Here is a 57,671-nt window from a genome sequence, read left to right on the forward strand (position 1 = left end):
ACCGTGGCGAGACCGGATGCGGACCCGCTTGAATCGGAGAATAGACGACGATCCGGTCCGCCCGCCGCTCCAGCCAGCGTCGACTGGTCGACCCGAAGCTGCGACCACGCCAGGTCGGCGGTCTGCGGACGGGACGGGCAAGCAAGCGAACCCATGCGGGAAACTCCCATTCCTCGTGCTGATGCCGCTACGTTTCGATCCTTACGTCGGGCACAACATCCGCACGGCGGTTCGCATTCCCCGACTCAGTGAGCGATCCGATCCAGCCACTTCGCTACGGCATCCGTGAGCAGCGTCAGCGTCTCCTCCTGCGTACGGGCCGCCTTCTTCGGAACGGCGAAGCCGTGATCGGCCTCCGGAACCTCCACGATCTCCGTGCCCTCGGGGAACTCCTCGGGTCGGCCGAACGGGTCGCGTCCCCCCTGCACCACGAGCGTGGGCAGCCCCGCGTCCAACAGTTCGGCGGCCCGGGACGACGCCGGCTTGCCGGGCGGGTGCAGCGGGAACGACAGGGCGAGCACGGCCCGGGCGCCCAGCTCCCGCCCCGTACGGCAGGCCACCCGGGCCCCGGCGCTGCGCCCGCCGGCGACCACCGGCAGCCCGGGCCCGGTCAGCGCCGGCCACACCGCCCGCCAGCCGACGTCCAGCGTCTTCGGTGCGGGGGCGACCTTCTTCCCCGCCACCCGCCAGGGCTGCTCCACCAGAGCGACGCTCACGCCGCGTGGCGGCAGGGTCGCGGCCAGCGCCGCGAGGTCGCGCGCCTCGATGCCGCCGCCCGCCCCGTGCCCGAGGGCCAGCACGGCGCGGGCGTCCGGCGCCCGGTGCCAGGTGATCCGCGCGTCACCAGCGGGGGTCGGCACGGTCTCGGTCTGCACGGTCTCGGTCGGCACGGTCTCGGTCTGGGGGGCGGGGCCGGCCCCGCCCGTCCCGTTCGCTGTCGTCCGCATCCGCCCATCCTGCCCCGCGCCCCACCGCGGCCCTACGCCACCCGCCGACGGGCACCCGATCCGGCCCCGGCGGGGCGCTCCGCGGGCGACGGACCCCACGGGCGGTGGCGACGCGACCCGGCGCGGGCGCGAGCCGGGCCGGGCCGGCACGTGGACACGTGGACACGTAGAGCGGGCAGGCGACGGACGAGCGGGACCGCTGACGCACGAAGGGCGACGCCCGACGGGCGCAGCGCGACGGACGACAGACGACAGGCGACAGGCCACAGGCCACAGGCGACGCTAGAACAGCGTCTCCTCCTCCGGCGCGGGGAGTTCCTTCAGCAGCTCCGGGCCGTTGTTGCGGACGTTGCTCACGTCCGTGGTGACCGGGTAGGCGCGCAGCAGCCCGCCCGGCGGCGGTGCGAGCAGCGCGCGCAGGGACTCCTCGTCGGTGCGGGCGGGATCGAGCCAGGCCGCCCAGCGGTCCGGGGTCAGCATGAGCGGCATGCGCGGGTGGATCTCCGCGAGCGAGGCCGGCCCGTCCGCGCCCGCCTCCCGGCCCGCCAGCGGCGTCGTCTCCGCCTCGGTCGTGATCACGGTGCACGTCGCCCACCACGCCTGCGGGTGGTCGTCGGGCAGCGTGCGGTCCCGCCAGAACTCGTAGAGGCCCGCCAGCGCCATCACCGAGCCGTCGGCCGGCGTGACGAAGTAGGGCTGCTTGCGCGGCCGCTTCTTGCGGCCCCGCTCCTCCAGTTGCCGCTCGTCGGCGCTGGTCACCCACTCGTAGTAGCCGTCCGCCGGCACCAGGCAGCGGCGTGCCTCGAAGGCGCGGCGGAACGAGGGCTTCTCGTGCACGGTCTCGGCGCGCGCGTTGATCATCTTCGCGGCCCCCTCCGGCGACTTCGCCCAGGAGGGCACCAGGCCCCAGCGCAGCGGTCGGAGCTGGCGGACCGGCGTGCGGTCGGCGGACTGCTTGAGGGGCCGCTCCAGGACGGCGTAGACGTTCTTGGTGGGCGCCACGTTCCAGTCCGGGGCCAGCGCCTCGGTCGGCTCCCACTTGCCCACGTCGAACAGGTTGGCCAGGTCCTCTGGTTTCCGGCTCGCCGCGTACCGTCCGCACATCTCGTTACAACCCCTCCGACCGCACCGTTGCCCCATCCATGCTGCCGCACCCGGCCCCCGTTCGGTGCGCCGACGGATGGTGGGGCCGGCCACCGCCCGGGGCGGGCTCGCCCCGATCCCGGAGCAACCCCCGCATTCCGGCCGGGGTGCCGGCGGAACCAGGGCCGGCGCGCCCGCGTTTTTCCTACCGTCTGCCCGGAGGTGCCAGACTGCGGCACCACCGTGCGGCCGGGCCTCGGCCCGGCCGCCGGCCAGGTCAGCCACCACCGACCCATCGCGCAGCGCCGTACGGGCAGTGCTCGCTCCCCGCCCCAGCCCGACCAGCGGCACCCCCTGCCAACCAGCACCGCCCAGCAAGCCCGGCACCACACAGCACCGACGTGAACCACCCAGCGCCACCCAGCGCCGATCGGGACCAAGGAGTCGCCCCCGCATGGACAGCACCAGCGCAACCGAGCTGTGGGACCGCGTCTTCGGCACCCAACCCGACCCCTCGCAGTGGCTGGTGGCGATCACCGGCCTGATCGCGCTCGCCGTCGTCACCTCGCGCCTGACCTGGCGGCTGGCCCGTAACGCCATCACCATCGCCCACGAGGGCGGGCACGGGATCGTGGCGCTGCTCAGCGGGCGCCGCCTGGACGGCATACGGCTGCACTCCGACACCTCGGGGTTGACCGTCTCGCGCGGCAAGCCGACCGGAATCGGCATGATCCTGACCGCGGCGGCCGGCTACACCGCCCCGTCGCTGCTCGGCCTCGGCGGCGCCTGGCTGCTCGCCGCCGGCCACATCACGGCGCTGCTGTGGGGCGCGACGGCGCTGCTGGTGGCCATGCTGGTGATGATCCGCAACGCGTACGGGGCGCTGTCGGTGGTGGTCACCGGCGCGACCTTCCTGCTCGTGTCCTGGCTGACGGAGCCGGAGGTGCAGGCGGCGTTCGCGTACGGGGTGGTGTGGTTCCTGCTGCTCGGCGGGGTCAGGCCGCCGTTCGAGTTGCAGCGCAAGCGCCGGTTCGGGCAGGCCGGGGACTCCGACCCGGACCAGCTCGCCCGCCTCACGAACGTGCCGGCGGCGCTGTGGATGTTCCTCTTCCACGCCGTCTCGCTGTGCTCGCTGATCGGCGGCGGGCGCTGGCTGCTCGACCTGTGAACGAGCTTGGCGTCGGCCCCTCCTATCAGTGCCGTGTTACGGAGGGGTTTCACCGTTTTTGATCGAGAATCGTCGTTCGGCGGAGCCACTAAAGTAAGGCTCATGACCGGCACTGAGACATCCCCGGATGACGCCCTCGCGCTTTGGCCCGCTCCGCTCGCGCACGGAGCGGTCGACGCGACCGTCACCGTGCCCGGTTCCAAGTCCGTCACCAACCGCGGCCTGGTCCTCGCCGCGCTCGCCGCCGAGCCCGGATGGCTGCGCCGCCCGCTGCGCTCCCGCGACACCCTGCTGATGGCCGAGGCGCTGCGCGCCATGGGCGTCGGCATCGAGGAGACCATCGCGTCGAACTCCGCCGCCCCCGGCGAGCCCGGCGCCCCCGCCACCGGCGAGGCGTGGCGGGTCATCCCCGCGGGGCTGCACGGCCCGGCCACCGTGGACGTGGGCAACGCCGGTACGGTGATGCGCTTCCTGCCGCCGGTCGCCGCGCTCGCCGACGGGCCGGTCCGCTTCGACGGCGACGCCCGCTCCCACGAGCGCCCACTGCACGGCGTGATCGACGCGCTGCGCGCCCTCGGCGCCCGCATCGACGACGACGGGCGCGGCGCGCTCCCGCTGACCGTGCACGGCAACGGCAGCATCGACGGCGGCCCGGTCCGCATCGACGCCTCCTCGTCCTCGCAGTTCGTCAGCGCGCTGCTGCTCTCCGGCGCGCGTTTCAACCAGGGCGTCGAGGTACGGCACGTCGGCTCCACGCTGCCCTCCATGCCACACATCCGGATGACCGTGGACATGCTGCGCAGCGCGGGCGCGGCCGTGGACACCCCGGAGGCGGGCGGCGAGCCCGACGTGTGGCGGGTGGCGCCGAGCGCGCTGCTCGGCCGCGACCTGGTGGTCGAGCCCGACCTGTCCAACGCGGCCCCCTTCCTGGCCGCCGCGCTGGTCACCGGCGGCCGGGTGACCATCCCCGACTGGCCCGAGCACACCACCCAGCCCGGTGACGCGCTGCGCGAGATCTTCACCGAGATGGGCGGCTCCTGCGAGCTGGTCACCACCGCCGACGGCACCGCGCTGACCTTCACCGGCACCGGTCGCGTCCGGGGCATCGACGTCGACCTGCACGAGGTGGGCGAGCTGAGCCCGGTGATCGCCGCGGTCGCCGCGCTCGCCGACTCGGAGTCGGTCCTGCGGGGCATCGCCCACCTGCGGCTGCACGAGACCGACCGGCTCGCGGCGCTGGCCAAGGAGCTGAACGACCTGGGCGGCGACGTCACCGAGACCGCGGACGGGCTGCGCATCCGCCCGCGCCCGCTGCACGGCGGCATCTTCCACACCTACGAGGACCACCGGCTGGCCACCGCCGCCGCCGTGCTGGGCCTGACCGTCGACGGCGTCCAGGTGGAGAACGTGGCCACCACCGCCAAGACCCTGCCCGACTTCCCCGGCCTGTGGACGGGGATGCTCGATGCCACACCCGGGGCGGCCCCGATGCCGAGAGGCTGAGGCCGCGACGATGCGCCGCTACGGAAAGCACACCGACGAGGACGACGTACGCGTCCGTCCGGGCCGCCGGGGCAGCCGCCCCCGCTCCAGCATCCGGCCCAAGCACGAGGACGCCGCGCCGGGCTTCGTCCTCACCGTGGACCGGGGCCGGATCACCTGCCTGGTCGACGGCCGCACCATCCACGCCATGAAGGCCCGCGAACTCGGCCGCAAGGGCGTCGTGGTCGGCGACCAGGTGGCCGTGGTCGGTGACCTGTCCGGTGCCAAGGACACTCTGGCCCGCATCGTGCGGGTCGAGCCGCGCAGCTCCGTGCTGCGCAGGACGGCCGACGACGACGATCCGTACGAGCGCGTGGTGGTCGCCAACGCCGACCAGCTCGCCATCGTGACCGCGCTGGCCGACCCCGAGCCCCGCCCCCGGCTCATCGACCGCTGCCTGGTGGCCGCCTTCGACGCGGGCCTGGAACCGCTGCTCGTGCTCACCAAGTCGGACCTGGCGCCGGCCAAGGCGCTGCTGGCCACCTACGAGTTGCTCGACGTGCCGCACGTGGTGACCAACCGCGACGAGCTGGCCGACGGGGCCGCCGCCGACCGGGTCAGGGAGTACCTCACGGGGCGGGTCACCGCGTTCGTCGGGCACTCCGGGGTCGGCAAGACGACGCTGGTCAACGCGCTGGTCCCGGAGCGCAAGCGGGCGGTGGGGCACGTCAACGCGGTGACCGGGCGGGGACGGCACACCACCACCTCCGCGCTCGCGCTGCCGCTGCCGACCGGCAGCGGCTGGGTGATCGACACCCCGGGCGTGCGCTCCTTCGGGCTGCACCACGTGGACCCGTCCCGCGTCATCCACGCCTTCCCCGACCTCGCGGCCGGTACGGAGAACTGCCCGCGCGCGTGCGGCCACGACGAGCCGGACTGCGCGCTGGACGCCTGGGTCGCGGACGGCCACGCCGACCCGGACCGGCTCTACTCGCTGCGCCGACTGCTCGCCACCCGCGAGCGACGCGAGGGCGACTGAGCGGACGCGGAGGCCACGGCCGGCGGACGCGGGGGGGCACGCCGGTGGGTGCTGACCGGGTCGGCGGGGCTGGCGAGGTCCGAAACCCGTGCCTGGAACGGCCGAGAACACGGGCGTGACGTTTGCCCGTTGATCTCCGAGGTAGATGCATAATCGCACGCAGGCCGAACACGGGAGGCAATCTGATGGCGTGGCTGCTCGTCGTGGTCGCCGGTCTCCTCGAAACCGGCTTCGCCGTCTGCCTCAAGCTCTCGCACGGCTTCACCCGGCTGTGGCCGACCATCGCCTTCTGCGTCTTCGCGCTCGGCAGCTTCGGCCTGCTCACGCTCGCGCTCAAGAAGCTGGACGTGGGCCCGGCGTACGCGGTGTGGACCGGGATCGGCGCGGCGGGCACCGCCATCTACGGCATGGTCTTCCTGGGCGACCTGGTCTCCACCCTCAAGATCGTGTCGATCTCGCTGGTCATCGTGGGCGTCATCGGCCTCCAGCTCTCCGGCTCGGCGCACTGAGACGCGGCGCACCGAAGCGCCCCCCGGGGGTACGCCGTGCGCCGCACACACCACGGGAGCCCGGCGCACCACGCCCCGCGCGGAACGCGCCCCTCGCCCCCGGCGGTAGGGCGTCGCTCACGAGCGCGGTTCAGCGCCGGGCGGGCCCGGCCTGCTGGCCCGCCGTCCAGCGCGGCGCCAGCACCCGCCGGACCAGCGCCGCCGCCTCGTCGGGCGCTCCGGGGACGCTGACGTACGAGATGGCCAGTCGCGCCGCGGCCTCGCACGCCCAGGCCAACTCCGCCGTCGCGAGGGCGGGCCGGTCGGCGCAGAGGGCCGCCAGACAGCGGTCGCCGACCTGGCGCATCAGCTCACCGGGGCTCGGCAGCGCGTCGCCGGGCCCCGGCGCGCCGGCCCGCGCGCCACCTCCCAACCACGCGCCCTCGCCGTCCCACCCACGACCCGTCATCTCGCGTCCCGACAGCCCCCAGTGGCCCGCCTGTCCCGACAGCCCCGGTGGGCGTGACCGCCCCCGCTGACCCGGCTGACCCAGTGGGACCGGCGGTGCCGGCTCGCCCGACTGCTCCACCGTGGCAGCGCCGATCGGGTGTCGTTGGGCGGGCAGCGCGCGGGGCCCGAAGGCGGCGGCCGGCAGCCGGTCGTTCCAGCAGCCGGTCAGCGCCGCGCGCACCAGCGCGTTGCCCCGGGCCACCCGTACGGTCCACGCCGCGGCTGCGGCCAGCCGGTCGGCCGGGTCGCGCGCGTCCTCGCCGGGCGCCAACGCCTGTTCCACGCCCCGTAGGTACGCCTCGGTCTCGCGCCGTACCAGGGCCCTGGCCAGGCCGTCCTTGTTGCCGAACTCGTTGTAGAGGGTCTGCCGGGACACCCCGGCCGCGGCGGCCACGTCCACCATGCGCACCGTGCCCCACGGCCGGCGCCCCACGGCGCGGAACGCCGCATTCAGTAAGGCTTCACGCGCTGTAGGCACCCTTGCCTCCCAGGCTCGGACAGCTCATCCGGCTGCCGTGCGGCACAGAATTGACGCACCGACAGACGCTGTCAATAGCCCCCGCGAGCGCCGAATCGTCCCGCTTCGCCAAGGTAGTGTGCGAGCATGCCCGACTACCACGATGATCTGCGGCTCGCACAGGTGCTGGCGGACGCGGCCGACTCCGCGACCATGGAGCGGTTCAAGGCTCTGGACCTCAAGGTCGAGACCAAACCCGATATGACGCCCGTCAGCGAGGCCGACAAGGCCGCCGAGGAGCTGATCCGCTCCTCGCTCCAGCGCGCCCGGCCGCGCGACGCGGTGCTCGGCGAGGAGTTCGGCAGCGAGGGCTCGGGCCCGCGGCGCTGGGTCATCGACCCCATCGACGGCACGAAGAACTACGTGCGCGGGGTGCCGGTGTGGGCCACCCTGATCGCGCTGATGGAGCGCGGCGAGGGCGGCGACCGACCGGTGGTCGGCATGGTGTCGGCCCCCGCGCTCGGGCGCCGCTGGTGGGCGGCCGAGGGGCTCGGCGCGTACACCGGTCGCAATCTCTCGTCGGCCTCCCGGATCTCGGTGTCGAAGGTGAACACCCTCTCCGACGCCTCGTTCGGGTACGCGTCGCTCGGCGGCTGGGAGGAGCGCGGCAAGCTCGACGGCTTCCTCGACCTGACCCGCGCCTGCTGGCGCACCCGCGGCTACGGCGACTTCTGGCCGTACATGATGGTGGCCGAGGGCGCGATCGACCTGTGCGCCGAGCCGGAGCTGTCCCTGTGGGACATGGCCGCCAACGCGGTCATCGTGCAGGAGGCGGGCGGCCGGTTCACCGGTCTCGACGGCAAGCCCGGCCCGCACAGCGGCGACGCCGCCGCCTCCAACGGCCTGCTCCACGACGAACTCCTCAAGCACCTCCAGTAACCCCCGCGCGCCACCCGCTCCTCGCGGGCGCCTCCCCCGCGCCCGCCCGAGCGCTCCATGTGCTCCCGCCCGATCCCTTGTCGCGCCCGCCGCCTCATGTGAACATGAGAATCCGCCCGCTTGTGCGCTTGTGAATCTTTTCTCATCGCACCCTCCCGTGCCCTCGACCGAGCGGGCCCCTCAGGAGGTGGCTCCATGTCCACGCTCGTCCGCGACGCCATGACCACGGTGGTCCTCACCATCGGCCCCACCCACACCCTCCGTCAGGCCGCCCAGTTGATGGCGGCCCGCCGCGTCGGCGCCGCCGTCGTGCTCGACACCGACACCAGCGGGCTCGGCATCCTCACCGAGCGCGACATCCTCGTCTCGGTCGGCGCCGGCCAGGACCCCGACCGCGAGACCGCCCACGCGCACACCACGACCGACGTGGTCTTCGCCGCCCCCGGCTGGACCCTGACCGAGGCCGCCCAGGCCATGACGCACGGCGGCTTCCGTCATCTGATCGTGCTCGACGAGCGCGAACCGGTCGGACTCGTCTCCGTCCGCGACATCATCCGCTGCTGGTCCCGCGCCGAGGAGGCCACCGGCGCGCTCGCCGGCTGACCCCGCGCGGCACGCGCCCGCGCACGCCGTGGCCCGACGCCGACGCCACTCCCCCACCCGCGAGGAGCGACGCGGCCGGGTACGCGAAGAGGTCCGGATACGCGAGGAGGTCCGGGTACGCGAAGAGGCCGGAGCCCCATGGCGTCCGGCCTCTTCGGTTGTTACGGCAAGCGACTGTTCAGTCGCCCGCGCGGGGGACCACCGCCCACGGGGGTGGGGCGGTGGGCCCGCCGCGCGGACGGCTCAGCCGCGGAGGGCCTGGACCGCGGCCTCCAGCCGCTTGCCGTAGTCCGCGTCCGCCTTGCGGAAGTTGGCGATGGCGCGCTCGATGATGTCCTCGCGCGACACCCCGGAGAGGGCGCCCGCCAGGTTGGCGATCAGGCGCTCCTTCTCGTCCTCGGTCATCAGCCGGTAGAGGTTGCCGGCCTGCACGAAGTCGTTGTCCTCGGCGTGCGAGGGGGTGGCCTCCTCGCCCGTGAGGCCGCTGACCGCGATCGGCTGCCACAGCGGGACGCTGGTCTGGGCCGGCCCGCCGAAGCTGTTGGGCTCGTAGTTCTTCGAGCCGCCGTGCCGCCCGTCGTAGGCGAGGCCGTCACGGCTGTACGTGCGCGCCTCGGTGGCGTGCGGCCGGTTGACCGGCAGGTTGTCGGCGTTGATGCCCACCCGGTAGCGGTGCGCGTCGCCGTAGCCGAACAGGCGGCCCTGGAGCATCTTGTCCGGGGACGGGCCGATACCGGGCACGAAGTGCGCCGGCGAGAAGATCGACTGCTCGACCTCGGCGAAGATGTTCTCCGGGTTGCGGTTGAGCTCCAGCTTGCCGAACTCGACCAGCGGGTAGTCCGCGTGCGGCCAGACCTTGGTCAGGTCGAACGGGTTGAAGCGGTAGGTCGCCGCCTCGGCCGCGGGCATGATCTGCGCGTACACGGTCCAGCTCGGGAACTCGCGGCGCTCGATGGCCTCCCGCAGGTCCCGCTGGTGGCTGTCGGGGTCCTTCCCGGCGAGCACCGCGGCCTCCTCGGCCGTCAGGTTCTTGATGCCCTGGTCGGTCTTGAAGTGGTACTTGACCCAGAAGACCTCGCCCGCCTCGTTGTTCCACTGGAAGGTGTGCGAGCCGAAGCCGTCCATGTGGCGGTACGAGGCCGGGATGCCACGGTCACCGAAGAGCCACGTCACCTGGTGCGTGGACTCGGGCGACAGCCCCCAGAAGTCGAAGACGTTGTCCGGCTCCTGCGAGCCGGTGTACGGGTCGCGCTTCTGGGTGTGGATGAAGTCGGGGAACTTGATGGCGTCCCTGATGAAGAACACCGGGGTGTTGTTGCCGACGAGGTCGTAGTTGCCCTCCTCGGTGTAGAACTTCAGCGCGAAACCGCGCGGGTCCCGGACCGCGTCCGGCGCGCCCAGGTTGCCGGCCACGGTGGAGAAGCGCAGGAAGGTCTCGGTCTGCTTGCCGACCTCGGAGAGGAACTTCGCGCGGGTGTACCGGGTCACGTCCGCGGTCACCGTGAAGGTCCCGTACGCGCCGGCCCCCCGGGCGTGCACCACACGCTCCGGAATGCGCTCCCGGTTGAAGTGCGCCAGCTTCTCCAGCAGCAACTGGTCCTGCACCAGCACCGGGCCGCCGACGCCCGCGGTCTCGCTGTTCTGGTTGTCGGCGACCGGTGCGCCGGCCTCCGTGGTCAGCGGCCCCGCCGACTGAGCCGTCTCGCCCTGAACCGTCACGTGCGCCTCCTGCGTATTCGTCCTGTCCCTTGGCCTGAGCCGTAACCGATCCTACATTGGACTTTGTCTAAGTCAAGAAGAAGTGGAGAGACGTACAAAGTCTGTTCATGGACGCACACTGCTACTCTGGTTCCTATCTGACTGATAGGTGAATGGCATGAGTGACCTGCTAGAACGACTCCGGGGGCGCGGCTGGCGACTCACCGCCCAGCGACGCGTCGTGGCCGAAGTGCTCGACGGGGACCATGTGCACTACACCGCCGACGAGGTGCACGCCCGCGCATCGGAGCGCCTGCCCGAGATCTCCCGGGCGACCGTCTACAACACCCTCGGCGAGCTGGTGTCGCTCGGCGAGATCCTGGAGGTGAGCACGGACGGCCGCGCCAAGCGGTACGACCCCAACGCCCACCACGACCACCACCACCTGGTGTGCAGCCGCTGCGGCACCATCCGCGACGTGCGTCCGGCCGGCGATCCGCTCAGCGACCTGCCGGTGGTGGAGCGCTTCGGCTTCACGGTCACCGGCGTGGAAGTCACCTACCGCGGCACCTGCCCCTCCTGCACGGACGCCTGACCCGACCGGCCGCCGCTCGGGCGCGCTCTCACAGCGGCTCGCTGTAGAACTGACGGGCCCAGCGGCGGAACCGGGTGATCGGCCCGTCCCCCTCCACCAACCGGGGACGCTCCAGATGGGCCATGTGCTCCCAGACGGGTACGTCCTTGCCGGTCTCAAGGCCGGAGGCGTACGTCACGGCTCTGGGTAACAGCGCGGCCACCACCCGGGCCGCCCCGGTGCGACCGGGCCGGGTGTGCCGCACGGCGGCCGTCAGGCACATCCGCACGTGCCGCGGGCCCACCGGGGTGACGCAGAACCAGATGCGCAGCCGGAAGCCGTAGTTCTCCGCCTCGCCGTACATCACCCCGAGGCCCTGCACGACCGTCCGGACCGACGGGCCGAAGGAGTACATGCCGTTGCGCTGCCCGGCGGCCCGCCCCAGCCGGTAGGCCGTCTCCATCCGCGCCCCCTCGAACCGCGGCGGGTCGGTGATGTCGACAACGAGTCGGTGCAACGCGGCGAAGTGTCCGAAGTCGATGGCGTTCTCCATGAAGTCCTGGGGGTGCGCGGCCAGGGTGCGGACGCGCCGGTGCGGCGCCGGGAAGTCGGCCGCCGGTGGCACCTCGACCTCCCAGCTCGGCGGCAGCCCCCGGGCGTGCCGCCAGACGAGGACCAGCCCGTCGATCTCCCGGTGTTCCAGGCGGCCCAGCCGCGCCCTGGGCGGCGCGGTGCCGTACCCGGTCCGGACGCAGGCGCCCTCCGGATCGAACTGGAAGTGGTGGAAGGGGCAGACGAGGTTCTCCCCGCGCACCGTCCCGCCGTGCCCCAGGTGCGCTCCGAGGTGCGGGCAGTACGGGCGCACGGCGCGCAGCCGCCCGCCGGCCGTCCGGTACAGCACCACGTCCTCGTCCGCCAACCGCCGGCTGATGACCTTGCCCGGCTTCACCTCGTCGCTGGTCGCCATGAGGAACCAGCCGTCCGGACAAGGCGGGAGTGACACGTGGGCCGAGGCGGCTGGCGCGGCGGCCACGCCAGGGGGCCCGTGGGGCGCGTGCGGCGGAATCGACCGGCCTGGTCCGAGATCCTGCATGGCGCACCTTTCGTGGGTGTCGTCGCCCGGGCGCCGTGGGTGCGGTGCGTGCGCGGTGGCGGCGCGACGCCCGGGGCGGGCAGCGAGTACCTGCGCGCCCAGCCTCGCGGCAGCCGGTTCCGGCTGAACGATTCGCCCGTGGCGCGTCACCGGAAGACGTGAACCCGGCGCCGGGAGGTTTGCGCCCGACCACCCCGCCAAGGGGCCGACCGGTCCGAGCCCAGGGGGCGCCCCACGCCCGATCACGGGGCGCGCACGGGCCGCCTCCCGCAGGCCGCCCCCACCCGCGACCACGACGGACGCCACCGCCCGCACCAGCCGCCGCGTGACACCCCCACCGGCACGCGCCGCACGCCGGGTGGCCACCACCGCGACCACAGCCGATACCGAGGAGCCGACACCGAGCCGGGAACGGGACCACGAGGGAATGACGTAAAACGACGAAGGCCCGAATCCCTGATCAGGATTCGGGCCTTGTCTTTGCGAGTAGCGGGGACAGGATTTGAACCTGCGACCTCTGGGTTATGAGCCCAGCGAGCTACCGAGCTGCTCCACCCCGCGTCGTTGTGTACTTACTGTAACCCCACTCCGACGACCAGGGCAAATCGCGGTCCCGCCGCCCCTCGCCGCCCCGCCTTCCCACCGCCTCCGCCGCCGCGCCGGCCCGGCGCGCGGCGGGGCCCGGCGCCCGCCGGCGGCGTACGCGGAGCGCGGGTCTACGCGGTCTGTTCCTGCTGGAGCGCGTCCGCGAGCCGGGCCGCGCGCTCCGCGACCTGGGCGGGCCCCAGCTCGACCGCGCGGGCGCACCAGCGCTGGCCCTCGGTCAGCGCCCCGCGCCGGGCCGCGAGCAGCGCGAGCCGCAGCGCGGCGCGACCGTGGCCGGCGTTGGCGGCCCGGGTCCACCACAGCGCCGCCTCCGGCTCACTGCCCTCGCGGGCCAGGAGCAGGCCCAGGTTGAAGGCGCCGTTGCGGCTGCCGGCCTTGGCGGCGGTGCGGTACCAGTGCGCGGCCTTCACCACGTCCCCGCGAGCGGACGCGAGCATGCCAACTCGAACCTGTGCGCGGCGGTGGCCCTGGCGGGCCGCCCGCTCGTACCACTCCTCGCACTCCGGCCGCTCCGGCTCACTGTCCGTACCGTTCCCGAGGCTCGCGCTCGGGTCGACGACGGCCGGCCGGTCGAGGAGCGCGCCGAGCCGGAAGGCGGCCTCGGCGCTGCCGCCCTCGGCCGCGCAGCGCAGATGCTTTTCGGCCGCCTCCTCGTCGCCCTCGCGCAGCAACACGATCGCCACCTGGAGGGCGGCCTCGGTGTGCCCACCGGCGGCGGCGCGTACGTACCACTCGTGCGCCGTGCGCTCCGCGCCCCGTCCCGCGTGCAGGATGCCGAGGTTGAACGCGGCGTCCACGCTGCCCGCCTCGGCGGCCTTGGAGAACCACGGCTCGGCCCCGGCCGCGTCCGAGCGCTGGAGCAACAGCACGGCCAGCGCGTTCGCGGCCTCGCGGTGACCCGCGTACGCCGCGCGCCGGTACCACTGCTCGGCCTGCGCGGTGCGCCCCTGGCTGGCGCAGAGCAGGCCGAGGTTGTATGCGCCGTTGATGTCGCCCGCGCCCAGCGCCGCGCGGTACCAGCGCTCCGCGGTCTGCGGCTCGCCCCGGTCGGCGTGGAGCGCGCCCAGCGCGTTGGCCGCGTTGCCGTCGCCGTCCTGGGCGGCCCGGTGCCACCACACGGCCGCGCTGTCCAGGTCGCCGGCGTCGCGCAGCAGGAACGCGAGCGCGCAGGCGGCCCGCGGCTCGCCGTCCTCGGCCGACATCAGGTACCAGCGGCCGGCCTCCTTCGTCTCGCCGCGCTCCTCAAGCAGCGTGCCGAGGTGCAGCGCGGCGCGCCGGTGCCCGCGCGCCGCGGCCTGCCGGTACCAGCGCTCGGCCTCGCTCTGCTCGCCGTCGGCCCGCGCGGACCTGCCCCGGCCGTCGGGGTGGTGCTGCTCGCGCTCGCGCCTGTGCAGGATCTGCGCGAGCCGGTACGCGGCCTCGCGGTGGCCGTGCTCGGCGGCGGCGCGAAACCATCGCTCGGCGCCCACGTCGCTGCGGTGCTCAAGCAGGTCGGCCAGGGCGTACGCGCCGAGCGCGTGCCCCGACTCGGCGGACTGCCGCAGCCAGTACTCGGCGGCCGGCTCGTCGCCGCGCTCGCGGTGGTGCCGGCCGAGGGCGTGGGCGGCGGCGGCCGAGCCGGCGACGGCGGCGGTCCGCCACCAGCCGGCCGCCTCGTCGGCGTAGCCGCGCTGGTGCAGGAGGACGCCCAGGTTGTTGGCGGCGGCGCGGTCGCCGGCGACGCTGGCGGCACGCAGGTGTGGTTCGGCCCGGTCGAGGTCGCCGCGGCGCAGCAGCAGGGCGCCCAGGACGCTCATGGCGGCCGGGTCGCCGGCCTCGGCAGCCCGGCGGTGCACTGTCTCGAATTCGACGTCGGCGCTGTACGCGCTGCCCGCGATGTCCGCGGTGACGGCGTCCACTTCGCTCGCGCTGTCCAGCGCGAGTCCCGGCATGCTTTCGGCGCGCCCGTCGTCGGGCGCCGGCACAAGCCGCTCCTTCTCCAACAACCTCGCCCTGTCCCCCATGCGTTCCATCGTTGCACCACCCACAACCGGCGTACACCTGGTATACCGCAGGGGCGAGGTCAATTCGACGTTTTGTCGACTTCCCGACAGAACGACTTCTGAAACCGCAGTTGGAGCCAGTTCCGCGCGCCGTCCTCGGCGCGTCGCGCCGCTCGTCGTGTCGCTCATCCCGCCACACGGAGACCGTGCGACACACCTGCCCCGGCAGCCGCGCCGTACGCCGGGGCGGGCCGTACGGCGGGGCGGAGCGGGCCGTAGACGCGACAAGGCCCGAATCCCTGATCAGGATTCGGGCCTTGTCTTTCAAGTAGCGGGGACAGGATTTGAACCTGCGACCTCTGGGTTATGAGCCCAGCGAGCTACCGAGCTGCTCCACCCCGCGTCGGTGTTCCCTTAAGGTATCACGACGCGGGGTGGGCTCCTTCACCCGTCTGCTCGCTCCGGCGTCCGCTCCGGCTTGTCGGCTGGCTGGCCTCCGGTGTCGGCGGACGCCTGCTCGGCCCCGCCGCCCTTGTCGCCGCCGGCCCCGTCCTTGGCGCCGTCGTTCTTCCCGTCGCCCTTGCCGTCGCCCTTGGCCTTGTCCGCCGCGTCCTTCTCCGCCTTGGCGGCCCGGTCCAGCGCGTCCTTCAGGTCCTTCTGGGCCTTGCCGAACGCCTCCCAGTCCTGGGGCTCCTTCTGGAGCGCTTCCTGGCCCGCGGTGATGGCGTCCTGCGCGTCCCTCAGGGCCTCGCGCACCGTCGGGTCGCCCGATGGCTCGTCAGGTTCCTGGCCGTCGCCCGGTGGCTTCGTCGGATCGGTGGGCTTCTCCTCACCGAAGACGACGTCGAGCGCCTTGTCCAGCGAGTCCTCGAAGGCCGTCTGGTCGCCGTAGGTCACCAGGACCTTCTTGAGCAGCGGATAGTTCGTCCCCGCGCCCCGGACGTAGACCGGCTCCACGTACAACAGGCCGTCGTCGAGCGGGACCGTCAGCAGGTTGCCGTACTCGACCGTGGAGTCGCCGCCCTTGAGGAGCCTGATGCTCTCGGCGATCTTCGGATCGGAGTTGAACTTGCTCTGCACCTGTTGTGGTCCGGAGACCGGGTTGTTCGGCCGCAGCTTCAGGATTCTGATCTTGCCGTAGCCGTCGCTCTGGGCATCGGCGTCGACCGCCATGAACGCGCTCAGGTTGTCCCGGTCGTTCGGCGTGAACGTGGTGGTCAGGGAGAACTTCTTCTCCTTCTGATCCGGCATCTGCATGCTGAGGTAGTACGGCGGCACCGAGTTGACCTTGTTGGTCGGGTCGTCGGGAACCTGCCAGACCTCACTGCCGCTGTAGAACTGTTCCGGGTCCTCGACGTGGTAGCGGGTCAGCAACTGGCGCTGCACCTTGAACAGGTCCTGCGGGTACCGCAGGTGGTCCATCAGGTCCTTGCTGATCTGGTCGCGGTCCTTGACCGTGCCCGGGAACGCCTTGCGCCACGTCTTGAGGACCGGATCCTCGGTGTCCCACTCGTACAGCTTCACGGACCCGTCGTACGCGTCGACCGTGGCCTTGACCGAGTTGCGGATGTAGTTGACCTTGTTCTCCTGCGCGACGACCTCGCGCTGGCCGTCGGTCAGCGAGTCCTCCGTCGTGTCACCGAGGGTGGTGCGCGACGCGTACGGATAGCCGTTGGTCGTCGTGTACGCGTCCACGATCCACTGGATGCGGCCCTTGATGATCGCCGGGTAGGCGTCGCCGTCGATCGTCAGCCACGGGGCGACGGCCTCGACCCGCTCCTTCGGCGTGCGGTTGTACAGGATGCGCGAGCCCTCGCCGATGGCCCCCGAGTAGAGGATCTGCGGCTCGTTGAAGGAGACCGCGTACGCCGCCCGGCTGAGCGGGTTGGAGAGCTTGACCCCGCTGTCGCCCTTGTACGTGGTCGTCTTCTCCTCGCCCTTGTCGCCGGAGTAGTCCAGCTCCTCCTGCGGGCCGCCCACGATCGAGTACTGCGTCGTCTTCTCGCCGTAGTAGATGCGCTGTTCGTAGTCGCCGAACTGGCCCTCCGACGGGAGGTTGCGCTCCATGAACGCCGGGGCGCCGGTCTTGGTGGTGTCGGTGCCCTTGGCCGTCACGGCGCCGTAGCCGTGGGTGTACTTGAAGTGGTCGTTGATCCAGTTGCGCTCGGGGATGCCCTTGGTGTTGATCTCGCGCAGACCGATGACGGTGTCCTGGTCCTTGCCGTCCTTGGTCTTGTACCGGTCCACGTCCAGGGTCTGCGGGAACTGGTAGTAGCCACGGACCTGCTGGAGCTGCTGGACGGTGGGCGAGACCACGTTCGGGTCGAGCAGACGCAGGCTGGCCGTGGAGTCCACCTTGGCGCGCAGCGTCTTCGGGTCCTTGCTGCTCTCGCCCTGGTAGTCCGTGACGTCCGTCTTGTCGATGCCGTACGCCTTGCGCGTGGCCTCGATGTTCTTCTTGATGTACGGCGCTTCCTTGGCCTGCTCGTTCGGCTGCACCTGGAACTTCTGCACGATCGCCGGGTAGAGCCCGCCGATCAGGATGGCCGAGAGCACCATCAGGCCGAAGCCGATCACCGGGAGCTGCCAGGTGCGCCGCCACAGCGTCGCGAAGAACAGCAGCGCGCAGATCACCGCGATGCAGAACAGGATGGTCTTCGCCGGCAGGTACGCGTTGGCGTCGACGTACTTCAGACCGGTCCAGTTACCGGTCTCCTTGAGGTCGCTCGACTTCACCGCCAGGCCGTACCGGTCCAGCCAGTACGCGACGGCCTTGAGCGCGACGAAGATGCCGAGCAGCACCGACAGGTGGCCGGTGGCCGCCGCCGTGGCGCGCGCGCCGGGGCTGGTGATGCGCAGCCCGCCGTACAGGTAGTGCACCAGCGTGGCGGCGATCAACGAGAGGACGGTGGCCGCGAACCCGAAGCTCAGCAGGAAGCGGTACCAGGGCAGGTCGAACACGTAGAACGACACGTCCTTGTGGAACTGCGCGTCCTTCTGGCCGAACGACACCCCGTTGACCCACAGCAGCCAGGTGCGCCACTGGCCGGATGCGGAGGCCCCGGAGATCAGGCCGACCAGCGCCGTGACGCCGATCAGCAGCCACTTCTTGTACGGGTCGATGCCCATCCGGTACCGGTCGAGGGACTGCTGCTCCAGCGACATCGCGCTCAGCGGCGGGCGCAGCCGGTGGGCCAGCCAGATGTTCACCCCAACGGCCACGGCCATGAGCAGCCCGAAGACGAGGAAGAGGCCGATCTTGGTCACCAGCGTCGTCCTGAAGACGGACGAGTAGTGCACCGAGCGATACCACAGCCAGTCCGTCCAGAACCCCGCGAACATGACGAAGCCCATGGCCAACACGGCCAGGACGCCCAGCGTCATGAGCAGGGTCCGGACCCGCCGGGACGGTCGGCCGACTCTGATCCGTGGCCCGGTCGGGCCTCCGCCGCGGTCCGGCATCTGGAAAGCCAAGGTGCGCACCTCGAAGTTCGGTGTCGATGAAGCTGGGTGAAGCGGCCCCGAGATACTAGGGCCCACTGATGCAACTTACTCAGGCTTTACTCAGTTCCCGTTTTGGGGTCCGTTCAAGGCACGATATTGACCATGTCCAACCTTCCCCCGGATTCCACGCCCGCGCCCCCCATGGCCGCGAGCCCGCTCACCCGTGCCGTACTGGAGCTCGACGAGTACGCGGCCGGCCTCGGCTGGGACCAGCCGGCCCGGCTGTTCGCCCTGGTCGACACGGCCCGGCTGCGCGCCGACGAGCCGCAGCTCGCCGCGCAGCTCGGCCTCGAAGCCGACGGCCCCGCCGGCTCCCTGACCCCCATTGAGCAGGACGAGCTGCCGGTGGGCGCCGCGCTGGACGAGTTCCTGGCCACCATCGCCTGGCCCGACGCCGTGGCCGGCTGCGCCCTGGTCGTGGAGCGGCTGATGCTGCCGGCGACGTCCGAGACCAGCGTGCCGGAGGGGTTGGACGAGCGGCAGTTGGCGAGCTGGGTCGCGAAGCAGCCCGGCCGCCAGGAGGTCCGCATGACGGTCGCGGTGCTGCGGGACGGCGCACGCGAGTCGGCGCTGCGGCTGCGGGAGAAGGACTCCCCGACCGAGGTGCTGACCGGGGCCGACCTGGTGCCCGGGCTCGCGGAGGCGTTGGCCGCCACGTTCGAGGACTGACGGCCGGGCGCGCCCGGCGGCGAGCGGTCGCGAGCCCCGTACGGCTGTCACCCGGCCGGACGGGGCTCGGGCTCCGTCGCGGCGACGGCCGGTCGGGCGGGGCCGGTCGGGCGCGGCCGATCGGGCGGCGTCGGGCAGCGGGGGCGGTGGGGCGCGCCTGTGGGGCGGGCCGGTCGGGCGCGGACCGACGGTCAGTTCTCGGGGCAGCTCGGCAGTTGGTCCGTCTTCTTCTCGCGGATCTTGCGCAGCGCGTCCATCGCGTCGTCCAGGTCGCCCACCTTGATGAGGGTGAGCCCGTCCGGGATGTCTCGGGAGGCGGTGGCGCAGTTGGCTTCCGGGGTCAGGAAGTAGGTGGCGCCCTTGTTCCGCGCGCCGACGGTCTTCATCGCGATGCCGCCGATGGGGCCGACCTTACCCGTCTCGTCGATGGTCCCGGTGCCCGCGACGAACTCCCCGCCGTTCAGGTCGCCGGGGGTCAGCTTGTCGATGATGCCGAGCGAGAACATCAGCCCGGCGCTGGGCCCGCCGACGTGTTCGACCCTGATGTCGATGTCGAAGGGGAACGTGTAGTCGACGGCCGCCTCGATGCCGATGATCGCCCGCTCCTCCTCCGGGGCCTTCATCGTGGCGAGGGTGACGTTCTTGGCGCCCTTGGGCTCCTTGCCCTGCTTCTCGGCCGCCGCCACCCGCTCCGCGGGGATCACCGTGAAGACCGTCTTCTCACCCGGCTTGTGCTGGCTGACGAGCTTGGCCACGTCGGACGGGTTGTGCACCGCCTTGCCGTCCACCGCCTTGATCGCGTCGCCGGCGTGCAGGTTGCCCTCGGCCGGGCCGCCCTTGACGACGCTGCCCACCACGGTGTGCGAGCCGAGCTTGACGTCCAGCAGCTCGCGCTTCTTCAACTGGCGCAACGCGGCGACCTTGGCGGCCTCCTGGGACTGGCTGAACTCCTCGGCGTTCTCCTGGTTGACCTCGTCCGCGGACTTGTCGTCCGGGTAGAGCATCTTGCGCGGCACCACCAGCCGGTCGTGCGAGAGCCAGCCGTACATCGACTCGAAGAGGTTCATCTTGTACTCCGAGTTGGTGACCTGCACGGTGGTCATGTTCAGGTGACCACTGGTGGGGTAGGTCCTCTCGCCGTCGATCTGCAGCACCGTCTCGCCTTCGTGCTTCCCGAGCGTGTTGACCGTCAGGCCAGGGCTCATCTCCGCGTAGGGCACGGGTATCAGCACTCCCGCGCAGAGCAACGCGATGAGCGTCAGGAGCGAGGCGAGCAGCGTGGCGGTGCGGCGTGGCATGGAACGACAGTACGGGACGGGCCTGTGAGTTCACCTCCGGGGCCGCCCGCCGACAGGCCCGTACGGGGGGTCGCTGGCGGCGCGGGAGGCGGGCGGGTGCCGGCGGCTTCGCGGTGGTGTGGCGCCCAGGTGGGCGCGAGGCCGGTCGCCCCGCGCTCCGTGGTGGGCCGGTGCGCGAGCGTGCGATCACGAACGCGAACGGTGGGCCAGCCGAGTGGCCGGGTCAGGCGGAGCCGGAACCGGAATGGGAGCGCTGCATCGCTTCGCGGAACCGCTCGTACCCCGCGACCTCGGCGGCGTCCCCGGCCTTGCGGTCACGGGCGGCCCAGGTGGTGTAGACGACGGCAGCGCCCGTGGCGATGAGCGGAATGACCAACCACACGAGGACACCCACAGCGGACTTCCAATCCCCTGACACACCCGCAACTGGCAGATGAGCAGATTAATCGTCTGCCAGGACAACGCTCACGGCAGGGGTCGGGTTACGCAACCGCACGAGCCTTCGTGCCTCGTCCGCGCCCCTGGAGCGCCTTCACCCCCCAAGACGCGCCCCGGGCCCGAAAGGATGCCTCAGACGCCGACCCATTCCTCCGTGCCGTCGCCGAACGTCTGGTGCTTCCAGATCGGGACCTCTGCCTTGAGGTCGTCGATCAGCCGGCGGCAGGCGGCGAACGCCTCCGCGCGGTGCGGGCAGGAGACGGCGACCACCACGGCCAGGTCGCCGACCGCGAGGTCGCCGACGCGGTGCACGGCGGCCAGCGCGCGGACCGGGAAGTCGGCGACGACCTTCTCGGCCACCCGCCGCAGCTCCGCCACGGCGCTGGGGTGGGCCGCGTACCCGAGGCCGGTGACCTGGGCGTCACCCGGCCCGTCGTGGTCGCGTACGGTGCCGACGAAGAGCGCCGTGCCGCCCGCAGCGGCGTCGCCGACCGCGGCGAACACCTCGTCCACCGAGAGCGGCGTCTCCCGAATGGCCAGCAGTCTGATGGGGTCGACCGCCGCGCGCTCCCCCGCCTGTGATGCGTCCGTGTGTGCCATGGCGCCCATCGTGCCCCACCCCGCGCCGGCCGCGACGTCGACCCGGGCCCCTCACCCCGGCCGACCCGCGCGGACCCGGCGGGCCGCCGCGCCCCGTCGCTAGAGGCGGCGGCGGGCCTTGCGCGCGCGGCGTACCAGCGCGGCGGTGCCCACCAGGGCGACCGTGGCGCCGGCGGCGCCGAGCGTCGTCGCGTCCTTGCGGCCCAGCCTGCGACCGGCCACCGTGCGCCGCCCCGCGACCTCCTCGAGGAGTTCGGCCAGCACCTCCTCGTTGGTCCACCGGGGCCGCCAGCCGGCGTCGTGCAGCCGACTGCCGCTGACCACCCAGGGGTGCATGGTGTACGCGAGGTCGCCCGCCGGGGAGGGGGTGAGGCCGAGCCGGTGCAGCCGGGACGCGGCGCCGAGGGCCACCGCCGACGGCAGCTCCATGCGTCGGATGCCGGTCAGCTCCTCGACCTCCTCCTGTTCCAGCCAGCCGTCGCAGCCGACGGCCAGTTCGCCCTCGGCCTTTTCGAGCACCGCGTACTCCAGGGCGCTGACCAGGTCATCGACGTGGCAGAACTGCCAGGTGGGGCGCGATCCGGCGACCACGAGCAGCCGGGGCGACTCGAAGTAGCGGGTGAGGGCGGTGTCGGTGCCGCCGACCAGCAGCGCGGGGCGTACGACGGTGACGTTGAGGCCGGGGTGCGCGCGGGGCGCGCGCTTGGCGAGCTGTTCGATCTCCAGCAGGTCGCCGACGCCGGTGGCCTCGGCCGTGGCGCGGAGCTCGGCGTCCTCCGAGAGGGGTACGTCGTTGTCGGGCAGCGCGCCGTAGACCATGGCGGAGGTGCACAGCACCACGCGGCGCACACCGGCCGCCGCCGCTGCGGTCAGCACGGTCTGGGTGCCGCGCACGTTGTACGCCGTTCTGGCCTCGGCGTCGGTCTCCAGGTCCAGGTCGGTGGCGAGGTGCACGACGACGTCGGCGCCGCGCAGTTTGTCGGCGATGATGGGATCGCGCACGTCGAGGACGTGCCAGCGCGCCTCGCCGACCTCGCCCCGGCGTTCGTCGATGGCCAGCACCCGCTTGACCTCGTCGGACTCGGTGAGCCTGCGGGTCAGCAGCGCGCCGACGCCCGACGCGGCGCCCGTGACGGCCACGACGGGGCGCCGCAGGGGCGCGGGGGGCGGCTCCTGGCGGGCCGAGTGCTCGGGGGGCGGATCGTTTCGCGCTGCGCGAACGGTCGGATCTGGGGAACTCACCGGGCGGCTCCAGCGGTTGTCTTCTGTACGTAAGAGAACTGACGCGTACGTACCAGGCGCTGTCCATCCTGCCGCAGGCATCCGGTCGGCGAAGCACCGAGCCCTGATAGCGGCTGGGTGTCTACGCTGGTGGTGTTGTCGGGCAGTCGCTGTCGGCCCCGAGCCGATGGCCCTACGAGCCGAGGAAACCCGTGAGTGACACCCCATTTGGATTTGGCCTTCCGCCGGAGGAGCCGGAGGACGGCGACGACGGCAAGAAGAAGGACAGCCAGGGCGGTGGCCCGGGTCCCGCGAATCCGTTCGGCTTCGGCGGGGGCAGCGGCGCGGACAACCCGTTCGCCGCGATGTTCGGTTCGCTGAACCCGAACGACCTGGGCGCCGCCTTCCAGCAGCTCGGCCAGATGCTCTCGTACGAGGGCGGCCCGGTGAACTGGGACATGGCCAAGGACATCGCCCGGCAGACCGTGGCGCAGGGCGGCGCGGCCGGGCAGGGCGAGGGCCAGAGCAAGGACGTGAGCGTCGGCCCCAAGGAGCGGGCGGCGGTCGAGGAGGCCGTGCGCCTGGCGGACCTGTGGCTGGACGGCGTGACCTCGCTGCCCTCGGGGGCCGCGTCGGCGGTGGCCTGGAGCCGGGCCGAGTGGATCGAGGCGACCCTGCCGGTCTGGAAGGACCTGGTGGACCCGGTCGCCGAGCAGGTCGGCTCGGCGATGGGCAACGTCCTGCCGGAGGAGATGCAGGCCATGGCCGGGCCGCTGCTCGGCATGATGCGCTCCATGGGCGGCGCGATGTTCGGCACCCAGATCGGGCAGGCCCTCGGCGTGCTCGCCGGCGAGGTCGTCGGCTCCACCGACATCGGGCTGCCGCTCGGGCCCGCGGGCAAGGCGGCGCTGCTGCCGACGAACGTCGAGGCGTTCGGCGCGGGGCTCGGCGTGCGGCAGGAGGAGGTGCGCCTGTACCTGGCGCTGCGCGAGGCGGCCCACCAGCGCCTCTTCGCCCACGTGCCGTGGCTGCGCTCGCACCTGTTCGGCGCCGTCGAGGGGTACGCGCGGGGCATCAAGGTGGACACCGCCAAGCTGGAGGACGCGGTCGGACAACTCGACCCGACCCACCCCGAGCAGCTTCAGGAGGCGCTCCAGCAGGGCATGTTCCAGCCCGAGGACACCCCGGAGCAGAAGGCGGCGCTGGCCCGGTTGGAGACCGCGTTGGCGCTGGTCGAGGGCTGGGTGGACGCGGTCGTGCACGCCGCGGCGGCGCCCCACCTGCCGTCCGCCGACGCGCTGCGCGAGACGCTGCGCCGCCGCCGCGCCAGCGGTGGGCCCGCCGAGCAGACCTTCGCCACGCTGATCGGCCTGGAGCTGCGGCCCCGGCGGCTGCGGGACGCGGCCCGGCTGTGGGCCTCGCTCACCGACGCCCGTGGCCTGGACGGCCGGGACGCGCTGTGGGAGCACCCGGACATGCTGCCCACCGCCGCCGACCTGGACGACCCGGACGGGTTCGTCCACCGCGAGCAGCTCGACTTCTCCGAGCTGGACAAGATGCTCGGCGAGGCGGCGAGCGGCCCGAACCTCAGCAAGGGCGACGCGTCCCCCGGCGACACGGCCGCCGACCAGCGGGACGGCGACCGTGAGGGTGAGCGGGGCGACGAGGGCGACGCCGGCGGCGAGCGCGACCGGTGACGGCGCCGACGACGCTGCACGCGGCGGCCACCCGCGCGCTGCGCGAGTGGCCGGCGCCCGACGGGGAGCAGGAGCGGCTGCGGACGACGTACGCGGAGCACCTGGCCGCGCATCCGGACGGGATGTGGAAGGCGTGCCGGGACGGGCATCTGACGGCCAGCGCGCTGGTCATCGACCCGCCCCGGGGGCGGGTGCTGCTCACGCTCCACCGCAAGCTGCGGATGTGGCTCCAGATGGGCGGCCACTGCGAGCCACGGGACACCACCCTCGCGGAGGCGGCCCTGCGCGAGGCGACCGAGGAGTCCGGCATCGCCGGGCTGACCCTGCTGCCGGGCGGCCCGGTGCGTCTGGACAAGCACCACACGCCCTGCGCCTGGCATCTGGACGTGCAGTACGCGGCGCTCGCGCCCGCCGACGCGCGGGCCACGGTGAGCGAGGAGTCCCTCGACGTGCGCTGGTTCGACTACGACCAGGTGGCCGCGGTGGCCGACGACTCGGTGGTACGCCTGGTGGAGCGCGCCCGCGCACTGCTGTGAGCGACGGCGCGCGCCCCGGGGCCCGACGGCACGGGCCGGGGCGCGGCCGTACGCCGGGCGACGGGGTCAAGGCGCGCGCGGGGGGATTACCCGGCCGTCGCGCGCCCGCTACGCGCGCTGACGCGCGACCGGCCGCGACACGACACCCGCGCGGCCCCCTGGGCAGCGGACGAGGCGGGCCGGCGGCGCGGGGGCCGGGCCGGCCCGCCTCGGGGGGAGGCGCGGGGTCAGCGGTTGTTTGTCCAGACGTTGCCCTGGTTCTGGCCTCGGGCGCCCTGCTGCCCCATGCCGAACTGGGCCGCGGCGCCCTGCCCCACCACCGCGTTCTGCGGCGGCAGCAGTTCGCTGGGCTGGACGAGGGCGTACCCCTGGCCGAGGAAGCTGAGTTCCCAGCCCTCGCCGGTGTTGCCCCGGCGCCGCCACACGCCCGACGAGTGGGTCTGGGCCTGCATCTGGACGCGCAGCGAACTGGACCAGGCCACGATGGCGTCGGCGTCGGCGTTGACGTACTTGTCCGGTGTCACCTGGAGCACCAGCGGCTGCCCCGAGGTCATCAGCGCGACCTTGCCCCGGCCCGAGATGTTGAGGTTGTACTTGCCCGAGCCGGAGACGCCGAACTGGCTGTCCACCGCGATGGTCTCCCAGTGCAGCCCGGAGTCGAGCGCGAGGACGTACGCGCTGTCCACCGTGAGCCCCTCGTGGTCGACGTCCACGACGTGCACGTACTGCGCGAGGTTCGCGAAGTAGACGACGCCCTGTCCCGAGCAGCGCATCAGGTCCAGGCCCTCGCCGGTCTGGGCGCGCGCCCGACGCTGGCCCTGCGTCTGGTACTCGCCGTCGAACTCGATGAGCCCCTGGTAGGCGACCATCGCCCCCTTGCGGGCGAGGACGTCGTCGTGGCCGGTCAGGGAGACCCGCAGCAGTTGCGGGTTCTGCATCGCGTAGCGGTCCTGCGACTGGGTCTCGGTGTGGCCGAAGAGCGGACTCTGCATGTCTTCTTCCCCCTCAGCCCCGCGCCCGGAGCCGGTCAGTGCTGTCCTCGCTGGGCTGGACCACGACGAAGCCCTGGCCGGAGAAGCCGAGCTGGTACGCCTCGCCGCTGCCCCGGCCGATCATCGAAGAGGCCTTGAAGCTGCGCTTCCCCTTCATCTTGAGGTTGGTCGACCAGGCGACCAGGGCGTCCGGGTCGACGTACGTCTCGTCCTCGCCGCGCCCGCAGTCCACCACGATCGGCGTGCCGCGCGAGGTCAGGGCGACCCAACCGGTGCCCGAGATGCCGACGTTGAACAGGCCCTGACCGGCGAACTTGGCCATGCCCTTGACGCGCTGCACCCCCCACTGGAGGTGCGCGTCGAAGGCGAGCAGGTTGGTGCCGTTGACCGAGATCGAGTCGCCGGCCAGGTTGACGCAGACGACGTCCGCGCCGTAGTCGGCCAGGTAGAGCAGCCCGTCGCCGCTGCACTTCATCAGGGGCGCGCCCTCGCCGGTGAGCCACTGGGAGGCCATCTGGCGCACGGCGGGCGGGTTCGGCTCGTACTGGACGAAGCCCTCGTAGGCCACCATCGAGCCGGTGCGGGCGAACAGGTCCTGGCCGCTCTGCATGGCGACCTTGAGCATGCTGTTGCCGTGGTTCTCCATCCGCGCGGTGACGGGGGTCGGGGCGTAGCCCGAAAGCAGTTGCTGGTTCATGGCGGGCTCCCTCAGACCTCGTAGGGCTGGACGACGATGAAGTTGCCGGGCGCGCCCCGGAACTGGAGGTTCACGGCCTCCCCGCTGTGGCCGGGGAAGGCGTTGCGGCGCAGCCGCACCTGGCTGGAGATGATCACCTGCGCGGCGGCCGACCAGGCGACGATGGCGTTGCTGTCGGCGAACGTCGTGGGCGTCACGGGCAGCACCACGGGCGTGCCCTGGGTCTTGACGATCACGGTCCCGGTGCCCTGGAACTGCATGGTGAACAGGGCGCCGCCGGGGATGCCGTGCCCCTCGATGCGGCGGACCTCGTGCTGGAGCGACTCGTCGAAGGCGAGCACGTTCTCGGCGGAGACGCAGATCGCGTCGCCCTGCAGCTCGATGGGGTGCACCTCGGCCGCGTTCTCCGCGAAGAACACCTGCCCCTGTCCCGTGCAGCGCATGAGCTGCATCTCCTGGCCGGTCGCGTTGCCGACGACGCGGCCCCGGAACCCGGCGCCCTTGTAGCTGAAGTCGACCTTGCCCTGGTACAGCACCATCGTGCCCTGCTTGGCGAGCACGGGCTGCCCGCCGACACCGAGGTCGACCCTGACCAGGCGGGGATTCTGCGGCGTCCAGCGCTGACCGGTCGGCGCCTCGCGGTACTTGGCGAGCGCGGCCTGCACGCCGGCGCCCGTCGGAGCACCGGGCGCGCCGCCCTGTCCCGGATAACCCTGCGGCTGGCCCGGCTGTGGCTGCTGCCCCGGGTAGCCCTGCGGCTGACCCGGCTGCGGCTGACCGTACGGAGCGGGCGCGGGCTGCCCCGGGTAGCCCTGGACGCCGGGTTGGCCGGGTCCTGGTTGGCCGGGGAAGGGCGCCGGCTGGCCCTGCGGCTGACCGTACGGGGCCTGCGGCGGCGCGGGCTGGCCCGGCGCGAACTGCCCGGGCGCGGGCTGGCCGCCGGGCGTGCCGTACGGCGCCGGCTGGCCGGGGTAGCCCGGCGGCGGGCCGGGCTGGCTCGGGGGTGGCACGGCGCCGCCGGGGGGCGCGAGGGGCGCGACCATGGTCGGAGCCGAGTGCATCGGCGCCTGCGGCTGCGCGGGGGCCGACGGCTGCGGGGCGGGGGCCTGCGGCTGGGGCGCCGGGGATGGGGGCGCGGGGGCCTGCTGCGGGCTGGCGGCGGGTGCGCCGAAGCTGGGCGCGGGCGCGGGTGTGGGCGCGGCGGGGGCGGCCTGGCCGCCGGGGGGCGCGAAGCCGGGGGTGGCGCCTTGCGCCGGCGCGGGGGCCGGGGCGGGTTCCTCCTCGGCGACCTCGCCGCCGAAGTTCTTGAGCAGCGCTTCGAGCCCGCCGTCGAAGCCCTGGCCGACGGCGGCGAACCGCCAGACGTCCTTGAGGTAGAAGTCGCCGAGCATCACCGCCCGCTCGGTGCTGAACTCCGCGCCGGTGAACGCGTACCGCGCCACCTCTTCCCCACCGGCGACGATGCGGATGTATCCGGGCCCGACCTGCGACATCTGGCCCGCGCCGTCGATGGTCGCGGTGAACGACAGCTTCTGGATGCGCGGCGGAATGCTGTCGAGCGTCACCCGGAAGGACTCGGTGTCCCCGGCCTGCGGGCCGAGCTGCTGGATCGCCTCCTCGGGCGACTTGGGCTGGTTGAAGAAGATGAAGTAACGGTCGTCGGAGAGTCGCTCATCGCCGTCGAGGCCGAAGCAACTGATGTCGAAGGAGAGCCCGGGTCCGGCGATCTGCACGCCGACGTACAGGTCCCTCCCCGCCGTCAGATCGCTGATCTTGGCCTTGTGGCCGCGCTGGAATTCCCTGGCCATACGTAACGACCGTCCCCCATCCCGAAACCGTGAGTGCGTTGCGCGTCAGGCTAACCGCTGACGACACGGACGGGGGATACCGGGGCGACCGGGCCCGCTGGGGCGCGGCCTCCCCGCCGCGCGCCCCACGACCTCGGGAACATCCCCCAAAAACCAGGGAGAAAGCCCCCGCGAACGGAGCGGCGACGCCCGTGTCCGGCGACAGTGACCCGAGAGACGAGCCCCCCGGGCCCGGTGGTTCCACCCAGCCGGCACCGGCGCGCTCCGGGGGCGCGGCGACGCGGCCCGGCCGGGCCGGCGGAACGCGCTTCGGCCCCGGGCGGGCGAGCGGCGGGGACCCCGCCGCGGGGCCGGGGTGGAAGTGGAGAGCGCGCGATGGACGGCGGGGGCGCGCTACTCGCTGCGTGCTTCGGGCAGGTGCGGCAACCGCCCCGCCGCCACGACGCCCTCCAGGTAGCCCCGCGCCCGCTCCGTACGGGGATAGGCGTCGAGGAGCCGCCAGAACGAGGGCCCGTGGCCGGGCACCAGGAGGTGGGCCAGCTCGTGCAACAGCACGTAGTCGAGGACGTACTCCGGCATGCCCTGCAACCGGTGCGAGAGCCGGATGCTGCCCTCGGCGGGGGTGCAGGAACCCCAGCGGGTGTTCTGGTTGGTGACCCAGCGCACCGTGTTCGGCGTGGCCCGCCCCGCCAGGTACTGCTCGGAGAGGAGTTCCGCGCGGGCCGCCAGGTCGGCGTCGCCCAGCATCCGCTTGCTCTCCTGCGCGGCGAGCTTGTCGAGCATCACGCTCACCCAGCGCTGCTCCTCCGCCTCCGACATGCGGGCCGGCAGCAACACGATGGTGCGGTCGCCCTCGCGATAGGCGGAGACCGTGCGGCGCCTCCGGCTGCTCCGCCTGATCTCGACGGCGCTCGTCTGCGGGTCGCGCCGCTGGGGGCCGGGAGGGAGGCGCTTGGCTCTGGGAACGCTCTGCAACGGGGTTTCCCCGGCGGCACTCCCCCAGCTCGCGCTGGAGGAACCCTCACCCGGGCGGGCTCTCGAAGGAAAGCGAGGGGATGGGTCGGCGGGCACGCCTCGACGTTACCCGGTAGCGGTACGCGAAGTCCCGCCCCGCACGCGCATGGCGGTCGAACCACCCGCCCGTCCGAGCAGCTTGTACGACTATCGCGGCCCCCTGTGGATAACTTCCGGCGGCCACCGTACGAAGTGTCCATGCTGGGCCCACGGAGATCACCACGGCGATCACCACAGCGATCACACGACAAGACCCCCGGACACCCACCGCACCCCGCCCGAAGACCAGGAAAGAGGGGGACCAGCATGCGCTCCACACACCCGACTCCGCCCCGCGCCACCGCCTCGCGACCCACGGCGTCTCCGGGACAGCCAGCCCGAAGAAGGAGCGCGCCGAAGGCGGCTCCGTCCACGGCTCCGGCGTCGAGTCCACGATCGGACCGGCCGGCGCGAGGGAACACCGGCTGGTCGCCCTCCGACATGACACCGCCGACCAGCGAGGCGGCGCCGCTCCCCTCCCACCCACGGCTCAAGCCGGCGCTACGCCGGGCCTGGCGCAGCCGGGACACCGTGCAACTCGGGATCACGCGTTCGCATGCCGTGGTGGTCGGCCCCCTGGACACGGCGACCACCAGCTTCATCGGCCTGCTCGACGGCACCCGGGGGCTGCCCCTGCTGCGCCAGGAGGCCCGGGCGATGGGCCTGCCGGAGGGGAGGGCCGACGCCGTCGTGGCCCGCCTCGTCGCGGCCGGGGTGATCGACGACCCGTGGGCGAGCGCGGGCCCAGCCGCCCTCGTCCGGGACGACCCGGGGGCGATGGAGCGCCTGCGGGCCGACCTCGCGGCCCTGTCGGTGCGACACCCGGAGCCGGATGCCGGGCTGCGGCTGCTGGGGGCCAGGCGCGCCGCGCGTGTGCAGGTCCGAGGCGCCGGCCGCGTCGGGACGGCGGTGGCGGCCCTACTGTCGGCCGCCGGCGTCGGGCAGGTGGACGTGCAGGACGGCGGTTGCGTCGAGCCGTGGGACGTGTTGCCGGCCGGGCCTGCGCCGGATCAGGTCGGGGAGCGCCGGGACACCGCGGCCCGCCGCCTGGTGCGGAGCGCGGCCGTCGCGCGCCGCTCGCCGCGCGCCCCGGCCGAGCCCCGTGGCCTGAGCCTGGTGGTGCTCGCCCCGCGCGACGGCCTGGCGGTGTACGCCCCGGAGCCGGACACCGCCGAGCCGCTGATCACCACGGGGACCCCGCATCTGTACGCCGGGGTCCTGGAGGGCACGGGGGTGGTGGGCCCCCTCGTGGTGCCGGGCGCGACCTGCTGCGCGGCGTGCATGGCCATCCGGCGCGCGGAGCGGGAGCCCGGCTGGCCTCGGCTGTTGGCCCAGTGGCAGTCGGGCCGCCGGGCGCCCGCCCCGGCCTGCGACGCGGCGCTGGCGACGACGGTGGCCGGGCTGGCGGCGGCGCAGGCCCTGGCCTTCCTGGACGGTGGGGCGCCGCCCAGCGTGGGGGCCCGGTTGGAGCTCACGCTGCCGGGACTAGCCTGGGACCTGCGGCCCATCGCGCCGCACCCGGACTGCGCATGCGCCACGATGACCGCTTCGGTTGCGGAATATTCATCGAACAGTGAAGGGTCGCAGGCGACAATGTCCGGGTAGACCGGCGTCCGCTGGGTGGACGACGGGGGCCCGGGGTCCGCCCCGGGGGAACTCAGTTGGAGTTGGAGGGGCGCATGTCTGATCTACCCCGCAAGGCGGTCACCCGCACCGCCAAGCTGGCCGCACTGCCACTGGGTTTCGCAGGCCGGGCCACCTGGGGCCTTGGCAAGCGCATCGGTGGCCGGCCGGCGGAGATCGTCGCACGAGAGCTGCAACAGCGCACGGCCGAGCAGTTGTTCAAGGTGCTCGGTGAGCTCAAGGGCGGCGCCATGAAGCTCGGGCAGGCGATGTCGGTCTTCGAGTCCGCGCTTCCCGAGGAGATCGCCAAGCCGTACCGGGCCGCGCTGACGAAGCTCCAGGAAGCCGCGCCCCCGATGCCCACCCGCTCGGTGCACGCGGCGCTGGCGAGCCGCCTCGGGGACGACTGGCGCGACCTGTTCCTGGAGTTCGACGACAAGCCGGCCGCGGCTGCCTCCATCGGCCAGGTGCACCGGGCCACCTGGCACGACGGGCGCTGCGTCGCGGTCAAGGTGCAGTACCCGGGGGCGGGCGAGGCGCTGCTCTCCGACCTCACCCAACTCGGCCGTCTCTCCCGGCTGCTCGGCCCCCTGGTGCCGGGCATCGAGGTCAAGCCGCTCATCGCCGAGTTGCGCGACCGGGTGTCCGAGGAGTTGGACTACGAGCTGGAGGCACAGGCCCAGCGGACCTACGCGGAGGAGTTCGAGGGCGACCCGGACTTCACCGTCCCCGGCGTGGTCCACCAGTCCGACCAGGTGCTGATCACCGAGTGGATGGAGGGCATACCGCTCTCCGAGGTGATCGCGAACGGCACGCGGGAGCAGCGCGACCGGGCGGGCCAACTGCTGACCCTGTTCCTGTTCTCGGGCGTCGCGCGCACCGGACTGCTCCACGCCGACCCGCACCCGGGCAACTTCCGCCTGGTCGTGGGGGACGCGGAGGACGGACCGCCGGAGCTGTGGAAGCTGGGCGTCATGGACTTCGGCACGGTGGACCGGCTGCCCGACGGCCTGCCGCCGCACATCGGCGTCACGCTGCGGATGCTGCTGGACGGCGAGGGCGACGAGGTCCAGGAGTTGCTGCGCGAGCAGGGGTTCATCAAGCCGGACCTCCAGCTCGACTCGGAGGCGCTCATGGACTACCTGCTCCCGATCATCGAGCCGGCCCAGCAGGAGGAGTTCACGTTCACCCGGGAGTGGATACGGGGCCAGGCGACCACCCTGGCCGACCGCCGCTCGCCCGCCTACGACCTGGGCCGACAGCTCAACCTGCCGCCCTCCTACCTGCTGATCCACCGTGTGAGCATGAGCACCATCGGGGTGCTGTCCCAGCTCGGCGCCACGGTGCGGATGCGGGACGAGATCGAGGCGTGGGTGCCCGGGTTCGCGGTCGCGGACGAGGCAGCCACAGACGAGTTGGCGGTCGCGGCACCGGAGGACGCCCCGGCAGCGCTGGAGCACGACGTCGCGGAGGAGACCTCGGCCTGACCGGCCCAGGCTCAGGCCCGGGCCCCCGCCCCGGGCCGGACGGCCGACCATCTGACCGCCTCGGCCACACCCGCCTCGGCCAGACGCTGCCCCAGCCAGGCGTTACCTCGGCCACGCGCCGCCGCACCGGCCATGGCGCGGAAGACCACGGCCCCGACGTCCGAGCGTGACGGGACAGCGCGGCCCGCGCCGAGCCCCAACGCCCCCACCCCCGCCTGCCCTTCGCCTTCGCACATGGCGAGCCGAACGGCTCCGGCTGGACGGCTCCGGCCTCGCCGCCGCCCCCGGCCGGGTCTCGCGACCCTGCCGAGCCACCGGGGCAGCACTCCAACGACTCTCAGCCCGCTGAACCCCGCGCCGCTCCGCGCCACCCGCAGCACTCCGAGGAGTCTCGGTGAGCTTCGGGGCGATCCGGGCTACCACCAAGCCGAGTCGAGTCGCCCCTCGATGGCTCTGATGTTCTCGCGGGCACATGCTTCGCAGAAGTAATGGCGCACGCCGTTCTCGACGGAGCAACTCCAGGTCATGGGCGTGCCGGAAGCGACGGCGCCGCAGTGGGCGCAGCGGACGGATTCGCCGTCGGGAGGCATCGGTTCACGTGACGTCTGGTCCACTCGCTGACGATAACTCCGCCCGTGGCGAGTGGCGGGACCAACGCGCCCCCTGATGAGCCGAGTGGGAAACGCGCTGGGGGCGGGTCCTCTCGGACCCGCCCCCAGAAAGTCGGCACTATTCGTTGTTGTTGCGGGTGGGCGATCGCTCGTCCTCGGTCGTGGTGCGGCATCGGAGGGTCCTCCCCCCGGCCGAGGCCACGGTCGATCGCCGCGGGCTACCGGCCGTTCACCGGCCGACAGCCCTTCAGTTCATGACCGCCATGGCCAGGGCACGGCGGGCGCGCAGCGACGCGCGCTCGGCCCGACGCTGCATGCGGCGGGCGGTGGCAAGGCGCACGGCCCTGCGTTCGGACTCGGCCTCGTGCAGGCGCTCGTGCATATGGGCACGAGCCAAGGCTTCTGGGATGAGTTGCATTTCGCGGGTCCTGTTCTGTCGCGCCTCGGGCGCGTCGGTGGTGTGGCGTGGGGGGTGAACCAGGGTGGGTTCGTCGGTGGTTGGCATCGTCGGGTCCTGCTTCTTGGGGTCGTGCGTCGCGGGGCGGTCGATGGTTCCCGGGGTGTTCATGCGACGACCGGGTTCTTGCGCGGGCGGCCACGGGGCCGCTTCCGAGCTACGACAACGCCCTGCACGAAGAGTTCGCCGCCCCAGACGCCCCAGGGCTCGCGCCGGTCCTTCGCCCCGGCGAGGCACGCCTCGCGCAGCGGGCAGGTCTGGCACAGCGACTTGGCGTACTCGACGTCGGCGGGCGACTCGGCGAAGAAGACCTCCGGGTCGTACGAACGACAGGGCACGGCTTCGCCGAGGCTCTCGATGGCGTCATCCAACTCGGTCAGAGCGGTGAGCGGGGCCGGGGTCAAGGAGTCCTCCGAGGGGTCTGGCGGGGGGATCAGGTCGGTCGCGACGGACGGGGTGTGCGCCTTGAGTTGCACGGTGGTGACTTCCTCGTCTGTGTTGGCCCGGCTGGTGGCCGGGCTCTGCGTCTCCCCCCTGGGCGGCCAGGAGGGCAAATCAAAAGGGCCGCGAAACCCGGTGTGGGTTTCGCGGCCCTGGAAGGTGCCGACCTGATCGCCGATCAGGTTGGATCACTCCAGGGTTCAAGCCCGCGAGAGGCCCACATCTGGTGGTGCTTCGTCTGGTTTTCGGCACCATTAGCCGCTGCCATGGCGTAGGTCTCGGCCTGCGCCACTGCTGCCACTGCGGGTGCCTGGATCGGTCGCTCGATACCGAGCTCCCGAACTGGGAGGGTCGCCAGGGAGTCCATGCGCACGGCGGAGGTGCCAAAGCTGGCCAGGCCGAGGCTGGGCACGCCGACGGACACACCGGTGCCCTGCAGGGAGAAGCCGAGCGGGCAGGCGGCGACGACCGAGCGATCGGTCAATTTGGTGGTGGCAATCGAAGTGATCATTTGGTCTTCGCCTCCTCTCGGCGTCTCGGGGCTTGTCCGGCAGGACCAGCCCAGGAAGGTCAGTACAACACGAATCCATCGGATCTCGGAAGGCCCGCTGTCTCCGTGTTCGGAAGGCTATGGGTACGCCCTCCGCACGCGCAAACTATTTTTTCGACGAGTTTTTCTCGGGCTCGTCCCGGCCCACGAGATCCTCTCCGGCGCAGAGTGCGAGCACGTCAGAGCCGTACTTGCGGAGCTTACGCGCCACGACTCCGGGGATGGCGGAGAGCTGGGCCTCGGAGTCGGGGACCGCCTCGGCGATGGCGAGCAGGGTCTTGTCGGTGAAGACGCAGAACGCGGGCTGGCCCAGTTGGGCCGCCTGCTCCGCCCGCCATTCGATGAGCCGGTCGTAGAGCCCCTCGTCAAGCTCGGAGGGGCAGTCCTCGCACCGCATCAGCTTCATCTCTCCCGGGTCCGTCAGTGACCGACCGCACACCCGGCAGCGCACCGGGCCACGCGGCCGGCGGCGCGGGCTGGCGCCCCGCTCCACGCTGCCGGCGGCAGCGGAGCCCGGGGCCGCCGAGCGGCGCGGGGCGGCGCTGCCGGAGCCGGGGCGCAGGCCGTCCAGGAAGCGGCTGGGCCGGCGGGACGGGCGGCCCCCGGGCGAGCGGGACAGCGCCCAGGAGAGCGTGAGGTGGCGGCGGGCCCGGGTGACGCCCACGTACAGCAGGCGGCGCTCCTCCTCGATCTGCTCGTCGCTCCGGGCGTGGTTGATCGGCATCATGCCCTCGGTGAGCCCGACCAGGAACACCGCGTCCCACTCCAGGCCCTTGGCGGCGTGCAGTGAGGCCAAGGTCACGCCCTCGACGGTGGGGGCGTGCTGGGCGGCGGCCCGCTCGTCCAGCTCGACCACGAAGTCGCGCAGGGTCGCCTGGGGCCGGGCCCGTACGAACTCCTCCGCGAGCCGCACCAGGGCCGCCAGCGACTCCCAGCGGTCCCGGACCGCGCCCGAGCCCGCCGGGGGCTGTGGCGCCCAGCCTCGGGTGCCCAGCACGGCGCGCACCTGGGAGGCTATGTCGGCGTCCTCCAGGCCCGGCGCGGCGCCCCCCGCGCGGGCCGCGCCCCGCAGCAGCAGCCCCGCCTCGCGCACCTCTGCGCGCTCGAAGAACCGCTCGGCGCCGCGCAACTGGTAGGCGATGCCCTGGTCGGCGAGCGCCTGCTCGTAGACCTCGGACTGGGCGTTGATGCGGTAGAGCACGGCGATCTCGCTGGCGGGGACGCCCGCGTCGAGGAGTTCGCTGATGCGGCGGGCGGTGCCCTCGGCCTCGGCGGGCTCGTCCGCGTACTCCGCGTAGCCCGGCTCGGGGCCCGGGTCGCGCTGGGAGATCAACTCCAGGCGGTGCTCGGCGGCGCGCCCGCGCGCGCTGGCGAGCAGGCCGTTGGCCAGGTGGACGACCTGGGGCGTGGAGCGGTAGTCGCGGACCAGCTTGACGACGGTGGCCGTCGGATGGCGGGTGCGGAAGTGGAGCAGGTGGTCGGGGGTGGCGCCGGTGAAGGAGTAGATCGTCTGGCTGGCGTCACCGACGACGCACAGGCTGTCCCGGTCGCCGAGCCACAGGTCGAGCAGGCGCTGCTGGAGCGGGCTCACGTCCTGGTACTCGTCCACCACGAAGTGTTGGTACTGGCCGCGCACCTGATCGGCGATGTCGTGCCGGTCCTGGAGGACGCCGACGGTGAGCAGCAGCACGTCCTCGAAGTCGATCACTCCGCGGTCCCGCTTGAGCTGCTCGTACATCGCGTAGATCCGGCTGGTCTCGGCCGGGTCGCGGGGGGCCTCGCGCGGGGACTTGGCGATGGCGGCCGGATACTCCTCGGGGACGGTCTGGGTGACCTTGGACCACTCGATCTCGCTGGTGACGTCCCGCAGCTCGTTGCGGTCGAGGCGGATGGAGCAGCGCGCGCCGGCCTCGGCAACGAGCTGGGCCTTGCGCTCCACCAGCCGGGGCATCTCGCCGCCGATCGCCTTCGGCCAGAAGTAGTGGAGCTGGCGCAGCGCCGCCGAGTGGAACGTGCGCGCCTGCACGCCGCCCGCGCCGAGCTGGCGCAGCCGGCCGCGCATCTCGCCCGCCGCGCGGTTGGTGAAGGTCACGGCGAGGACGCTGGCGGGCTGGAGGATGCCCGCACGCACCCCGTACGCGATCCGGTGGGTGATCGCGCGGGTCTTGCCCGTGCCCGCGCCCGCGAGGACGCACACCGGGCCGTGCAGGGCCATGGCGACCTCGCGCTGCTCGGCGTCGAGGCCGTCGAGCACCGCGTCGGCGGAGTCCGGGGCGCTCGGGAAGAGCGCGGTGGGCTGTCCGCCGCCGGAGGCGAGGGGTGCGTTGCTTGCTGTCACCCCGCCATGCTGCCAGGTGTGGGGACGGGGTCGTCCCGGTTGTCCACAGCCCGAGGGTTGCGGTCGTATGAACCGATGATGGCGGCACGGGCACCGCGAGGCGGTCGGTGGGCGGGCCGTGCCGGTCGGTGCGCGCCCGAGTTCCCCCGAGTTTCCCCGGTTCCCACACAGCCCCACCAGCGGCGGGCAGGCGTTGTCGGCGGCCGGGGCGGCGGCGGGGCGAGGCGACGGTAGGGCGAGGCGGGTTGGACGGGTGGGAATGGCGGAGGGTGAGTGCGCGTTGTACGACCGTAATCACGCGACGCCAAGCCGAAGGAGCGCGAGGACCGATGTCGGGCACCGTGACGATGTACAGCACCTCCTGGTGCGGCTACTGCCGCCGTTTGAAGGGCCAGATGGACCGCGAGGGAATTGCGTACACCGAGATCAACATCGAGCAAGACCCGGAGTCGGCGAAGTTCGTCGAGCAGGTGAACAACGGCAACCAGCTCGTTCCGACCGTGCTGTTCCCGGACGGCTCGGCCCTCGCCAACCCGTCGTTGGCGCAGGTGAAGCAGAAGATCGGCGCCTGATAGCGCGCTCGTAGCCGGCCCGGTTCGACGGAGTGCCGGCGCGCGTGCCCGGATCGCCGGGGTGCCCCAGGAGGGTGCCCCGGCGATCTGCGTTCAGCGCGGCGGAAGAGGCCCGGGCCGGCCGGAGCGGCCGGTCAGGGGGTGAGCGGCTTGCCGTACCAGAGTTCGATCAGGCGGCCGGCGATGGAGATGCCGTACGGCGGGAGCATCTCGCCCGACTCGTAGGCCGCGCGCAGCTCGTCGCGGGAGAACCAGCGGGCCTCGTGGATCTCCTCGCCGTCCACCTGGATCTGTGAGGTGGTGGCGCGGGCCATGAAGCCGAGCATCAGGCTGGACGGGAAGGGCCAGGGCTGGCTGCCGACGTACTCGACGTCGCCGACCGTGACGCCGACCTCCTCCGCCACCTCGCGGACGACGGCCTGCTCGATGGACTCGCCCGGTTCGACGAAGCCGGCCAGCGTGGAGAAGCGGCCCTCGGGCCAGTGCACCTGGCGGCCGAGGAGCGCGCGGTCCTGGTCGTCGGTGACCAGCATGATCACCGCGGGGTCGGTGCGCGGGTAGTGCTCGGCGCCGCAGGCCGGGCAGCGGCGGATGTGGCCGGCCGCGGCGATGACGGTCCGCTCGCCGCAGCGCGAACAGAAGCGGTGCAGCCGCTGCCAGTTCTCCAGCGCGACGGCGTGCACCAGCAGGCCCGCGTCCCGTTCGGAGAGGAGCGCGCCCGCCTCGCGCAGCCCGGCCGGGCGCGCCGACTGGTCGATGCGGCCGGGCAGGGCGTCCTTCTGGAGCGCGAAGTAGCGCACGCCGTCGGCGTCGGTGCCCAGGAAGTAGCGGTGGGTCTCGGTGACGGGGGCCTCGAAGGCCGGGGTCATCACCAGTTCCGTGCGGCCGTCGGGGGTGTCGTCCACCAGGGCCTGGCCGCCGGAGACCACGAAGACGCGGGTGGTGGGGTGGCTCCAGGCGGCGGCCAGCCACGCCTCGTCCAGCCGGTGGTGGGCCGCGCGGTCCACGCCGCTCGGGGTCGTGAGCGGGATCGAGTGGCCGTTGGGTCGTTCGGTCCAGGTGGTCACGTTACTTCCAACTCCCCCTATGTGAACGGTTCATGGCTGTGCTCTCTTCCCGGCTCGGCGAAACGTTCTGGCGCGGCGAGCGCGCGCGACCCGGACCGCCCCGGCCCCGGCCCACATCGGCCCCGCGCCCGGCCCTGGCCGGGTCCCGGTCCCGCCCGGTCGCGCGGCCCGCGCGCGTGCCGTGGCCCCGCGCGCCGGACGGCGTCCCCGGCCCCGCCGGGCCCCGCGCCCCGTGCGACCGGGCGCCGGCCCGCTACCCGGCCACCGGCACCTTCCAGTGTTCGGCGAGGTCGGCCCAGAGGTACGCGGCGCTCTCGACGCCCTTCATCAGGAGGTCGAGCTCGACCTTCTCGTTCGGGGCGTGCCAGCCGTCGGACGGCACCGAGATGCCCAGGAACAGCACGGGCGCGCCCAGCACGTCGCGCAGGTCGGCCGCCGGGCCCGAGCCGCCCTCGCGGGTGAAGCGCACGGGCTTGTCGAAGGCGCGGCCCATGGCCCGTACGACCGAGCGCAGCGCCGGGTGGTCGAGCGGGGTCAGGCAGGGGCGGGTCGCGCCCCAGAAGGTGATCTCGTGCCGGATGCCGGCGGGCAGCCGCTCGGCCACCCACTCCCGCACCGCCTGCTGGATCTTCTCCGCGTCCTGCCCCTCCACCAACCGGAAGGACAGCTTGAGCTGGGCGCTGGCGGGGACGATGGTCTTGCCGCCAGGACCCTGGTAGCCGCCGCCGATGCCGTTGACCTCGGCGGTCGGCCGGGCCCAGACGCGCTCCAGGGTGGTGAAACCGGCCTCGCCGAAGGTGGCGTGCGAGTGCGCCGTGCGCAGCCACCGCGCCTCGTCGAACGGCAGCTCGGCGAAGAGTTCGCGCTCGCGGTCGGTCAGCTCCACCACCCCGTCGTAGAAGCCGGGGATCGCCACCCGCAGGTCCGCGTCGTGCAGCCCCGCGGCGAGCCGGGCGGCCTCCATGGCCGGGTTGGGCACGGCGCCGCCGAAGGAACCGGAGTGGATGTCCTGGTCAGGCCCGTACAGATCGATCTGGCAGTCGGCCAGGCCGCGCATCCCGGTGCAGACCGTCGGGGTGTCGGCGGACCACATGCCGGTGTCGGAGACGATCACCGCGTCGCAGCGCAGCCGGTCGGCGCGGGAGCGGACGAGGTCGGGGAAGTTCGGCGACCCGGACTCCTCCTCGCCCTCGATGAGCAGCTTGAGGTTGACGGCGGGCGCGGTGCGGCCGGTCGCGGCGAGGTGCGCGCGGACGCCGAGTGTGTGGAAGAGCACCTGGCCCTTGTCGTCGGCCGCGCCCCGCGCGTACAGCTTGCCGTCGTGGACCCGCGGCTCGAACGGCTCGCTGTGCCAGCCGTCCTCCAGCGCGGCGGGCTGGACGTCGTGGTGGCCGTAGACCAGCACGGTGGGCGCCTCGGGGTCCCCGGACGGCCACTCGGCGAAGACGGCGGGAGCGCCCGCGGTCTCCCAGACCTCCGCCGTCACGAAACCCGTGGCCAGCAGCTTGTCCACCAGCCACTGGGCGCTGCGCCGGACGTCGCCGGCGCGGCCGGGGTCGGCCGATACGGAGGGGATGCGCAGCCATGCGGCGAGGTCGTCGAGGAACGCGGCACGGTGGGCTTCGACGTAGGCGCGGACAGCGTCGTCCGGGGTGGTGCTCATGATGACGAGCCTATCCGCCCCGGACGACCCGTCTCGCCACGGTTCCGGGCCTCCGAGCGCGGCCTTGCTCACCCTCCGCGCCCGCCCGTTTCCGCCCCGTTTCGTACCCCGGTCGCCCGCTCCCGGCGGCCGGTGGCTCCGCGCGCCGGCCGTGACCGGCGGTCACGCGTCGGGGCGCGGGCCGTGGGGCGGGGCGGGCTCGTCGCCGAGCAGGACGCGTTCGATCTCGGCCCGGCCGGGGAGCGGGTGCGGCCGGACGATGTCGCCGGTGCGGACGTAGAGGAAGGTGGCCGTGACGGCGGACAACGGCAGGCCGTGCTGTTCGGCCCAGGCCAGCCGGTAGACGGCGAGCTGGAGCGGGTCGGCGTCCTGCGCCCGGTTCGTCTTCCAGTCGACGATCTCGTACGCGTAGGGGTGCGCTGCCGCGTCGTGCGAGGTCTCGCCGTGCGGCGCCTGGTCGCGAGCGGTCTCGTCGCGCGGGGGCTCGTCGGGCGCGACCGGCTCGGGGGTGGCGTCGGTGCCGGCGCGCGGGGCGGCGGGGGCGCGGTAGCGGTAGACCGCGTCGATCCGGCCGCGGACCACCCGGCCGGCGAGCGTGAGCTGGAACGGCGCCTCGACGCGGTACGGCGTGCGCCGGGCGTACGGGGTGCGGTGGAACGCCTCCTTCAGCGCCTCCAGGTCTCCCCCGTCGTCGTCCGGTTCGCCGTACTCGTCCGCGCCCGGCAGGTCGTCCGGGCCGAGCAGGGGCAGCGGCAGGGCCTCGAATCGCGACTCGACCCAGGCGTGGAAGCGGGTACCCCGGCGCGCCGCGCGCCGGGGTGGGCGCGGCATGGGGCGGGCCAGCTCGCGGGCGAAGCCGTCCGGGTCGGCGGCGAGCCGGAGCAGTTGGGTGGCGCTCAGCGCGGCGGGGACCAGCACGTCGCGCACGGTCGCGCGGGCCCGGCGCAGTTCGCCGGCGAGCGTGTCGAGGTCCCGGTCCCAGGACGCGGCGAGCCGGGCCTCCTCGGGCAGCAGCCGCTCGCCCACCGGCTCCCTGGGCCGGCCGGCGGCTGTGTTGTCGTACGGATCGGCCTCGTACGGGTCAGCGTCGTACGGATCGGCGTCGTACGGATCGGCCTCGTACGGATCGGCCTCGTACGGGTCGGCGTCGTACGGATCGGCGGGGGCGGCCGGCGCGTCCGCGCCCCGGCCCGGCGCCGGGGCCTGGGCGGCGGGGTGCCGCGCGTCGTGGCCGGACGGTGCCTCCGGGCCGGGGCCGGGGGCCGCCTCGGCGTGCGTCGGGGTGGCCTGTCGTACGAGGTGGGCGCGGACGGCGTCGGCCGCGCGGCGGCGGCGGGCCAGCGCCGTCGGGTCCAGCGGCAGCGGCCAGGTCCGGTCGGCGCGTGCCGTCGGGTCCTGGTCGTGGTCCGGGTCAGGGACGCGCAGCGCCGGGTTCTCCTCGCCCGGCTCCGGCGCGGGCGCCCAGGACTCGATCTCGCCGTCACCCGCCTCGCAGTGCTCCCGCAGCGCCTCCAGGAAGGCGGACGGGCCGCGCGGCTTCTTCTGCGACGGGCCCCACCAGTGGCCGGAGCCGAGCAGCAGGGAGCGGGGGCGGGTGAAGGTCACGTAGCCGAGGCGGAGTTCCTCGGTGCGCTGGTGCTCCTTCATCGCGGCCTTGAACGCGTTCAGCCCCTTGGCGTCCCAGCTCCCCACCGTGGGCAGGGTGTCGGCGTCGCCGCGCAGCGCGTGCGGCAGCACCCTGGCACTGGCAGTCCAGGACTCGCGGGACTGCTCGCTCGGGAACGTCTTCGTCACCAGGCCCGGCACCGCGACCACGTCCCACTCCAGCCCCTTGGACTTGTGCGCGGTGAGCACCTTCACGGTGTTCTCGCCGCCCGGGAGCGCGTTGTCCAGGCCCCTCTCGTACTGGGCCGCCGTACGGAGGAAGCCGAGGAACGCCAGCAGCGTGGGCTCGCCCTCCAGCGCGGACGCGCCGCCCTGGCGGGTGGCGAACCCGGCGGCGACGTCCAGGAAGTTGCCGAGCGTCTCGCGGCGCCGGGCGGCCAGCGCGTGCGGCGACGCGGACAGCTCCACCTCAAGGCCGGTCACCGCGAGGATGCGGTGCAGCACGTCCATGAGCGGGTCGCCGAGGGAGCGACGCAGCTCGCGCAGTTCGGCGGCGAGCCGGGCGAAGCGGACGCGGGCCTGCGGCGAGAACGGCAGGTCGTGTGCCGCGTCGGCCGGCGCCCGGTCCGGGCCCGGGCCCTGGGTGCGGCCGGTATGGCCCGGGACCTGGGTGTGGCCCGGGTCCTGGGTTCGGGCATCGTCGTGGTCGTGGCCCTGGTGCTGGTCGTGGCCCTGGTCGGGGTGGGTCGCGGCCGGGGTGTCGAGGACGAAGGTGTCGAGGGCGTCGGCCAGCGAGATGGCCTCGGCCGGGTCCACGCCCTCGACGGCCTCGGCCAGCCGGCGGTCGGCGTCCTGGTCCAGGCTCTCGTGGTCGCGCCGTACGAGAGCCCGCGCGCGGCGGCCGAGCAGCGCCAGGTCGCGCGCCCCGATGCGCCAGCGCGGGCCGGTGAGCAGCCGCACCAGGGCCGCGTTGGCCGTCGGGTCCTGGAGCACCTCGCACACGGCGACCAGGTCGGCGACCTCCGGCAGGTGCAGCAGCCCGGACAGGCCCACCACCTCGACCGGCACGTCCCGGCTCACCAGCGCGGACTGGATCTCGGCGAAGTCCACGGCCGTACGGCACAGCACCGCGATCTCCCCCGGCTCGGTGCCCGTACGCACCAGGTGGGCTATGGAGTCCGCGAGCCAGGCCATCTCGTCGGCGTGCGTGGGCAACAGCGCGCAGCGCACCAGGCCGTCGCGCTCGGCGCCGGGCGCCGGGCGCAGCGCCTCCACGCCCGCGTGCCGGGCGCGCAACGGCGCGGCCAGCCGGTTGGCGAGCGCGAGCAGCCGGCCGCCGCTGCGCCGGTTCTCGCTGAGCGCGAACCGCTCGGCCGGGGCGCCCCGTACGGCGGCGGGAGCGTCGCCGGGTTCGGCGGCGAGGGCGGGAGCGTCGATGGGCGAAGACGGGCCGTCCGCGTGTGCGGGGCGGGTGGCCGCGCGGGGGAAGTGCTCAGGGAAGTCGTCCAGGTTGGCCACGGAGGCGCCGCGCCAGCCGTAGATCGCCTGGCAGGGGTCGCCCACGGCGGTCACGGCGTGCCCCACGCCCTCGCCGGCTCCCCCCGCGCCCGGCGTGCCGTCGCCCGGCGACGTACGCCCACCCGCCGTCCGCTCACCCGGCGCCCGCTCGCCGGGCGGCGCCTGCTCGCCCGCGCCGAACAGGCTCGACAGCAGGAGTCGCTGGGCCACCGACGTGTCCTGGTACTCGTCGAGGAGGACGACCGCGAACTCCGCGCGCAGCGCACGGCCGACCTCCGGGTGGTGGCGTGCCAGGGTCGCCGACAGGGCGATCTGGTCGCCGAAGTCGAGCAGGTCGAGGCGGCGCTTCTCGGCGCGGTAGCGGCCGACGAGGTCGAGCAGTTCGAGCCGGGCCCGGGCCGCGTCGGGCACCTTGCGTAGGTCGTCGTTGCTGAGCTTGACGGCGTCGAGGGCGGCGAGAAGCTCCGTGTCGTACTCCCGCAGCCGCTCGACCGGGACCAGGTGCTCGGCCAGTTCGCCGTCCAGGGCGAGCAGGTCGGTCACCAGATCGGCGAAGGAGCGGGTGAGCGCCGGGTAGGGGCCGGGCGCGGTGCGCAGCACGCGGGCGGCGAGCTGGAACCGGGTGGCGTCGGCGAGCAGCCGCGCGCCGGGCTCGACGCCGATCCGCAGCCCGTGGTCCTTCAGCAACTGCCCCGCGAACGCGTGGTACGTGGAGATCCGCGGCTCACCCGGAACCTCGTCCTCCGCGCCGGCCTGCCCCACGGGCCCGGCCGGGGCTCCCCCGGCGCCGCCCGGCTCACCGACGCCGGCCCGCAGCAGCGCCCTGCGCACCCGCTCGGCCAGCTCGCCGGCCGCCTTGTTGGTGAAGGTCAGCCCCAGCACCTGCTCCGGCGCGACCTGCCCGGTGCCGACCAGCCAGACCACGCGCGCGGCCATCACCGTCGTCTTGCCGGACCCGGCACCGGCCACGATCACCTGGGGAGCCAGCGGCGCGGTGATACAGGCCAACTGCTCCGGGGTGAACGGGATGCCGAGCAACTCCTTGAGCTGCTCGGGGTCGGTGAGGTGTGCTGACACCCCAGTGAGGCTAACGCCCCGCACTGACAGGCCCCGCCGCCGCGCACCCCGCGCGGAACCGGCCGCCGCCCCGCTCCACCCCCGCAGCGGCCGGCTCCGCGAGCGCGCCCCCGCCCAGCGCCCGGGCGGCCTGACGCGCCCCACCGTCACCCCGGCGCACCGGCCCCCACGCCACGCGCCGGGGCACCGCCAGAGTGACCAGAACCACCCTCAGTGCCCGGGCCAGAGCCAGAGCCGTACACCCGCGCCGAGCCAGGACCAGACCCAACCCCCGGGGGCCGCTCGCCCGCGCCGAGCCAGGACCGCACGCCCGCATCGGGCCAGGGCCGCGCCCACCCCCCGGCCGCGCGCCAGGGCGGACCGTCGCGCGGTCACTCGACCACGTGGCGGCCCTCCGGGCGGGCGCCGCAGGAGGCGCGGAAGGCGCAGCGGTTGCAGTGCTCGCCGGTGGTCGGGGCGAAGCGTTCGTCGAGGACGCGGCCCGCCGCCGTGGCGAGCAGTTCGCCCACCCAGTCCCCCGCCTCACCGGCGTCCGTGGGCCCCGTAAGCGACTCCTGTGCCTGCACCTTCGGTAGCGCGTCGCCGCCCTCCTTGCGGGGCGCCGCCTGGCGCAACTGGACCAGTTCCGCGCCGCCGGGCTCCGGGCGAGCGCCGTCGAACAGGTCGTCCACCGCGCCCGCGCGTACCGCGAGCTGGTAGACGGCGAGCTGCGGGTGGTGGGCCACGGCGTCGCGAGTGACGGTCTGCTTGCCGGTCTTGAAGTCCACCACGTACGCGCGGCCCTCCGCGTCCGTCTCCACCCGGTCCATGGAGCCGCGGATGCGTACCTGGTACGCCGCCACGTCGAGGGTCACGTCGAAGGCGTGCTCGCTGCCGACGACGGTGCGCCCGCCGCGCTCCATCACGTGCCAGCGCAGGAAGCGTTCCAGCGCGGCACGCGCGTTCTCCTTCTCCTGCCGCGACTTCCACGGGGCGTCGAAGGCGAGCGCGTCCCACACCGAGTCGAGCCGTTCCATCAGCACCGCGAGGTCGGCCGGGGTGCGGCCGGAGGCCACCTCGTCCGCGAGCACGTGCACGACGTTGCCGAAGCCCTGCGCCGCGGTGGACGGCGGCTCCGCCTTCACCTCCCGGCCCAGGAACCACTGGAGGGAACAGGTGTTGACCAACTGGTCGAGCGCGCTGCCCGACAGGGTCACCGGCGCGCCCCGGTCGCGCAGCGGCGCCTCGGCGCGCGTGCGCTCCTCCAGGCCCCACCAGCGGTACGGGTGCGCCGCGGGCACCAGCGGGTGGCCCTCCTCGTCGCGCAGCGCCGCGAGCCGGGCCAGCCGCTGGGCGGCGGCGTCCCGCAGCGCCTCGGACGCGCTCGGGTCGACGGTCGTGGCGCGCAACTCGGCGACGAGCGCGGAGACCGACAGCGGGCGGCGCGGGCGGTGCAGCACGTCCACCGGCTCCACGCCCAGCTCGGTCAGGAACCGCGACGGCTGGTCGCCGTCGTCGGCGGGGGCCCGCACGGCGGTCACCACCAGCCGCTCGCTGGCCCGCGTCGTGGCCACGTAGAACAGCCGCCGCTCCTCGGCCAGCAGCGCGCCCGGCGGCATCGGCTCGGCGATGCCGTCCCGGCCGATCCGGTCCGCCTCCAGGAGCGAACCCCGGCGCCGCAGGTCGGGCCACAGGCCCTCCTGCACGCCCGCGACGACCACCAGGCGCCAGCGCAGGCCCTTGGAGCGGTGCGCGGTCAGCAGCCGCACGGCGTCGGGGCGCACCGCGCGGCGGGTCAGCGTGTCGGCGGCGATGTCCTGGGCGTCCAGCTCTTCGAGGAAGTTGAGCGCGCCCCGGCCGCCGGTGCGCTCCTCCGCGCGCGCGGCCGTCTCGAACAGGGCGCACACCGCGTCCAGGTCCCGGTCCGCGTTGCGCCCCGCGGCCCCGCCGCGCCAGGCGGCGCGCTCCAGGCGCTGCGGCCACGGCGTGCCGTCCCACAGGCACCACAGCGCCTCCTCCGCCGTGCCGCCGCCGGCGAGCAGCTCGCGCGCCTTGCGCAGCAGCAGGCCGAGGCGCTGCGCGCCCCGCGCGTACGCCGGGTCGTGCGCCACGAGGCGCTCCGGCTCGGCCAGCGCCTCGGCGATCAGCACGTCGGACGGGCGGGGCACGGCGCGCCCCGCGGCCCGCTCCTCGTCGCGCAGCGCCCGGCCGAGGCGGCGCAGGTCGGCCGCGTCCATGCCGCCCAGCGGCGAGCCGAGCAGCGTGAGCGCGGTCTCCACGGAGAGCCACCCGGTCCCGGAGGTGGTCTCCGGAGCCTCGGACTCGGACTCGGACTGGGGGTCGGGGCCGGTGTCGGGGGCGGCGCCGGCGCGCGCGGGGGGCGTCGGCTCCCCATCCGGACGGGGCTCGCCAGGCTCGGACGCCGGCTCGGGTCCGGGCTCCGGTGCGGGCGCCGGGCGTTGGCGCGGCAGGTGCGGGCCCTGGCCGGGGCGCCGGGCCAGGACCGCCGTCGCCGCCGCGCGCAACGCGGTGAGCAGCGGCGCGACGGCCGGTTCGGTACGCAGCGGGATGTCGTCGCCGTCGACCTCCACCGGCACCCCGGCGGTGGTCAGCGCGCGCCGCACGCCCGGCAGCCCCCGCGCGCCGGCGCGCACGAGCACGGCCATCTCGCTCCACGGCACCCCGTCCTCCAGGTGCGCGCGGCGCAGGATGTCGGCGACGTTGTCCAGCTCGGCGTTGGCGGTGGGGTAGGTGTACGCCTCCACCCGGCCACCGTCCCGGGCGGCCGTCAGCCCCCGGTGGGCGCGGGCGACGGCGGCCGGCAGCCGGGACAGCGGCATCCGGGCGGCCAGCGCCCGGGTCGCGGCCAGCAGTCGCTCGCGCGTACGGTGGCAGGTGGCGAGCACGGCGACGTCGGCGGGCCGCCCGTCGGGGCGCGGGAAGGTGGCCGGGAAGTCGAGGATGCCGCCGACGTCCGCACCGCGGAAGGCGTAGATCGACTGGTCGGGGTCGCCGAACACGACCAGCGCGGTGCCGCCCGCCGTGCCCTTCGCCGCGTTCTCCCCGGCGCGGCGCGGCGCGCCGCTCCCCTCGCCACCGCGCGGACCGCCCCGCCCGCCGCCCCGGGCGGCGTGGCCTCGGGCGACCACGCCGCCGGCCAGCGCGCGCAGCAGCCGCACCTGGGCGACGTCCGTGTCCTGGTACTCGTCCACGTAGATCGCGTCGTAGGTGCCCGCCAGTTCGGTCGCCACCTCGGGCCGCTCGGCGAGGAGCACCGCGCGGTGCACCAGTTCCGCGTAGTCGAGCACGCCCTGCGCGTCGAGGACGTCCAGGTACTCGGCGAGGAAGTCGGCGGCGGCGCCCCAGTCGGGCCGGCCGGTGCGGGCGGCGAACGCGCCGAGCGCCTTGGGCCCCAGGCCCAGTTCGCGGCTGCGGGCCAGCACCGCCCGCACCTCGTCGGCGAAGCCACGGGTGGTCAGGCAGGCGCGCAGCTCGTCGGGCCAGCGCACCGCGGCCCGGCCCGCGCCCTCCAGCTCGGCCTGACCGGCCAGCAGGTCGCGCACCACCACGTCCTGCTCGGGGCCGGACAGCAGGCGCAGCGGGTCGGCGAACAGGTCGGCGTCCTGGTGGGCGCGGACCAGCGCGTAACAGAACGAGTGGAAGGTCGTCGCCCACGGCACCGCCACGCCGCCCACGCGCACGGCGAGGCGGTCGCGCAGGGCCACCGCCGCCTTGCGGCTGAAGGTCAGCACGAGGACGCGCTCCGGGTCGGTGCCCCGGCGTACGCGGGCGGCCACGGCCTCCACGAGCGTGGTCGTCTTCCCGGTGCCGGGCCCCGCGAGCACGAGCAACGGCCCGCCCGCGTGGTCAACCACGGCCCGCTGCCGGGCGTCCAGCACAGGAGGGGTGGCCGCCCCGGGCGGCGTCCGCACCAGTCGATAGCCGCCGGGGCTGGACGCGCCGGGCGGCTCGAACGGTCCGGGGGCGTACGGCGCGTACCCGCGGGTCGCGGTGGCGGCGGGCGCCCCGGGCGCCGCGCCGGCCGACCGGGTCGCGGCGGGCGTCGGCGCCTCGTGGTCGGGGTGCGGGGCGGGTGAGTCCGTGGGCGACCCCGACCGCGGCCCCGGGGACGAGCGTCGCGCTGGCGACGCCGGCCCGCGCCGGGGATGGGACGAGGAGGAGGAGCTCACGTGGATCGCCGGTCCTGGTGGTTGTGCTGGGTGCCTTGCGGCCGTACGACGGATGGGGTCATGCCGGGCCGGGTCGCCGCCCGGGTGGGCCCGGCCCCGGTCCCACCGCGCCCGGCCCCGGTCGGGGCGCGCCGCGTGCTGGCCGGGGCGCGCCGGGCGGGGGCCGAGTGGTGAGGGCCGCCCCAGACGCTACGCCAGTGCCCGCGCGGGGCGCAGCGCCCGGCGTGCGGCGCGACCTCGCCCCGCGGCCTCCCGGCGTCCACCCGCCCGTCACGCGCGGGACGCCTGACCCGTCGGTCGCGGGCCGCCCGTCGGCCCGACGCGGGGCGGCTGACCGGGCCACACCGCGCGCCGCCGGCCGGGCCCCCGGGCCCGCCGCGCCGGCCGCCGGGTCCGCCTCGCGGGCCGCGCTCGCGGGTGACGGAAGTGACGAACGTGACGCAACCGACATCACCGCGGGCTCCGCCGTCACGGGGACGCCCACGGCCAGGGACGCGGGCGCGGCTGCCCCGCGCGCGCTCGCGGCGCCGCTCGGGCGGGGCGGGGCGGGCGCACCGGTGCCGGGCTTGCGGGCCCTTGTCACGGACTCGCCCACGATGCCGCGTACGGGCACGCCGCCCGATGCCCCGGGCCGGCGGCGGCGCACGCCGCGCGCCGTGGGTGGCGCCGGCGTCGCCCCGGCGTACTCACGCCTGGTCGCCGGAGGGTGGCGGATTGCCGTCCCAGCGGGCCCGGCGCATGTCGAGGCGGGGCAGGGCGCCACCGGAGCGCGCCGCTCCGCGGCCCTGACCAGCGCCGCGACGGGCCGCGCCCGGCCCGTCGGCCCGCTCGGCGTCGGGGGCGGGCCTGGCGCGCGCCGCCTCGCGCAGCGGCGTGCCCTCCGCCCGGTACTGCGCCAGCGCGCGCCGCTCGTGGCCCGGCAGCAGCGCGCCGTCCGCGCGCACCACGCGCCACCACGGCACCGCCGACCCGTACAGCGCCATCACCCGGCCGACCTGGCGCGGGCCGCCCACGCCACGGCCGCCGCCACCGGGCACCGGCGGTGCCTGCGGGTCCAGCTCCTCGGCCAGCCACTCGGCGACGTCGCCGTAGGTCATCACCCGGCCGGGCGGGATCCGCTCCGCGACCGCCAACACCCGTTCGGCGTAGTCGGGGAGCTCGTCCGGTTCGGTTCGTTCCTCGCTCTCGCGGCTCATCCGCCTCATCCTGCCGCACCCCACCGACAGCCGGCCCCCGATATCACGCACTGTGCACGGTCGTGCTACGGGGCGTACCATCCGTATCTCGCGACCTCGAAGTACCCCCTGATGCCGTCCCCGGCCCAGCGGCCATGCCACCATCTTCCGGGCGGTGACAGGTGACACGAGATCAAGAAGAGACGACTGAGATGCAGGGTGCGCAGCCTCCGGAAGAGGACAGCGCCCCCGCCGCGCTGCCTCGCCCCGACGACTCCGACGACGCCGACACGGCCGACAACCCCGACCGCGAGCGCTCCACGGGGGTGTCCGCCGCCGTCGAAGGCGCCCACCCCGACCAGCCCGCGCCCGACGCGGCGGCGCCCGCCGGCGCGCACCGCTGCGAGGACGGCGACCGGCACGCGGACCAGGTGTCCGGCGACGAACCGCTGCTGCCCGCCCGCGTGCACCGCCCCTCCGACCTGGTCAAGCTGGTCCTCGGGGTGCTCGGCATCGCGCTCGTGCTGGCCGCCGCCGCCTTCGCCCACGGCACCACCGCGGGCCTGGAGAAGGACATCGGCAAGGGCGCCCGGCAGGCGCCCGACCTGCTGATCGAGTTCGCCGGCCTGGCATCGAGCGTCGCCGTGCTCATCCTCCCCGTGGCCTTCGCCATGGAGCGGCTGATCAAGCGCGACGGGCTGCGGATCGCCGACGGCGTGCTCGCCGCCGTCCTCGCCCACGGCGTATCGCTGGCCACCGACCTGTGGGTGGCCCGCTCGGCCCCCGACTCGGTGCGCGAGACGCTGACGCAGCAGTCCCCGGGCGGCGCGTTCTCCGACCCCGTCCACGGCTACCTCGCCCCCGTCATCGCGTACATGACGGCCGTCGGCATGGCCCGCCGGCCGCGCTGGCGCGTGGCCATGTGGGTGGTGCTGTTCCTCGACGCCTTCGCCGTGCTCGTCGGCCGCTACACGACGCCCTTCTCCATCCTGGTCACGGTCCTGATCGGCTGGACCGTCGCGTACGGGACGCTGTACGCGGTCGGCTCGCCCAACGTGCGGCCCACCGGGCAGCACCTGCTGCTGGGCCTGCGCCGGGTCGGGTTCAGCCCGGTCAGCGCGCTGCGCTGGGACGAGGGCGCCAGCGGCGAGCAGCCGTCCACCACCGACCGGGGCCGCCGCTACCTGGTCACCCTGGAGGACGGCCCACCGCTCGACGTCACCGTCGTGGACCGCGAACAACAGGCCCAGGGCTTCTTCTACCGCACCTGGCAACGGCTCGCGCTGCGCTCCATCACCCAGCGCCGCGGCCTCCAGTCGCTGCGCCAGGCCCTCGAACAGGAGGCGCTGCTCGCGTACGCGGCCATCGCCGCCGGGGCCAACGCGCCCAAGCTCATCGCGACCTCCGAACTCGGGCCGGACGCGGTGATGCTGGTCTACGAGCACACCGGCGGCCGGACCCTCAACGCACTGCCCGACGAGCGGATCACCGACGAGCTGCTGGAGGGCGCCTGGCGCCAGGTGCGGGCGCTCCAGTCGCGGCGGATCGCGCACCGCAGGCTGGAGGGCGACGCCATCCTGGTGGACCGTTCCGGCCGGGTGATCGTCTCCGACCTGCGCGGCGGCGAGATCGCCGCCGGCGACGTGGTGCTGCGGATGGACATCGCGCAGTTGCTCACCACCCTCGCGCTGCGGGTCGGCGCCGAGCGGTCGGTGGCCGCCGCGGTCGACGTCATCGGCCCGGACGCCGTCGCCGACAGCCTGCCGCTGCTCCAGCCGCTGGCCCTCAACCGCGTCACCCGGGCCACCCTGCGCCACCTCGGGCGCGAGCGCTCCCACCGCGAGCGCGAAGCGGTGCTCGCCGCGGCCCGCACCGAGAAGGAGGCGCGCGAGGCGGAGGCCGCCGCGCTCCGGGAGCAGGTCGACGCCCAGCCGCTGGACCGCAGGGCGCGCAAGGCGCTCAAGGCGGAGAAGCACGCCGAGAAGCAGGCCGAGAAGCGGGCCGTCGACGAGGCGCTCGAAGAGGCCCGCGAGGAGGACCTGCTCTCGCAGATCCGGCAGCAGGTGCTGCTGGTGCGCCCGCAGGCGCCGATAGAGCCGGTCCGGCTGGAGCGCATCAAGCCGCGCACCCTGGTCAGCTTCTGCGCGGGCGCCTTCGCCGCGTACTTCCTGCTCTCCCAGTTCACCCACATCAAGCTGGGCCAGGTGGTCGGCGAGGCGAACTGGGCGTGGGTGGCGATCGCCCTGTTCTTCTCCGGCCTGACCTACGTGTGCGCGGCGATCAGCCTGCTCGGCTTCGTGCCGGAGAAGGTGCCGTTCGGACGTACCGTGTTGGCGCAGGTCGCGGCGTCGTTCGCGAAGCTGGTCGCCCCGGCGGCCGTCGGCGGCGTGGCCCTGAACACGCGCTTCCTGCAACGCGCCGGGGTGCGCCCCGGGCAGGCGGTCGCCAGCGTCGGCGCCTCGCAGCTCTTCGGCCTCGCCAGCCACGTGATCCTGCTCGGCACCTTCGGCTACATCACCGGCACCGAGCGCACCCCGACCCTCTCGCCGTCCCGTACGGTCATCGCCGGGCTGCTGACGGCGGCGGTGCTCGCGCTGGTGGTGACGGCCGTCCCGGCGCTGCGCAGGTTCGTCTCCACGCGGGTGCGGTCGCTGTTCGCCGGGGTCGTCCCGCGCATGCTGGACCTGCTCCAGCGCCCACAGAAGCTGTTCGCCGGCGTCGGCGGGATGCTGCTGCTCACGGCCGCGTTCGTGATGTGCCTGGACTCCTCGATCCGGGCCTTCGACGGCGACCTCAGCTATGCGAGCATCGCCGTCGTCTTCCTCGCGGGCAACGCCCTGGGCTCCGCGGCGCCCACGCCCGGCGGCGTCGGCGCGGTCGAGGCGGCGCTCATCGCCGGCCTGACCTTCGCCGGCCTCCCGTACGACACGGCGGCCCCCGCGGTCCTGCTGTTCCGGCTGATGACCTTCTGGCTGCCGGTCCTCCCCGGCTGGCTCTCCTTCTCCTACCTGACCCGCAAGGAAGCCCTGTAGGCGACGGCGCGCCCCCGGCCGCGCGCGCCACCGGCCGGGGGCGCGGTCGCGCGCGTCAGGCCGCGGCGCGCAGGTGCTCGCGCGCCCACGCGTCGAGGGTGGTCAGGGGGATGCCCAGTGCCCGGGCGAACTCCGGGCGCGCGGGCTGCGGGTGTTCGTTGAGGATGGCCTGTCCGAACCCGGCGTCGGGCATCCCGGCCGCGGTCGCCTCCTCCTCGGTCAGGTCGGGCACCGCCAGCTCGACGCCGAGGCGCTGGGAGAGGACCCGGGCGATCTCCGCCACCGTGCGCCGGTCGCTGGCCAGCTCCAGTTCGACCCCGGCGAACCGTTCCGGCGCGGCCACGGCCGCGGCGGCCGCCGCGCCGATGTCCGCGACCGCGACCAGGGCCACCCGGGTCGCGGGCCGCAGCAGGGTCACGAGGCCGCCCTCGACCCCGTGGGGGAAGAGCATCCCCGCGGCCGGGAGCAGGTTCTCCATGAAGAAGCAGGGCTTGATGAGCGTCCAGTGCGCGAAGCCCGCCGCGCGCACCCGGTCCTGGATGCCGGCCTTGGCCGAGTAGTAGGGCTCCATCCAGGCCCAACGGCCCGCCAGCCACGCGGCGTGCTGGCCGGCCCCGGAGACGGAGGTGTGCACGAACTGCGGCACGCCCGCGGCCCGCGCGCCCTCGATCAGGTTGGCCGCGTGCTCCACCTCGCCGGCGAAGCCGCGCCCGGCCAGGTCGGGCAGTTGGACGGAGAAGACGGCGCGGGCTCCCTCGGCGGCCCTGGCCACCGCGTCGCGGTCGTCGAGGTCGCCGGTGACGAGTTCGGCGCCGAGCGCCCGGACGGCGCGCGCCCGCTCGCTCGCGGGGTCGCGGACCAGCGCTCGGACGGGGACGCCGGCGGCCAGCAGGGCGCGGGCGGTGGCGCCGCCCTGTCGGCCGGTGGCGCCGGTGACCAGGACGGGGGTGGGGTCGGCGGACATGACGCTCCTCGGTAGGGGAAGCAGTTAAATGGCGGGGCCCGCCATTTATGCTTCGGTACGATACGGAGGGCCCCACCACTTAGCAATCCCGGAGATGACGCCATGACCGGCCAGCGCGCGGACGCCCGGCGCAACTACGCGCGGATCCTCGCCGTGGCCGAGCGGGAGGTCGCCGCGCACGGCGCCGACGCCTCCCTGGAGCGGATCGCGCGCATCGCGGGGGTCGGCTCGGCCACCGTGCGCCGGCACTTCCCCGGCCGGCGCGCGCTGCTGGAGGCCGTGTTCGGCGAGCGGATCGCGGCCCTGGGCGCCCGGGCAGCGGAGTTGGCCGAGGCGGCCGACGCGCGGGCCGCGCTGCTTGAGTGGCTGGCCGCGCTCACGTCGTACGCGGCCTCCGCCCGGGGCATGGCCGACGCGCTGGTCCAGGACGGGCTGACCGACCCGGAGCAGGTGGAGGACTGCTCGGCCAAGCTCGCGACGGCGGTCGAGCCACTGGTACGGCGGGCCGCCGCGGCCGGTGCCCTGGCGGCGGACGTGACGGCGGCCGACCTGCTCACGCTCGTCACGGGCATCGCCCTGGCCACCGAACACCACCCCGACCCGGCCGCCGAGGCGCGGCGGCTGCTCGACCTCGTGGTGGCCGGGGTCAGCCCGGCGCGCTGACCGCCGGGCCCGCCGCGCTCGGCCCCGCGCCCCGGCTGTCGGGGTTCCCACCCGCTCCCCGCCACTCGCTCACCCGTCCGGCGCGTCCCATCCGCTCGCCCCGCCACCCCGCTCACCCGTCCGGCGCGCTGTGCGGGCAGCGGCCGGCGCCAGTGCGGACGATGGGCAGCAGCCGCACCGCCGCCCGGTGCGCCCACGCGAGAGGACGGCCATGCCCCGAGCGACCCGACCGGGCCCCCGCAGCGCACCCGCCGGGGCCGCGCGGCCGGCGCCCGCGGCGGCGCGGGACCGGCGCGACGGCCGGCTCGCGGGCCGGGCGGAGCGACAGGGTCAGGCGGGGCGGGCGAGGTGGGTGAGCCCGGTGAGCCGGTCGGGCCACGGCCGGTCGGCCTGGCCCCTGGCCCTGGCCCTGCTTCTGGTCGGCGGGGCCCTCGCCGGCTGCGGGGACGACGGGGGCGACGCGCGGCCGGCGTCCCTGGCGCGGCAGAAGCTCACCTGGGGGCGGTGCCCGGAGCCGGCCGAGGGCGAGGAGGGCGCGGGCACCCCGGCGCCTGGCCCGCCCTGGGAGTGCGCCACGCTGCGCGCGCCGCTGGACCACGCCAAGCCGCGCGGCGAGACCATCGACATCGCCCTCATCCGCGCCCCGGCCACCGACCGCGCGCGCCGGATCGGTTCGCTGATCTACAACTTCGGCGGCCCCGGCGGCTCCGGCGTCAACGGCTTGCCGGCCTTCGCCGACGACTACCGCGACCTGCGCACCCGCTACGACCTGGTCAGCTTCGACCCGCGCGGGGTCGGCCGCAGCAGCGGGGTGCGCTGCCTGAGCGACCGGGACCTGGACGCGTACCACGCCGCCGACACCACCCCGGACGACGCCCGCGAGACCCACGCCCTCGACGCCCGCAAACGCGCGTACGCCGCGGGCTGCCAGGAGCGCTCCGGGAAGGTGCTCGCGCACGTCGGCACCGTCAACACCGCCCGCGACCTCGACCTGATGCGGCGCGTGCTCGGCGACGCCAGGCTGCACTACTTCGGCGTCTCCTACGGCACCGAACTCGGCGGCGTCTACGCCCACCTGTACCCGCGCCGGGTCGGCCGGGCCGTGTTCGACGCTGTCGTGGACCCGGGACAGGACCCGGTGCGCGGCGCCCTGGGGCAGGCCAGGGGGTTCCAGCGGGCGCTGGAGAACTACCTGCGCGCCTGCCCCGCCGACGCGGACGACTGCCTGACCGGCGAGGAGATCGCGGCGCTGCTCCGGCGGCTCGACCGGGACGCGCTGCCCGGCGCCGGCGACCGGTCGTTGACCCAGTCACTGGCCAGCGACGGCATCGCGCAGGCGCTGTACACCAAGGACTTCTGGGAGTACCTGACGCAGGGGCTGCGCGACGCGGCCGACGGGGACGGCAAGGTGCTGCTCGCCCTCGGCGACCTGATGAACGGGCGCGGCGAACAGGGCCACTACAGCACCCTGCAGTCCGCCCTGACCGCCATCACCTGCGCCGACTACCGACAGCGCTACACGGCGGCGGACGTGCGGGCGCGGCTGCCGGAGTTCCGCAGGGCCTCCCCGGTCTTCGGCGAGTACCTGGCCTGGGGCCTGCTCCAGTGCCGGCACTGGCCCACGGCCGGCACCTGGCGCACCCCGGACGTGCGCGCCCCCGGTGCCGCCCCGATCCTGGTCGTCGGCACCACCGGCGACCCGGCGACGCCGTACGAGGGGGCCCGGCGGATGGCCCGCGCGCTGGGCCCGGGCGTGGGCGTCGAGGTGACGTACCGGGGCGAGGGGCACGGCGCGTACGGCGGCGGCAACCGGTGCGTGCGGCGGACCGTGGACGCGTACCTGCTGGCGGGGACGGTGCCGGCCAGCGGGACGACGTGCTCGTGACGCGCGGGTGAGGGCGTGGCGGCACGGGGACGTCAACGGTGCGTGGAGGGGCGCTTAGGATCGCTTTCCATGTCACGCCATATACGGAGCACGGCCCTGACCTCAGCCGCTCTCATGATCGTGGTGGGCGCCACGGTGGCCGGGTGCGGGGGCGGTGACGAGGGGGCGAGCGGCGACCGGCGCGAGTCCCCCACCGCCACGCCGTTGCCCCGCGTACCGGTCGACCCCGCCCTGCCGGAGCACCTCACCGGGCAGCAGGTGAGGTGGGAGGCGTGCGCGGCGCCGACGGTGCTCCAGGGCGGGGGCGAGAAACCCGGCGACGCCTGGCAGTGCGGCACGCTCAGGGCCCCGCTGGACTACGCGAAGCCGCGGGGCGAGACCATCGACCTCGCGCTGATCCGCAAGCCGGCCACCGAGGCCGACCGGCGCATCGGCTCGCTCGTCTTCAACTTCGGCGGCCCCGGCGGCTCCGGGGTCGCCACCCTGCCCGACTTCGCCGAGGACTACGCGCGCCTGGGCGAGCGCTACGACCTGGTGAGCTTCGACCCGCGCGGGGTCGGCGAGAGCGCCGGCGTCACCTGCACCAGCGACGCGGAGCGGGACGCGTCGGCCGAGGTGGACGGCACGCCCGACGACGCCGCGGAGCTGAAGCGGGGCCTGGCCGACTCGCGCGCGTACGCGGCGGCCTGTCAGCGCGCGTCGGGCAAGGTGCTGGCGCACGTGGACACCGAGAACGCCGCCCGCGACCTGGACCTGATGCGGCAGGTGCTGCGCGACCGCAAGCTGCACTACTTCGGCATCTCCTACGGCACCGAACTCGGCGGCACCTACGCCCACCTGTTCCCGAAGAACGTCGGCCGGGCCGTGCTCGACGCGGTCGTCGACCCGACCAGCGACACCAGGGCGGGCGCGCTCGCCCACGCGCGGGGCTTCCAACGCGCCCTGGACAACTACCTGAAGGACTGCGCCGGCAAGGGCGCGAAGTGCCCGGTGGGCGACGACCCGGCCGAGGGGCGCGAGCTGATCGCGGCGCTGCTCGGGGCGTTGGACGAGGAGCCGCTGCCGACCGACGACGGCGACCGCGTGCTCACCGAGAGCCAGGCCCTCGGCGGCATCGCCACCGCGCTGTACAGCGAGGAGAGCTGGAAGTACCTCTCGCTCGGCCTCCAGGAGGCCATCGAGACGGAGCGGGGCACGATACTGCTGGCACTGGCCGACTCCATGCTGGGCCGCGACGACGAGGGCCGCTACGACAACGGCCAGCCCGCCAACTCCGCCATCACCTGCCGGGACACCCGCCAGCGCTACACCCCGGAGCAGGTACGCGCCGAGCTGCCGGCCTTCCGCAAGGTCTCCCCGATCTTCGGCGAGTTCATGGCCTGGGGCATGCTCGGCTGCACCGACTGGCCGGTGCCGGGGCTGCGCGAGCACCCCGAGGTCAGCGCCCCCGGCGCGGCCCCGATCCTGGTTATCGGCACCACCGGGGACCCGGCGACGCCGTACGAGGGCGCGCGCACCATGGCCCGCGAACTCGGCGAGGGCGTCGGCGTCGAGCTGACGTACCGCGGCGAGGGCCACGGGGCGTACAACAG

42 protein-coding genes and 2 tRNA genes (1 of these 44 running past the window's edge) are annotated in these 57,671 nt (G+C 74.2%); 17 read left to right on the forward strand and 27 right to left on the reverse strand.

The features are described from left to right. Positions 1-245: 245 nt before the first annotated feature. Complete coding sequence (locus H7H31_RS10295) at positions 246-875, reverse strand: alpha/beta hydrolase family protein (protein WP_187062656.1); 630 nt, start codon at positions 873-875, stop codon at positions 246-248. Between the two features lie 354 nt (positions 876-1,229). Continuing rightward, the gene (locus H7H31_RS10300) at positions 1,230-2,051 is read right to left on the reverse strand and encodes an SOS response-associated peptidase (protein WP_187062647.1); all 822 of its coding nucleotides are present in this window, start codon (positions 2,049-2,051) and stop codon (positions 1,230-1,232) included. Between the two features lie 433 nt (positions 2,052-2,484). Here H7H31_RS10300 and H7H31_RS10305 point away from each other — a divergent pair, with 433 nt between their 5' ends. From H7H31_RS10305 to H7H31_RS10320, 4 genes are all read left to right on the forward strand, one after another. Further along, a complete protein-coding gene (locus tag H7H31_RS10305; protein WP_187062648.1) occupies positions 2,485-3,198 on the forward strand; it encodes a M50 family metallopeptidase in 714 nt (237 codons plus the stop codon). 102 nt (positions 3,199-3,300) lie between these two features. Beyond that, a complete protein-coding gene (gene aroA, locus H7H31_RS10310; protein ID WP_187062649.1) occupies positions 3,301-4,701 on the forward strand; it encodes a 3-phosphoshikimate 1-carboxyvinyltransferase in 1,401 nt (466 codons plus the stop codon). A gap of 10 nt (positions 4,702-4,711) precedes the next feature. After that, the gene (gene rsgA / locus H7H31_RS10315; protein WP_187062650.1) at positions 4,712-5,719 is read left to right on the forward strand and encodes a ribosome small subunit-dependent GTPase A; all 1,008 of its coding nucleotides are present in this window, start codon (positions 4,712-4,714) and stop codon (positions 5,717-5,719) included. A gap of 185 nt (positions 5,720-5,904) precedes the next feature. Next, on the forward strand, positions 5,905-6,228 hold the full coding sequence (locus tag H7H31_RS10320; protein ID WP_176163986.1) for a DMT family transporter: 324 nt from the start codon (positions 5,905-5,907) through the stop codon (positions 6,226-6,228). Between the two features lie 130 nt (positions 6,229-6,358). Here H7H31_RS10320 and H7H31_RS34955 read toward each other — a convergent pair whose 3' ends face one another. Continuing rightward, positions 6,359-7,195 carry a TetR/AcrR family transcriptional regulator gene (locus H7H31_RS34955; protein WP_187062651.1) on the reverse strand — a complete coding sequence of 279 codons (837 nt, stop codon included), beginning with the start codon at positions 7,193-7,195 and terminating at the stop codon, positions 6,359-6,361. Between the two features lie 126 nt (positions 7,196-7,321). Between H7H31_RS34955 and hisN the strand changes: the two genes are divergently transcribed. After that, positions 7,322-8,113 carry a histidinol-phosphatase gene (hisN, locus tag H7H31_RS10330; protein ID WP_187062652.1) on the forward strand — a complete coding sequence of 264 codons (792 nt, stop codon included), beginning with the start codon at positions 7,322-7,324 and terminating at the stop codon, positions 8,111-8,113. Positions 8,114-8,308: 195 nt separating this feature from the next. Continuing rightward, complete coding sequence (locus tag H7H31_RS10335; protein ID WP_187062653.1) at positions 8,309-8,716, forward strand: CBS domain-containing protein; 408 nt, start codon at positions 8,309-8,311, stop codon at positions 8,714-8,716. Positions 8,717-8,959: 243 nt separating this feature from the next. Here the strand turns inward: H7H31_RS10335 and H7H31_RS10340 are convergent, their stop codons facing one another. Then, positions 8,960-10,435, reverse strand: a complete 1,476-nt coding sequence (locus H7H31_RS10340) for a catalase (protein ID WP_187062654.1) — start codon at positions 10,433-10,435, stop codon at positions 8,960-8,962. Between the two features lie 157 nt (positions 10,436-10,592). Between H7H31_RS10340 and H7H31_RS10345 the strand changes: the two genes are divergently transcribed. Then, a complete protein-coding gene (locus tag H7H31_RS10345) occupies positions 10,593-11,009 on the forward strand; it encodes a Fur family transcriptional regulator (protein ID WP_176163981.1) in 417 nt (138 codons plus the stop codon). A 28-nt stretch (positions 11,010-11,037) separates the two neighbouring features. Here H7H31_RS10345 and H7H31_RS10350 read toward each other — a convergent pair whose 3' ends face one another. The 5 genes from H7H31_RS10350 to H7H31_RS10370 form a co-directional block, all read right to left on the reverse strand. After that, a complete protein-coding gene (locus tag H7H31_RS10350) occupies positions 11,038-11,955 on the reverse strand; it encodes an aromatic ring-hydroxylating oxygenase subunit alpha (RefSeq protein ID WP_187062655.1) in 918 nt (305 codons plus the stop codon). A 613-nt stretch (positions 11,956-12,568) separates the two neighbouring features. Then, positions 12,569-12,642 (reverse strand) — tRNA-Met (locus H7H31_RS10355). Positions 12,643-12,797: 155 nt separating this feature from the next. After that, positions 12,798-14,699, reverse strand: coding sequence for a tetratricopeptide repeat protein (locus H7H31_RS10360; protein WP_187062288.1), 1,902 nt, complete (start codon positions 14,697-14,699; stop codon positions 12,798-12,800). Positions 14,700-14,998: 299 nt separating this feature from the next. Next, positions 14,999-15,072 (reverse strand) — tRNA-Met (locus tag H7H31_RS10365). A 41-nt stretch (positions 15,073-15,113) separates the two neighbouring features. Beyond that, positions 15,114-18,131 (reverse strand): UPF0182 family membrane protein, encoded by a 3,018-nt coding sequence (locus H7H31_RS10370; RefSeq protein ID WP_187062299.1) that lies wholly within the window; start codon positions 18,129-18,131, stop codon positions 15,114-15,116. Between the two features lie 144 nt (positions 18,132-18,275). On the opposite strand from H7H31_RS10370, the gene H7H31_RS10375 reads away from it, so the two are divergent. Then, positions 18,276-18,842: a PPA1309 family protein gene (locus H7H31_RS10375; RefSeq protein ID WP_187062289.1), complete on the forward strand. Its 567-nt coding sequence runs from the start codon at positions 18,276-18,278 to the stop codon at positions 18,840-18,842. A gap of 191 nt (positions 18,843-19,033) precedes the next feature. Here the strand turns inward: H7H31_RS10375 and H7H31_RS10380 are convergent, their stop codons facing one another. From H7H31_RS10380 to H7H31_RS10395, 4 genes are all read right to left on the reverse strand, one after another. Then, positions 19,034-20,140 carry a YlbL family protein gene (locus H7H31_RS10380; protein ID WP_187062290.1) on the reverse strand — a complete coding sequence of 369 codons (1,107 nt, stop codon included), beginning with the start codon at positions 20,138-20,140 and terminating at the stop codon, positions 19,034-19,036. A gap of 223 nt (positions 20,141-20,363) precedes the next feature. Continuing rightward, on the reverse strand, positions 20,364-20,534 hold the full coding sequence (locus H7H31_RS10385; protein ID WP_187062291.1) for a hypothetical protein: 171 nt from the start codon (positions 20,532-20,534) through the stop codon (positions 20,364-20,366). Between the two features lie 176 nt (positions 20,535-20,710). After that, positions 20,711-21,187, reverse strand: coding sequence for a molybdenum cofactor biosynthesis protein MoaE (locus H7H31_RS10390; RefSeq protein ID WP_372454999.1), 477 nt, complete (start codon positions 21,185-21,187; stop codon positions 20,711-20,713). Between the two features lie 90 nt (positions 21,188-21,277). Continuing rightward, the gene (locus H7H31_RS10395; protein WP_187062293.1) at positions 21,278-22,420 is read right to left on the reverse strand and encodes an SDR family oxidoreductase; all 1,143 of its coding nucleotides are present in this window, start codon (positions 22,418-22,420) and stop codon (positions 21,278-21,280) included. Between the two features lie 191 nt (positions 22,421-22,611). Between H7H31_RS10395 and H7H31_RS10400 the strand changes: the two genes are divergently transcribed. Both H7H31_RS10400 and H7H31_RS10405 read left to right on the forward strand, forming a co-directional pair. Further along, entirely contained in the window at positions 22,612-24,096 is a 1,485-nt protein-coding gene (locus H7H31_RS10400; RefSeq protein ID WP_187062294.1) for a zinc-dependent metalloprotease, read from the forward strand. Beyond that, positions 24,093-24,632 carry an NUDIX hydrolase gene (locus tag H7H31_RS10405; protein WP_187062295.1) on the forward strand — a complete coding sequence of 180 codons (540 nt, stop codon included), beginning with the start codon at positions 24,093-24,095 and terminating at the stop codon, positions 24,630-24,632. Before H7H31_RS10400 ends, H7H31_RS10405 begins: the two co-directional genes overlap by 4 nt. 227 nt (positions 24,633-24,859) lie before the next feature. Here H7H31_RS10405 and H7H31_RS10410 read toward each other — a convergent pair whose 3' ends face one another. The 4 genes from H7H31_RS10410 to H7H31_RS10425 form a co-directional block, all read right to left on the reverse strand. Beyond that, a complete protein-coding gene (locus H7H31_RS10410; RefSeq protein WP_187062296.1) occupies positions 24,860-25,624 on the reverse strand; it encodes an AIM24 family protein in 765 nt (254 codons plus the stop codon). A gap of 13 nt (positions 25,625-25,637) precedes the next feature. Then, entirely contained in the window at positions 25,638-26,321 is a 684-nt protein-coding gene (locus H7H31_RS10415) for an AIM24 family protein (RefSeq protein ID WP_187062297.1), read from the reverse strand. 11 nt (positions 26,322-26,332) lie between these two features. After that, a complete protein-coding gene (locus H7H31_RS10420; RefSeq protein WP_187117888.1) occupies positions 26,333-28,129 on the reverse strand; it encodes a TerD family protein in 1,797 nt (598 codons plus the stop codon). Positions 28,130-28,522: 393 nt separating this feature from the next. Further along, positions 28,523-29,200, reverse strand: a complete 678-nt coding sequence (locus tag H7H31_RS10425) for a M48 metallopeptidase family protein (RefSeq protein ID WP_372454637.1) — start codon at positions 29,198-29,200, stop codon at positions 28,523-28,525. A 423-nt stretch (positions 29,201-29,623) separates the two neighbouring features. On the opposite strand from H7H31_RS10425, the gene H7H31_RS10430 reads away from it, so the two are divergent. Both H7H31_RS10430 and H7H31_RS10435 read left to right on the forward strand, forming a co-directional pair. Beyond that, a complete protein-coding gene (locus tag H7H31_RS10430) occupies positions 29,624-30,787 on the forward strand; it encodes a TOMM precursor leader peptide-binding protein (protein ID WP_187062639.1) in 1,164 nt (387 codons plus the stop codon). 74 nt (positions 30,788-30,861) lie between these two features. Continuing rightward, a complete protein-coding gene (locus H7H31_RS10435; RefSeq protein ID WP_187062640.1) occupies positions 30,862-32,292 on the forward strand; it encodes an ABC1 kinase family protein in 1,431 nt (476 codons plus the stop codon). Positions 32,293-33,150: 858 nt separating this feature from the next. Here the strand turns inward: H7H31_RS10435 and H7H31_RS10440 are convergent. The 4 genes from H7H31_RS10440 to H7H31_RS10455 all read right to left on the reverse strand — a co-directional run bounded on the left by H7H31_RS10440 (position 33,151) and on the right by H7H31_RS10455 (position 36,605). After that, positions 33,151-33,471 (reverse strand): hypothetical protein, encoded by a 321-nt coding sequence (locus H7H31_RS10440; RefSeq protein ID WP_187062641.1) that lies wholly within the window; start codon positions 33,469-33,471, stop codon positions 33,151-33,153. Then, a complete protein-coding gene (locus H7H31_RS10445) occupies positions 33,468-33,836 on the reverse strand; it encodes a WhiB family transcriptional regulator (protein WP_176163965.1) in 369 nt (122 codons plus the stop codon). Before H7H31_RS10445 ends, H7H31_RS10440 begins: the two co-directional genes overlap by 4 nt. A gap of 143 nt (positions 33,837-33,979) precedes the next feature. Further along, positions 33,980-34,312, reverse strand: a complete 333-nt coding sequence (locus tag H7H31_RS10450) for a hypothetical protein (protein ID WP_187062642.1) — start codon at positions 34,310-34,312, stop codon at positions 33,980-33,982. Between the two features lie 145 nt (positions 34,313-34,457). Beyond that, positions 34,458-36,605, reverse strand: a complete 2,148-nt coding sequence (locus H7H31_RS10455; protein WP_372455954.1) for an ATP-dependent DNA helicase UvrD2 — start codon at positions 36,603-36,605, stop codon at positions 34,458-34,460. A gap of 413 nt (positions 36,606-37,018) precedes the next feature. Here H7H31_RS10455 and H7H31_RS10460 point away from each other — a divergent pair, with 413 nt between their 5' ends. Further along, positions 37,019-37,261 carry a mycoredoxin gene (locus H7H31_RS10460; protein WP_176163963.1) on the forward strand — a complete coding sequence of 81 codons (243 nt, stop codon included), beginning with the start codon at positions 37,019-37,021 and terminating at the stop codon, positions 37,259-37,261. A 134-nt stretch (positions 37,262-37,395) separates the two neighbouring features. Here H7H31_RS10460 and nudC read toward each other — a convergent pair whose 3' ends face one another. The 5 genes from nudC to H7H31_RS10490 all read right to left on the reverse strand — a co-directional run bounded on the left by nudC (position 37,396) and on the right by H7H31_RS10490 (position 49,556). After that, positions 37,396-38,328: an NAD(+) diphosphatase gene (nudC, locus tag H7H31_RS10465; RefSeq protein ID WP_176163962.1), complete on the reverse strand. Its 933-nt coding sequence runs from the start codon at positions 38,326-38,328 to the stop codon at positions 37,396-37,398. A 253-nt stretch (positions 38,329-38,581) separates the two neighbouring features. Continuing rightward, positions 38,582-39,991 (reverse strand): dipeptidase, encoded by a 1,410-nt coding sequence (locus H7H31_RS10470; protein WP_187062643.1) that lies wholly within the window; start codon positions 39,989-39,991, stop codon positions 38,582-38,584. 162 nt (positions 39,992-40,153) lie between these two features. Then, positions 40,154-44,191 (reverse strand): ATP-dependent helicase, encoded by a 4,038-nt coding sequence (locus tag H7H31_RS33455; protein WP_197995954.1) that lies wholly within the window; start codon positions 44,189-44,191, stop codon positions 40,154-40,156. A 371-nt stretch (positions 44,192-44,562) separates the two neighbouring features. Continuing rightward, positions 44,563-48,102 (reverse strand): ATP-dependent helicase, encoded by a 3,540-nt coding sequence (locus H7H31_RS10485; RefSeq protein ID WP_187117889.1) that lies wholly within the window; start codon positions 48,100-48,102, stop codon positions 44,563-44,565. Positions 48,103-49,046: 944 nt separating this feature from the next. Then, positions 49,047-49,556 (reverse strand): MGMT family protein, encoded by a 510-nt coding sequence (locus H7H31_RS10490; RefSeq protein ID WP_308284248.1) that lies wholly within the window; start codon positions 49,554-49,556, stop codon positions 49,047-49,049. Between the two features lie 191 nt (positions 49,557-49,747). On the opposite strand from H7H31_RS10490, the gene H7H31_RS10495 reads away from it, so the two are divergent. Continuing rightward, positions 49,748-52,567, forward strand: a complete 2,820-nt coding sequence (locus H7H31_RS10495; RefSeq protein WP_187062917.1) for a lysylphosphatidylglycerol synthase transmembrane domain-containing protein — start codon at positions 49,748-49,750, stop codon at positions 52,565-52,567. A 55-nt stretch (positions 52,568-52,622) separates the two neighbouring features. On the opposite strand, the gene H7H31_RS10500 is transcribed toward H7H31_RS10495, so the two are convergent. After that, a complete protein-coding gene (locus H7H31_RS10500) occupies positions 52,623-53,531 on the reverse strand; it encodes an NmrA family NAD(P)-binding protein (protein WP_187062918.1) in 909 nt (302 codons plus the stop codon). A gap of 102 nt (positions 53,532-53,633) precedes the next feature. Here H7H31_RS10500 and H7H31_RS10505 point away from each other — a divergent pair, with 102 nt between their 5' ends. The 3 genes from H7H31_RS10505 to H7H31_RS10515 all read left to right on the forward strand — a co-directional run. Next, positions 53,634-54,194: a TetR/AcrR family transcriptional regulator gene (locus tag H7H31_RS10505; RefSeq protein WP_187062919.1), complete on the forward strand. Its 561-nt coding sequence runs from the start codon at positions 53,634-53,636 to the stop codon at positions 54,192-54,194. Positions 54,195-54,555: 361 nt separating this feature from the next. After that, positions 54,556-56,079 (forward strand): alpha/beta hydrolase, encoded by a 1,524-nt coding sequence (locus H7H31_RS10510; protein WP_232109779.1) that lies wholly within the window; start codon positions 54,556-54,558, stop codon positions 56,077-56,079. Between the two features lie 69 nt (positions 56,080-56,148). Next, positions 56,149-57,671: the 5' portion of an alpha/beta hydrolase gene (locus H7H31_RS10515; protein ID WP_187062921.1), read on the forward strand. It continues 82 nt past the right edge of the window; only the first 1,523 of its 1,605 coding nucleotides appear in the window; its start codon is at positions 56,149-56,151; its stop codon lies off the right edge, out of view.

It is taken from the genome of Streptomyces buecherae (assembly GCF_014295035.1).
Lineage (GTDB): Bacteria > Actinomycetota > Actinomycetes > Streptomycetales > Streptomycetaceae > Streptomyces > Streptomyces youssoufiensis.

Excerpts from the sequence above, each read along its gene's own strand:
- H7H31_RS10420 (WP_187117888.1), bottom strand. The coding sequence starts at position 28,129 with ATGGCCAGGGAATTCCAGCGCGGCCACAAGGCCAAGATCAGCGATCTG.
- H7H31_RS10375 (WP_187062289.1), top strand. The coding sequence starts at position 18,276 with ATGTCCAACCTTCCCCCGGATTCCACGCCCGCGCCCCCCATGGCCGCG.
- H7H31_RS10380 (WP_187062290.1), bottom strand. The coding sequence starts at position 20,140 with ATGCCACGCCGCACCGCCACGCTGCTCGCCTCGCTCCTGACGCTCATC.
- H7H31_RS10430 (WP_187062639.1), top strand. The coding sequence starts at position 29,624 with ATGACACCGCCGACCAGCGAGGCGGCGCCGCTCCCCTCCCACCCACGG.
- H7H31_RS10360 (WP_187062288.1), bottom strand. The coding sequence starts at position 14,699 with ATGGAACGCATGGGGGACAGGGCGAGGTTGTTGGAGAAGGAGCGGCTT.
- H7H31_RS10440 (WP_187062641.1), bottom strand. The coding sequence starts at position 33,471 with ATGAACACCCCGGGAACCATCGACCGCCCCGCGACGCACGACCCCAAG.
- rsgA (WP_187062650.1), top strand. The coding sequence starts at position 4,712 with ATGCGCCGCTACGGAAAGCACACCGACGAGGACGACGTACGCGTCCGT.
- H7H31_RS10390 (WP_372454999.1), bottom strand. The coding sequence starts at position 21,187 with ATGGGCGCCATGGCACACACGGACGCATCACAGGCGGGGGAGCGCGCG.
- H7H31_RS10450 (WP_187062642.1), bottom strand. The coding sequence starts at position 34,312 with ATGATCACTTCGATTGCCACCACCAAATTGACCGATCGCTCGGTCGTC.
- H7H31_RS10305 (WP_187062648.1), top strand. The coding sequence starts at position 2,485 with ATGGACAGCACCAGCGCAACCGAGCTGTGGGACCGCGTCTTCGGCACC.
- H7H31_RS10505 (WP_187062919.1), top strand. The coding sequence starts at position 53,634 with ATGACCGGCCAGCGCGCGGACGCCCGGCGCAACTACGCGCGGATCCTC.
- H7H31_RS10415 (WP_187062297.1), bottom strand. The coding sequence starts at position 26,321 with ATGAACCAGCAACTGCTTTCGGGCTACGCCCCGACCCCCGTCACCGCG.
- H7H31_RS10500 (WP_187062918.1), bottom strand. The coding sequence starts at position 53,531 with ATGTCCGCCGACCCCACCCCCGTCCTGGTCACCGGCGCCACCGGCCGA.
- H7H31_RS10335 (WP_187062653.1), top strand. The coding sequence starts at position 8,309 with ATGTCCACGCTCGTCCGCGACGCCATGACCACGGTGGTCCTCACCATC.
- H7H31_RS10350 (WP_187062655.1), bottom strand. The coding sequence starts at position 11,955 with ATGGCGACCAGCGACGAGGTGAAGCCGGGCAAGGTCATCAGCCGGCGG.
- H7H31_RS10345 (WP_176163981.1), top strand. The coding sequence starts at position 10,593 with ATGAGTGACCTGCTAGAACGACTCCGGGGGCGCGGCTGGCGACTCACC.
- H7H31_RS10410 (WP_187062296.1), bottom strand. The coding sequence starts at position 25,624 with ATGCAGAGTCCGCTCTTCGGCCACACCGAGACCCAGTCGCAGGACCGC.
- H7H31_RS10470 (WP_187062643.1), bottom strand. The coding sequence starts at position 39,991 with ATGAGCACCACCCCGGACGACGCTGTCCGCGCCTACGTCGAAGCCCAC.
- H7H31_RS10490 (WP_308284248.1), bottom strand. The coding sequence starts at position 49,556 with ATGAGCCGCGAGAGCGAGGAACGAACCGAACCGGACGAGCTCCCCGAC.
- H7H31_RS10370 (WP_187062299.1), bottom strand. The coding sequence starts at position 18,131 with ATGCCGGACCGCGGCGGAGGCCCGACCGGGCCACGGATCAGAGTCGGC.
- H7H31_RS10460 (WP_176163963.1), top strand. The coding sequence starts at position 37,019 with ATGTCGGGCACCGTGACGATGTACAGCACCTCCTGGTGCGGCTACTGC.
- H7H31_RS10320 (WP_176163986.1), top strand. The coding sequence starts at position 5,905 with ATGGCGTGGCTGCTCGTCGTGGTCGCCGGTCTCCTCGAAACCGGCTTC.
- hisN (WP_187062652.1), top strand. The coding sequence starts at position 7,322 with ATGCCCGACTACCACGATGATCTGCGGCTCGCACAGGTGCTGGCGGAC.
- H7H31_RS10435 (WP_187062640.1), top strand. The coding sequence starts at position 30,862 with ATGTCTGATCTACCCCGCAAGGCGGTCACCCGCACCGCCAAGCTGGCC.
- aroA (WP_187062649.1), top strand. The coding sequence starts at position 3,301 with ATGACCGGCACTGAGACATCCCCGGATGACGCCCTCGCGCTTTGGCCC.
- H7H31_RS10300 (WP_187062647.1), bottom strand. The coding sequence starts at position 2,051 with ATGTGCGGACGGTACGCGGCGAGCCGGAAACCAGAGGACCTGGCCAAC.
- H7H31_RS10495 (WP_187062917.1), top strand. The coding sequence starts at position 49,748 with ATGCAGGGTGCGCAGCCTCCGGAAGAGGACAGCGCCCCCGCCGCGCTG.